Below are 57,671 nucleotides of genomic sequence, written 5' to 3'. Positions count from 1 at the left end.
ACGACGGCTGGGTCTCCATCGAGGTCCAGCACCTGCTCACGCTGATCGAGAAGAACCAGTACGACACGATCTACCACGAGCACTTCCAGTACTACACGGTCGAATCCGCGCGCCGGGCCCTCGCGACCGGCGGGCTGACCGTGGTCGACGTCGAACTGCTGCCGACGCACGGCGGGTCCATCCGGCTGTGGGCGCGGCCCGACGGGGTCGCGGGCGAGCCCAGCGAGCGGATGACCGACGTGCTGGAGCGCGAAAAGGCCGCCGGGCTGCACGAGCTGTCCGGGTACACCGAGTTCGCCGAGCGCGTCACCCGCGTGCGGCTGGACCTGCTGAAGTTCCTCATCGAGGCGCGCAACGACGGGAAGACCGTCGTCGGCTACGGCGCCCCGGGCAAGGGCAACACCCTGCTGAACCACTGCGGCATCCGGACGGACCTGCTGCAGTACACGGTCGATCGCAATCCGTACAAGCACGGCCGGTTCACCCCCGGCACGCGCATCCCGGTGCTGCCGCCGGAACGGATCGAAGCGGACCGGCCCGACTACGTGCTCGTCCTCCCGTGGAACCTCCGGGAGGAACTGACCGAACAGCTCTCCCACATCGGGGCCTGGGGCGGAAAGCTCGTGTTCCCGATTCCCCACTTGGAAATCGTCGAGGTGCAGTGAAGTGAAGGTCGTCCTCTTCTGCGGTGGTTACGGGATGCGGATGCGCAACGGCGCGGCCGACGACGTCCCGAAGCCGATGGCGATGGTCGGTCCGAGACCGCTCATCTGGCACGTGATGCGCTACTACGCGCATTTCGGCCACACCGAATTCATCCTGTGCCTCGGCTACGGCGCGGCGCACATCAAGAACTTCTTCCTGAACTACCAGGAAACCATTTCCAACGACTTCGTCCTCCGCAACGGGCAGGCGGAACTGCTGTCGACCGACATCGCGGACTGGACGATCACCTTCGTGCAGACCGGCATCGAGTCGCCGATCGGCGAGCGGCTGCGCCGGGTGCGCCCGTACCTCGACGGCGACGAAATGTTCCTCGCGAACTACGCCGACGTCCTGTCCGACGTCCCGCTGCCCGACATGATCGAGCGGTTCTCGAACTCCGACTCGGGCGCCTCGATGATGGTCGTGCCGCCGCAGTCGTCGTTCCACTGCGTGGAAATGGACGAGGGCGGCAAGGTCGGCTCGATCACCGCGGTGAGCGAAATGCCGCTGTGGGAGAACGGCGGCTACTTCGTGCTGCGGCAGGAAGTGTTCGACCACATCCCGGAGAACGGCGACCTGGTCGCCGACGGCTGCGGCGAGCTCGCCAAGCGCGGCCGCCTGCTGGCCTACCCGTACCGCGGCTTCTGGAAGCCGACGGACACGGTCAAGGAGCGCGCGGCCCTCGACAACGCCTACACCCACGGTGAGCGGCCCTGGGCGCTCTGGGAGCGCACGGCCGCGAGCATCGCGTGATCGGGCTCCGGCCGGACCGGCTCACCGGCGTCGTCGCCCTCGGCGCGCACTGCGACGACATCGCGATCGGCGCCGGCGGCACGCTGCTGACGCTGTGCGCGTCGCGGCCGGGCCTGAAGGTCGACGCGCTGGTCCTCTCCGGCGGCGGCACGCCCCGCGAGGACGAGGAGCGGGCGGCGCTGGCGGCGTTCTGCCCGGGCGCCGAGCTCGACGTCACGGTGCTGAAGCTGCCGGACGGGCGGTTCCCGGCGCACTGGGAAGAGGCCAAGAACGCCCTGGAGGAGCTGCGGCGGCGGACCGACCCGGACGTCATCCTGGCGCCCCGGACCGACGACGCCCACCAGGACCACCGGGGGCTGGCCAAGCTGGTTCCGACGGCGTTCCGCGACCACCTGGCGCTCGGCTACGAGATCGTCAAATGGGACGGCGACCTCGGCGCCCCATCGGTGTACCAGCCACTGTCCGACGAGCTCGCGGAGGAGAAGGTCCGGCTGCTGCAGGAGCACTACGCCTCGCAGCGGCAGCGGCCCTGGTACGACCGCGAGGCCTTCCTCGGGCTGGCCCGGATCCGCGGCATCGAAGCCGCCGCGAAGTACGCCGAAGCGTTTTTCGTCAAGAAACTCACTCTCGATCTGAAGGGCTGAATCCGATGCGGGTGTTGCTGACGGGGCACAAGGGCTACCTGGGGACGGTGATGGCCCCGGTGCTCGCCGCCGCCGGCCACGAAGTCACCGGCCTGGACTCCGGGCTGTTCGAGGACTGCCTGCTCGGGCCCGCCCCCGCCGACCCGGCCGGGCACGCCGTCGACCTGCGGGACGTGACCGCGGCCCACGTCTCCGGATTCGACGCGGTCATCCACCTGGCCGCGCTGTCGAACGACCCGCTGGGCTCGCTCGCGCCGGAGCTGACCTACGACATCAACCACCACGCGTCGGTGAAGCTCGCGAAGCTGGCCAAGGACGCCGGCGTCCAGCGGTACCTCTACGCGTCGACCTGCTCGGTGTACGGCGCCGGCGGCGACAACCTCGTCGACGAGGACGCGCCGCTGCGGCCGGTGACGCCGTACGCGGAGTCGAAGGTGCGTGTCGAAGCCGACGTCCACGAGCTCGCCGACGACGACTTCACGCCGGTCTACATGCGCAACGCGACCGCGTTCGGCTACTCGCCCCGGCTGCGCGGCGACATCGTGCTGAACAACCTGACCGCGCACGCCCACCTGTCCGGCGAGGTGCTGGTGCTCTCCGACGGCACGCCGTGGCGGCCCCTGGTGCACGCCCAGGACATCGCGCGCGCCTTCACGGCGGCCCTGACCGCGCCGAAGGAGGCCGTGCACAACAAGGCCTTCAACATCGGCACCGAGGAGAACAACGTCACCGTCGCCGAGATCGCGCAGGAGGTCGTCGAGGCCGTGCCGGGCTCGACGCTGAACATCACCGGCGAGGCGGGCGCCGACCCGCGCTCGTACCGGGTCGACTTCTCGCGCTTCCGCGCCGCGATCCCCGGCTTCGCCTGCGACTGGTCGGTCAAGGACGGCGCCGTCGAGCTCATCGAGGCCTACCGCAAGTTCGGGCTCACCCGGGAGTCGTTCCAGCAGCTGTTCACCCGGCTGGCCTGGCTCAAGAGCGAGGGCGAAGCCGGCCGCGTCGACTCCACCCTGCGGCGGAAGTAGTGGCGGGCCCGCAGCTGCGAACGGGGGCGGAGCTGCACGCCCTGGTCGAGCGGCTGTACCCGATCTGCCGCAGCATCACCGGCGACGGCGTGCGGCAGACCCTGGACATCATCGGCGAGCACATCGCGCTCGAGCGGCACGAGGTCCCGACCGGTACGCAGGTGCTGGACTGGACGATCCCGCAGGAGTGGAACATCCGGGACGCGTACGTCGCTTCGCCGTCGGGTGAGCGCGTCATCGACTTCCAGGAGCTGAACCTGCACGTCGTCGGGTACAGCGTCCCGGTGTCGCGGCGGATGCCGCTGAGCGAGCTGCGGGAACACCTCCACACGCTGCCCGAGCAGCCCTCGTGGGTGCCCTACCGGACCAGCTACTACGCCCCGGCCTGGGGATTCTGCCTCGCGCAGGAGAAGCTCGACGCGCTGCCCGACGGCGACTACGACGTCGTCATCGACTCGACCCTCGCCGACGGCTCGCTGACCTACGGCGAGCACGTCGTCCCGGGCCGCGTCACCGACGAGGTCATCGTGTCCTGCCACGTCTGCCACCCGTCGCTGGCGAACGACAACCTCGCCGGCATCGCGGTGGCCGTCTCGCTGGCCCAGCAGCTGGCCGCGGCCCAGCCGCACTACACGTACCGCTTCCTGTTCATGCCGGGCACGATCGGCTCGATCACCTGGCTGGCACGCAACGCCTCACGGATCGAGAAGGTCCGTCACGGGCTGGTGCTGGCGTGCGCCGGTGACCCGGGCTCGCTGACGTACAAGAAGTCCCGCCGCGACGACGCCGAGATCGACCGCGTGATGCAGCACGTGCTGCGCTCGCGGGAGCACCGCGTTGTCGACTTCTCGCCGTACGGCTACGACGAGCGCCAGTTCTGCTCGCCGGGCTTCAACCTCGGCGTCGGCTCGCTGACGCGCACGCCGTACGCGGGCTACCCCGAGTACCACACCTCCGCCGACAACCCGGGTTTCGTGTCACCCGCGGCCATGGAAGACACGCTCGGTGTTTTGAAGGACGCGTTCGGTGTCCTGGACCGCAACCGCCGGTACGTCAACCTCAGCCCGTACGGCGAGCCGCAGCTCGGCAAGCGCGGGCTGTACGACTCCCTCGGCGGCCGCAGCGACGCCAAGCAGGCCCAGATGGCGATGCTGTGGGTGCTCAACCTCTCCGACGGCGAGCACTCGCTCTTGGACATCGCCGAGCGCGCCGGGCTGCCCTTCGACATCGTCGACGTCGCGGCCCGTGCCCTGCACGACGCCGGTCTGGTCAAGGAGTGAACGACGTGGCCAACCATCGCCGTGTGCCACGCTCGATCTTCCGGTCGGGCGCGGCGCGCGCGATGGCCGGACGGTTGAGCTGGGGCCTCGGCGACCAGGCCGTGTCCAGCCTGACCAACTTCGCCGTCGGGCTGTACGTGGCCCGCTCGCTCGGCACGTTCGCGTTCGGCATTTTCAGCCTCGCCTGGGTCACCTACGGCGTGGTGCTCAACATCTCGCGCGGCCTCGCCACGGACCCGCTGATGGTGCGGTTCAGCGCCGTGCCGGAGGACCGGTGGCGGTCTGGCGTGGCGAGCGCGTCCGGCACCGCGATCGGCGTCGGCTGCGTGACCGGCGTGGTCAGTCTCCTGGCCGGGCTGGCCGCGGGCGGCCCGCTCGGCAACGCGTTCGTCGCGCTCGCCGTCGTCCTGCCGGGCTTGCTCCTCCAGGACGCCTGGCGCTTCGCGTTCTTCGCGCGCGGCGCGGGCAAGAAAGCGTTCGTCAACGACTGCGTGTGGGGCGTGGCGCTGCTCCCGGCGCTCTACGTCGCCGCGCAGATCCACACGGTGGTCGCGTTCGTGCTGGCCTGGGGCCTTTCCGGCGCGGTCGCGGCCCTGTACGGCGGGTTCCAGACCGGGATCCTCCCGCACCCGCGGGAGATGGCGGGCTGGCTCCGGACGCAGCGCGACCTCAGCGTCCGGTACCTCGTCGAGAACGTCAGCAACAGCGGCGCGTCGCAGCTGCGCGCGTACGGCCTCGGCGCCATCGCCGGGATCACCGCCGTCGGCGCGGTCCGCGGTGCCGAGCAGCTCCTCGGCCCGTTCCTGGCCCTGCTCATGGGGCTGTCCCTGGTCACCGTCGCCGAGGGCGCGCGGGTGCTTCAGCGGGCGCCGCACCGGCTGAAGCACTTCTGCGTGATCCTCGGTGGCGGGCAGGCCGCCGCCGCGCTGTGCTGGGGCGTCGGCCTGCTGCTCCTCGTACCCGACAGCGCCGGCCGCTGGGTGATGGGCTCGGTGTGGGACTCCTCGTCCCCGCTGATCCTCCCGGTCACCCTCGCCGTGGTCGGCGCGAGCTTCGCCACCGGCGCCGCGGCCGGGCTCCGGGCGTTGGGCGCCGCCAAGCGGAGCCTGCGATCGCAGCTGATCGCCTCCCTGTTCTACGTCACGTTCGGCATCACCGGCGCCTTCCTCGGTGGTGCGGCCGGGTCCGCGTGGGGCGTCGCGACCGCGACGCTCAGCGGATCCGTCGTCTGGTGGCTGCAACTGCGGATGGGGCTGCGCGACTACGTGCCGCCCGGGGCCGACGAGCCCACCGTGGTGTTCGAGCCGATCAAAGAGCCGATCAAGGAATGAGGACTCCATGACCACCGTCCCGCGGCTGAGCCTCGGCCTCCCGGTGTACAACGGCGAGGAGTACCTCGCCGAGTCACTGGACGCCCTGCTCGGCCAGACCTTCGAAGACTTCGAGCTGATCATCTCGGACAACGCCTCCACCGACGGCACCGACGAGATCTGCCGCCGCTACGCCGAGAAGGACTCGCGGATCCGCTACGTCCGCCAGCCGAAGAACATCGGCGCGACGCCGAACCACAACTTCGTGTTCGACGTCTCCCGCACCGAGCTGTTCAAGTGGGTCTCCCACGACGACCTCTACGCCCGCGACCTGCTCAAGCGGTGCGTCGAGGCCCTCGACGAGCGCCCGGACGTCATCCTCGCCCACTGCGACCAGGCGATCATCGACGGCGACGGCCGCATCGTCCAGCCGCTCCAGTACACGCTGGACACCGGCTCCCGGCACGCGCCGGACCGCTTCCGCAGCATCCTGTTCGAGCCGGGCGGCGACGACTTCTACGGCGTCATCCGCGCCGACGTCCTCCGCCGCGTCAAGCCGCTCGACAGCTACCACCACGCCGACCGCACGTACTCGGCGGAGATGGCCCTGCACGGCCCGTTCTACCAGGTGCCCGAGCTGCTCTACTTCCGCCGCGACCACCCCGGCCGCGCGGAACGGGCCAACCCGACCATCCGGAGCCGGTGCGCGAATCTGGACCCGCGGCGCGCGAACCGGCTCCGAAATCCCACCGTCCGCCTGCTCGGCGAGTACGTCTTCGGGTTCGCCGACCTGATCCGCCGTGCGCCGATCTCGGCCGCCGACAAGCGCGAGTGCTTCGGCCACCTCGGCGCCTGGCTGACCAACCGGGCCCGCTCCGGCCACGGCGAGCGCGTCGAGGACCGCGCGCCGACCGCCTCCGACGTCGCCACGGTCAACGAGATCGTGGCCGGCCGGGAAGGCAGGCTCGCGTGAAGCGTGCCCCGCGCGTCGGCGTGTTCGGCCTGCTCGGCTCGGGGAACCTCGGCAACGACGGTTCCCTCGAAGCCGTGCTCGGCTACCTGCGCACCGAGTACCCGGACGCCGTGCTCAGCGCCCTGGTCGGCGGCCCGGAGCTCGTCCGCGAGCGGTACGGCCTCGACGCGACGCCCCTGCACTGGAACCAGTCCGAGTACGAGACGGCGTCCGGCCTGCGCTCGGTCGTCCTCAAGGGCTTCGGCAAGCTGGTCGACATCGCGCGGACCGCGGCCTGGGTCCGGAAGCAGGACGTCGTCATCGTGCCCGGCATGGGCGTGCTCGAAGCGACGCTTCCGCTGCGTCCCTGGGGTTTTCCGTATTCCCTCTTCCTCCTCTCCGCCACCGGCCGCCTCTTCGGCACCAAGGTGGCGCTCGTCTGCGTGGGTGCGAACCACATCAGCGCCCGGGCGACGCGGACGCTGGTCCGCTGGGCCGGCCGGCTCGCCGCCTACCGCTCCTACCGCGACGACATCTCGCGCGACGCCATGCGCGCCATGGGCGTCGACACGAGTGCCGACCAGGTCTATCCCGACCTCGCGTTCTCCCTCCCCACCCCGGCCGCCGGCGGCGAGCCGGGCACCGTCGGTGTCGGCGTGATGGCCTACTACGGCGGCAACGACGACCGCGCCGAGGCCGACCGCATCTACCGCCACTACGTGGACACGATGAACCGTTTCGTCGCGTGGCTCGTTGACCAGGACAGACCCGTCCGGCTGTTCATCGGCGACCGGATCGACCGGCAGGTCGTCGACGAGATCATCGAGAAGACCGCTTCCCCGCTGGTGACGGCGGCTTCGGCGGAGACCCTGGACGAGCTGATGCACGAGATGGCCGCGGTGGACAGCGTGGTGGCCACGCGCTACCACAACGTGCTCTGCGCCCTGAAGGTCGCGAAGCCGACCGTGGCGATCGGCTACGCGCCGAAGAACGACGTCCTCATGGCGGAGATGGGCCTCGATGGCTTCACCCAGCGGGCGAAGACCGTCGGCTTCGACCGGCTCGTCGAACAATTCACCGAACTGGAGAACCGTTCGGCAGAACTTCGCCAGACGCTCCTGGAACGGAACGAGATGAACGCGCAACGGCTCAAGGACCAGTTCGCCGCTCTTTCGGCGGCCCTCTTCGGGGGTGGGCGATGAAGGCCATTCCGGTGCCCGAGATCGACGGCGCGTATCTGTTCGAACCCACCCCGCACACGGACCAGCGCGGCTTCTTCAGCCGGACGTTCGACCGCGACGTCGTCGCGTCGGTGGGCATCGACCCGGACGGCTTCGTCCAGGACAGCCTTTCCCGCTCCCGCAAGGGGGTCGTCCGCGGGATGCACCTGCGCGGCGGCGCCGGCGAGGCGAAGCTGGTGCGGTGTTCGCACGGCGCGATCTTCGACGTCGTGGTGGATCTCCGACCGGATTCGCCGACATTCCGGAATGTGAAAACCTTCGAACTTTCCGGTGAGACCCAGGTATCCGTGTACATCCCCGCGGGGTGCGCGCACGGATTCCAGTCACTCACGGATCCCTCCGATGTTTCGTACCGTATCGATCGGGCACACGATCCTGAAGAAGACATTACGATTTCGTACAAAGACCCTGAATTGGACATTTCGTGGCCACTGTCGGTCACAATGGTCAGTGACCGGGACGAACGGGCGCCGTCTCTCGGAGAGGCGTTGAAACCAACGAGGTGAACCACGACATGGGAACGAACCTGCCCCTCTCCACGAAGGCGGACGAGCGGCTGCACCGGGTCATCCCGGGTGGTGCGCACACCTACGCCAAGGGCTCGGACCAGTATCCCGAAGGGATGGCCCCGGTCATCTCGCACGGCCGCGGCGGCCACGTCTGGGACGTCGACGGCAACGAGTACGTCGAGTACGGCGCGGGGCTGAGAGCGGTCAGCCTCGGCCACGCCTACCCGCGGGTCGTCGAAGCGGTGCGCGGCGAGCTGGAGAAGGGCAGCAACTTCATCCGGCCGTCGATCATCGAGGCCGAGGCCGCCGAGCGGTTCCTCGAGAACGTGCCGACGGCCGACATGGTGAAGTTCACCAAGAACGGCTCGGACGCGACGACCGCCGCGGTCCGGCTGGCCCGCGCCGCCACCGGCCGCAGGCTCGTCGCCAAGTGCGCCGACCACGCCTTCTTCTCGACCGACGACTGGTTCATCGGCACCACGCCGATGAACGCGGGCATCCCGGACGAGACGACCGAAGCGGTCGTGTCCTTCCCGTACGGCGACCTGCAGGCCGCGGAGCAGCTGCTGCAGCGCCACGAGGGCGAGATCGCGTGCATGATCCTGGAGGCGGCCGCGGCGGTGGAACCGCCGCCGGGGTACCTGCAGGGCCTGCGCGAGCTCACCACCCGCCACGGCGTCGTCCTGATCTTCGACGAGATGATCACCGGCTTCCGGTGGTCCGCTCACGGCGCGCAGGGCCTCTACGGCGTCACGCCCGACCTCTCGACGTTCGGCAAGGCGCTCGGCAACGGCTTCGCCGTGTCGGCGCTGGCGGGCAAGCGGGAGCTGATGGAGATCGGCGGCCTGCGCACCGGCCGCGAGCGGGTGTTCCTGCTCTCGACCACGCACGGCGCGGAGACCCACTCGCTGGCCGCCGCGATGGCGGTCATGGACGTCTACCGGGACGAAGACGTCATCGGCCGCATGCACGCCCTCGGCGACCGGCTCGCCGCCGGCGTCCGCGAGGTGGCGGCCGGGATCGGCGTCGAGGACCACGTCGTCGTCCGCGGCCGGGCCAGCAACCTCGTCTTCGGCACGCTCGACGAGCAGGGCATCCCCTCGCAGCCGTACCGGACGCTGTTCCTGCGCGAGCTGATCAGCGGCGGGGTGCTCGGACCGTCCTTCGTGGTCAGTGCCGCGCTCACCGAGGCGGACATCGACAGGACCATCGACGTCGTCGCCCAGGCCTGCACGGTGTACCGCAAGGCCCTCGACGCGAACGACCCGGCGCCGTGGATGGGCGGGCGCCCGGTGCAGCCCGTGTTCCGCAAATACGCCTGATCCCCGCACGGGCGGGCCGGATTCACCCATTGGGTCCGATGAGGACACTTGAGGGTGACTGTTTTCCGGCCCGTTCGTGCGTAACTTCCTGCCATGGGCAGATCTCGTGCGGTACTCGTCGCTGCTTGCTCCCTCCTGATCGCCGTGGCTTGCCCGGCGGTCGCGGGCGCCGCCGACGGGCCCGGTCCGGTGTGCGGGCACCAACCCGCCGGATACGGGCAACCACCGTCCGGAGCCGTCACCGTCGAGCCGGCCGTCGACGGCGACCTCGCGGCCAAGACGGCGGCGAACCCGGCGGGCACGACCTTCTGGCTGCGGCCCGGCACCCACACACTCGGCAAGGACGAGTTCGGCCAGGTCGTCCCCAAGGACGGCGACGTCTACCTCGGCGCGCCCGGCTCGGTCGTCGACGGCCGCGGCGTCAACCGGGCGGCCTTCACCCAGCGGGCCCGCAACGTGGAGATCCGCGGCCTGACCATCCGCGGGTTCGCCGCCCTGCAGGACCAGGGCGTGGTCAACCACGACTCCGGCGACGGCTGGCTCATCGAGAACACCACCATCGAGGACAACGCGGGCGCGGCGCTGATGGCCGGCGCCGGCCAGGTCGTGCGGCACAGCTGCCTGCGCGACAACGGCCAGTACGGGCTCAACGCCTACCAGGAGGGCGACGGCATCACCGGGCTCGTGCTGGAGGGCAACGAGATCACCGGCAACAACACCGGCGACTGGGAGGCCAAGGTGCCGGGCTGCGGATGCAGCGGCGGCGCCAAGTTCTGGGCCGTGAACGGGGCCGACATCCGCGGCAACTGGGTCCACGGCAACCACGGCGCCGGGCTGTGGGCCGACACGAACAACAACGACTTCCTGGTCGAGGACAACCTGTTCGAGGCCAACGACGCCGAGGCGCTGTTCTACGAAACCAGCTACAACCTGGTGCTGCGCGGCAACACCTTCCGCGGCAACACCCTGGTCCAGGGCCGCGCGTTCGCGTCGCGCGGCGACAACTTCCCGGTGGCGACGGTGTACCTGTCGGAATCGGGCGGCGATCCGCGCGTGCGGGCCCGGACGTCGGCCGTCGACATCAGCGGGAACACGTTCGAGGACAACTGGGCCGGGATCACGTTGTGGGAGAACGCCGACCGCTTCTGCAACAGCCCGGCGAACACCTCGACGGGCTACTGCACCAAGGCGGCGGCGAAGTCTTCGTGCGCCGCGGGCGCGATCGAGCAGGCCCCGGCGTACGACGACTGCCGCTGGAAGACGCAGCGGGTGGAGGTCCACGGGAACACCTTCCGCTTCGACGCCGGCCGCCTCGGCTGCACGAGCCTGTGCGGGCGGATGGCCCTGCTGTCGAACTTCGGGACGTTCCCGGATTGGTCGCCCTACAAGGGAACGGTGGTCGAAGAGGCCATCACCTTCCGCCAAGCCAACCGGTGGCACGACAACTCCTACTCCGGGCCGTGGACTTTCGTGGCGCATGACACCTCCAAGACGGTCGACGCTGCGGGCTGGCAGGCAAAGCCCTACTCGCAGGACGAGTGCTCTTCGTTCGGCGGTGGGCCCGCCGGCTGCTGATCAAAGCTTGCCGGCGAGGTCCGACAGTTTTTGCTCGAACTCCCGTTGAACCTCTCGATTTCCCTTGGCACCAAAGGGAAAAGTCGCGAACTGAGAGTTTCGGACAGCGCCGGGTTCACCCTTTTCAGCGATGGCGTTCGCACGTTTGTTCGGTACCGTCGGAGACATGTCCCTCGCTCCCACCGCCCTCGAACGCGATGCGATCGACGTCGTCGTGTTCGACGCCATGGGCGTCCTCTACTCGAGCGCCGACGACGTCGGCGAGCTCCTCATCCCCTACCTCCGCGATCACGGCTCCGTGCTGGATCGTGGCGAAATCGCCCGGCGGTACAAGGAATGCCGCCTCGGTACCGGAGTGCGGCTCGCCTGCCTGAGCAACGACGTCAGCGAGTGGTCCAAGCTGCTTCGCGAGCGCTTCGGGCTCAGCGAGTACATCACCGACTGGTTCATCAGCGCAGACATCGGAGTGCGCAAGGCCCGCTCCCGAAGCGGTCTCCAAGCTCTGCGGTTCGGCACGCCTCGACTGTCCACAACGGACCAGCTGAGACAGGAGCTCAGACCATGGTGAAGCGCGCGCTCGGCTCCCCGCGAAGACGGCCGGCGGGCAACCGCCGGTTACAGAGGACGAGCAGCAGATCCTGGGCCGCACCCGTGAGTGGTGTGCCGGTGCCGTACGACCAGTCGAGGTCGTCGGCACGCAGGGAGACGCCGGTCAGCTCGGTTCCGAAGTACTTGACCTGCTTGGCTTTCATCGCGGCGAAGATGATTTCCAGGCGTTCCAGGGGTACCCGCCGCTCCAGCTGCAGGGCGGTCGTGATGTCCAGGCCGTGGATCACATCGTGGCTCAGAGCGCCTTCCGCACCCCCGCCCGGCGGCCGCCACGGGTGGTCGGCGTTGTCCCGCAGCGAGGCGATCAGCGCCTCGCGGGAAAGCTCGGCCGCCTCCCGGCGGCCGACGCGGTCGGCCATGGCGTTGAAGCGTCCGCCGGACTTCGCCAGTTCCCGCACGAACCGGCCGGTCGAGAACCGGAACGGCATGGTCATGTGGGCCACCACCTCGGCAACGCGCCAGCCGGCGCACAAGCTCGGCTTCACCCACGCGGACGGCGGCAGTTCTCCGAGGAGTGCGGCCAGTTCCCGCCGTTCGGCGGCGATCAGCTCCTGGATCATGGGGGTCTCCTTCACAGGCAGGTCACCCAACCGACGAACGAACCCACCGAGGACCGACACCACCCGGCAACCGGCCGGAGACGCCGTCTTCTCGCCCGGCGACCCGGTCACGACACCGGCAGACCGGCCCGGCCGATGCTCAGAGCCGGTCGGCGACGCGGTCCAGCACCCACGCGGTCCCCGGGACCGCCGCGAGCGCGGCGCAGAACCCGCCGGCAGCATCCGTCGGATAGTGCGCGCCCAAGGCCACCTCGGCCCACCCCATCGCGACGCCGGCGACCAAGGCCAGTCCCAGGGCGAGCGCCACCGCGGCCGCACGCCCGAGTGCCAGCCGGTCGGTGAGCAACAGGCCGATGACCAGCGCGAGCGCCGTCGCCATGGCCGTGTGCCCGCTCGGGTACGAGAGGAACTCGCCGTGGATGGTCCGGCCGACCAGCGGCTTCAGCACCGTGGTCACCGCCACCGTGACGACGACGCCGAGCACCGCCAGCACGGCGGTCCGGACCCGGTGGACCAGCCAGCACACCACCGAAAGGAGCGCGACCAGGATCACCGACCCCACCGGCTCGCCACCGAAGTCGAAGATCAGGGCGACGTACCGCCACGGCGCCTGGACGCCGTCGATCGACGGCAGGAGCGCGGCGTCGATTCCGGTCAGGCCCGAGTCGTGGAAGTGGAGGATGCCGAGCGCGACCAGCACCGCTGTCGCCAGGGCGGCCGACATCGCCAGCGGAGCGCGCAGCACGACCGGCAGGGCCGCGGGCGCCGTCCGGACCAGCTGCCTCACGCCTCGATCGCCGCCTCGTACCCGGCGATCAAGCGGTCCAGGCCGACAGCGGGCGTGAAGTCCTTCTCGTACCGGACGCGGGCCGCGTCGCCCATGTCGCCATTGCGGTCGCCGCCGACCGCGCGGAGGCGGTCCGCGAGCGAGGCCTCGTCGTTGGGCACGTGCAGGAGTCCCGTGACACCGTCGTCGACCAGCTCGGGGAACGCGCCGTGTGCGGCCGCGACCGTCGGTACGCCGGCGGCCATCGCCTCCACCACCACCAGGCCGAAGGCCTCCAGCCACGTCGACGGCGCGACCACCGCGATCGCGTCGGCGGTCAACGCACGGCACTCCGCCTTGTTCTGGAGGCCGACGTACGAGACGTCGGGGCGGCCGGCCGCCCAGGTCGCGACCTCGTCCTGCATCGGGCCGGTGCCCGCGATGACCAGCGGCACGCCCAGGGCACCGCCGAGACGCTCCCACGCCCGCATCAGCAGGCCGACCCCCTTCTCCTCGGTGACGCGGCCGAGGAACAGGACGTGCTTGCCGGCGCCGGTGCGGCGGACGCCGGGGTCGGTGACGAAGTTGTGCTTCACCGCCATCCGCTCGCCGGGCATCCCGGCCGACACCAGGAGGTCACGTTGAGCCGCCGAAATGCAGAAGAACCGGGAAACGCCCGTCCACCACCGGCGCCGGTTCGCGACCATGCTCGCCGCCATCGGGAGCGTGGCCGCGCTCGAACCGCGGTAGCAGCCGTGTTTCACCGCCGGCAGCGGTGAGCCGCCGACGCACTCGGTGCAGATGCGGCCGTCGCGGTGGAGCGTGCCGGGCGGGCAGACCATCGTGTAGTTGTGCAGCGTCGCGACCGCGGGGACCCCGGCGTCCGCGCACGCGGCGACCACCGACGGCGACAGCAGCGGGAACGTGTTGTGGATGTGCACGACGTCCGGGCGCCAGGCCCGCAGCCGGGCGGCGAGCTCCTTCCGCACCGCCGGGTTCCACGGCACCATCAGCGGCACCGCGGCCTTGCGGGGCAGCGGCATCGCCGCGATGTCGTCGCTGCGGCGTTCGAACAACGACACCTGGTGGCCGCCCTCGGCGAGCAGCGTCACCTCGGCGTCGACCACGTTGTTCTCGCCGCTCGGCTGCTCGGACCGGTACCGGTTGTGCACCACGAGCACCTTCACGCGCCTGCACCTCGCACGTCTGCCCCCTTCGCCGGGATGAATGCTTGTTCGTCGGACTGCGGCACCCCGCGGACCAGCAGCGACGCGGCGACCGCCAGGTGCAGCAGGTACGGCGACGCGTCGCCGAGCCCCGCTTCGGTGTAGGAGGCCGAAATGCAATAGGTGATCAGGAAGATCGCGCACGCGCGGGCCAGAGACGGTGGCCGCAGCACGGCCACCACGACCAACGTGAGGAGGAACCCCGCCACCAGTGCGATCCCGACGAACCCCTGCTCGTGGTAGATCGCGAGCCAGCTGTTGTCGATCGGGAGGCCGTCGTAGGACTTGTCGGTCAGCCCGACCCCGAAGATGTACTCCGCCATCGACCGCGGGGCCTCCAGCAGGGAGTCCCACACCTTGGCGCGGCCGGTCAGGCTGGAGAAGTTGTCCGCGCTCTGGCCGCGGAGGAACCACGTCTGCAACGCACCGGCGAGCACCACGCCCGCGACCCCGCCGATACCGACCGTCCACGCGAACACCTTCCGGGCGCGGGCACTGGTCAGCACCATCGACAGGAAGGCCACCGCGAGACCGGCGACGAGGCCGAGCGTCGCCGTGCGGGTGTGCGTGAGCAGCAGCAGCCCCAGCGCCGGCACCACGATCACCAGTGCGCTGCGCCAGGTCGTGCGGCGCCCGAACCAGAGGAGGAGCGTGAGCCCGGCGATGACGGCCGCGTACTGGCCGATCTGCGGCGGGGTCAGCGGCCAGATCGCGCCCGAAAGCCGGCCGCCGTACTCCTCCGGCATCGCGTTGCCGGGCGAGATCACCAGGCCGACCGCCACCGACGCAAGCACGACCGCGTACGTGCGAATGTGGTATCGGACGAAGTTGAACCCGCCGTCCCACCAGCGGGTCAGCAGCCAGAGGGTGGAGATGAACACCGTGAGCCGGAAGCAGCGGAACAACGCGCCGAGGCCCTCCTGCAGGTCGGCGCTGGAGAGGATGCTCGTCGCCAGCAGCGCCGTCAGCAGCAGCAGGTACGCGCTCGGGCGGATCCGCAGGTGCTTGTTCAGCGCCAGCGCGATCACGAACGCCGTCATCAGCGAACCCATGGTGACCAGCTGGCTGACCGACCGCGGGAGCGGGAGGACCGTCTTCGCGCCGGTCGAGCCGAGTGTGTTGAGGATCAGCAGCGCCCACGCCACGCCCGCCCACTTCGGCGTCGAGGACGCGGTTTCGGGTGCGGCGTCGCCGCGGAGGCCGGCCAATCCCGTCTGCCCTGTCTGCCCCGTCTGCGCCGTCATGTCAGCCCCCGCCCTGCGCGATGAAGGTGCTCCCGCTGTCCTGCGAGTACGGCGCGCCTTCCCATTCGCCGATCTCGAGGACGCGGTCGGCCGAGTAGGCGATGAAGGTCCACGGGCCGGCGTAGCTGTTGTCGTGCCAGCGGTTGTCCTGCTTGAACGTGATCGATTCCTGGACGTCGTCGCCGCGGTACGGCGACCAGTCCGGGTAGCTGCCGAAGTTGGACAGCAGGCCCATCCGGCCGCAGGAGGCCTGGCAGCCCACGACCGCCGGGTCGAGGACGAACTTGTTGTCGTGGATGTCGACGTGCTGGGTCTTCCAGCGGCAGTCGGCCAGGAGCGGGCCGCTGGTGATCGCCGGGTCCGCGCACTGCTTGACGGCCGGCACCAGCCGGGTGCAGTCGCCCGAGGACGTGTTGGCCGGGCTGTTGCAGAACCGGTCGGCGTTCTCCCACAGCGTGATCCCGGACCAGTTGTTCTCCAGGTAGTTGCGGGAGATCTCGATCTTCGCGGTGCGGGCCTTGATCCGCGGCTCACCGCCGGACTCGGAGATGTAGACCGCCGACGTCGGGAAGTTGTCGCTCTTGTCGGCGTACCGGCGGCCGTCGGCCCAGTTGTTCTTGCGGATCGTGTTGTCCCGGATGACGGCGTTGTAGCTGATCTCGTAGATCAGCGCGGCGCTGTCGTTGTTCTCGATGAGGTTGCCCTCGATGAGGAAGTCGTTGTTGTTCGTGTCGGCCCACAGCCCGGTGCCGTGGTTGTCGTGCACCCAGTTGCCGCGCACGTCGGCCCCGTCGACGTCCCAGAACTTGACCCCGCCGCTGCAGCCGCAGCCGTCGATCTTCGCTTCCCAGTCGCCGGTGTTGTTGCCGGCGATCTCGTTGCCCTCGACGACGAGAGCGGTGATCGGCGTGCCGCCGGAGTAGGCGTTCATCCCGTACTGGCCGTTGCGGCGCAGGCAGTTGCCGCGCACCTGCTGGCGCGCGCCCGCCATGAGGCCGGCACCGTCGTTGTCCTGGATGGTCGAGTGCTCGATCAGCCAGCCGTCGCCGGAGTCGTGGTTGACCACACCTTCGTCGCGCGGCGCGGCGAAGCCCTGCACGGTCACGTAGGTGATCTTGACATCGACCGCGTGGCCGGTGAAGGCGTACTGGTTGATCTTCCGGCCGTCGACGACCGCACCGGCGGCACCGATGTAGACGTCGCCGTCCTTGGGGGACACCTGGTCGTACTTGTCGTCGCCGAGGATGTGCTTGCCGGGCTTGAGCCAGAAGGTGGTGCCCGGCCCGGCCGAGCGCGTCTTCGCCGCCAGGTCCCCCGGCACGGCGGGATCGACGACGACGGCCCCCGCCGGCGCGGCGGCCGGTCCCGCGGGCTGCTTGTCACACACGGCGGCGACCGACCCGCTGGGGGCCGCGGTGGCCTGGGCCGGACCACCGTCGGTGTCGGGACCACCCGAGCACGCCGCGACCGTGAGCAGGACGCCGAGCAGCGGAGCTGCACGGCCGAGTCGGAAGCGGCGGGCTGTCACGGGCGGGTCCTAACTGAAGCGGAGCAGGGTGGTGAGGTGACCGGGCGACCCGGAGCCGACAAGGGTGGTGGCGGGTTCCTTCCGCCCGAACCCCGCGGAGTACCAGCCCAACGGGGGCTCGGCAGCACCACGGTGCACAGTCCAAGAGAGCCCGGCGGGCAGCTCCATGACGGCGGTGCGCACAACGCCGGCGAGCGAACCGGAAACCCGCCCGACAAGCGGATCGGCGGTCTGCGAACCGGCCCAGCCCTCGGCAGCCACGGAACCGCGCTCATTCCCGCCGGTCAGCGAACCGGTCCGGCCCTCCCGCTCGGCGGCGGTACCGCGTTCACTCCCGCCGCCGGCGATCCGGGAACCGGCCGCACGCCCACCATCGGCCGAAGAACCGGCCTGATCCCCGGCAGCGGCGGTACCGCGCTCGTCCCCGCCACCGGCTAGCGAACCGGTCCGGCCCTCGGCGGCAGCCGAATCAGCCGCACGACCGCCGCGGGCGACCGGGGAACCCGCACTCCTCCCCTCCCCCGCGAACGAATCGGCCCCATCCGGGGCGGCCGTCCAGCGGAGGCGGGCCGTGGTGCCGTCGAGCATGACCGTCACCGACGGGCCGAAGTGGAACGCCAAGCGCGCGGCGCCCGGCGAGCCCTCGCCCAGCACCTCGTCGACGATCTTCAGCACGTCGCCGTCCAGCTCGACCGTGCGGCGGTGGACCGCCGGGGCGTAGCCGTCGTGAGCGGCCGACCAGCGGGCCGGCCCGCTTTCCGGGGTGTGGACCTCCAAGACCTTCGTCACCGCGTGGCGGGTCCACAGGAACGGGCCACCCGAAATCGACTGGTCGCGGCCCGCGAGCTCGAGCGTGTTGTGGCCCAGCGTCGACCGGAAGTACGACCGCCACTGGGGCTCACCGTGGTAGCAGAACGTGCCCGGGTCGGCGAGGACATCCACTCCGTCGTGGCGGACCTCCAGCGACAGCGCGTCCGCGTGGGCGTGCGCCGCGATCGACAGGAATCCGTGGGGACCTCCGTCGCAGCGGACCCACAGCGGGCCCGACCGCAGGATCGTCATCCCCGCGTCGCGCAGGTGCGCCGGACGGCGGCCAGGGCGGACGCCAGAAGCCCGCGGCGTCCGCGAGACCAACGACGCCAGCAGGGGTGTCCGGACGTCGTCGCCCGGGATCGGCGGCCACCAGTCCAGGCGGCCGAACAGCGCCTCACCCGAACCCAGCAGGGAGGCCCAGCGGTCGGTCGACGCGCCGTCGACGATCAGGCCGAAGCCGTCGTCGGCGTCGCCCTGGCTGGGCGGCCGCAACCGGTTGTCCACAATGGACGCCAGGGTGTCGGTCATCCGGAGCAGGACGTCCCACGTCGAAGCCGGCACCGGGGTGCCCGCGGCGTCGGCTTCGATCGCCGCCGCCAAGCCGAGCTCCAGCACCAGGCCGTGGTACTCGGACGCCAGCTCCGCGTTGAGACCGGACGGGAACGTGTTGCGCCCCAGCTGGACGTCCAGCGAGCGCATCGCCGCGGTGCGCCAGCCCGCCGACTCCGGGAACCAGCCGAACGCGCACGCCGCGGCCAGCAGCCCGGCGTCCTCGGCGATCACGTGGTTGTTCGCCGACGAGCCGTGGCTGCGCAGCGTCGCGAGCCAGTTCTGGTGGTGCCACAGCTGGAGCTGGAAGTCCGGGTTCTCCTCGAACAGTTCCGCGGCGCCCGGCCAGCCGTCGAGCAGGCGGCGCGTCCAGACCCACGACAGGAGCCGGATGCCCAGCTCGATGCCGCTCACCCAGTGCGGCCCCCGCAACGGCGGATTCGCCGCCCACCACGACCGCAGGTGTTCCGCCGCGCGCGCGGCGTAGGCCGAAGAACCGGTCAGGGCATACGCCGCGGCCAGCACGGTGAGGTGCTGGTGGCGCGACGGCTCCCAGATCTGCTTGATGTCGCCGACCGTGTCTTCCGACCGGTACGGCACGTCGAACGCGTACACGTCCGAGGGCGCGCGGCGCCCGGTCTTCGGGTCGAGGAACCAGTCGGGCGCCTCGAAATCCGTACGCTCCACGCCGAAGTACTCCGCGCGGCCCGCCATCAGCTCGTCGGCCGTGGCGAGCAGCCGCTTGACCGCCTCGCCGGGCACCTTGCCCAGCGCCCCGGCGGGCAGCGCCGCGGTGAAGCGCGGGTGCGGAGGCCAGTCCGGCGGCGTCGGCAGCGCGGACCGCCACTGCCGCTGGACGACGGCGTGCCGCGCGCGCCCGGCGACCTCCGCCGGGCCCATCCGGGACAGCCGGCGCAGGTACCAGCCGGGACCCATCATGGGCGGGCACCTGCCTTCGGCAGCCATGCGGGCCGGATCGGCGCGGCGCTGGGCATGCCCGGACGCGGCGCGCTCAACCGGATCGGCGCCACGCTCCGCGTGCCCGAGCGCGGCGGCCGCAACCGGATCGGCGCGTCACTCGTCATGCGGGAGCACCCGCCTTTCGCGGCAGCTCGATCCGCACCGGCGCCGCGTTCGCGACGCTCGTCTGCGCGGCCAGGGTCGCCAGTGTCGTCGCGGCCAGGGAAGCGATCGAGATCGGCATCGGCGAGCCCGTCCGCACCGCCGAGAGGAACGCGTCGACCTCGGCGGCCTGGCCCTTGTCGCGGCCCTTCGGGATGCGGGAGCTGGCCCACTTCTTCCGCGAGTACACCGACGCGCGGACGAAGTCGTCGAACTTGAGGACCTTGCCGTCGGCGACGACGTCCAAGGTCTCCTTGGGGAAGCCCGATGCGCCGGTCTCGGCGTAGGTGATGACCGCCGTCGAGCCGTCGGCGTAGCCGAGGGTCACCTGGAGGTCTCCGGTGGCGTACACCGAGACCGGGTCGGCGTCGAGGAGCCAGCTCACCGTGTCGATGAAGTGCCCGCCCTCGCCGGCGAAGCGGGAACCTTCCGAATCCGTCTGGTTGTACCAGCTGCCGTGGTCGAGGCGGCCGGCGTTGACCAGGTACCGCACGCTCGCCGGGCCGACGCGCGGGCCGAACTGCTCGCGGGCCTCGTGCAGCAGCGGCGCGAACCGGCGGTTGAAGCCGACCTGCAGGCGGTCGTTGCCGGACTCCTCGATCGCGTCCAGGACCTTCTGCAGCTCCGAAGCCGACAGCGCCAGGGGCTTCTCGACGAACACCGCCTTGCCCGCCAGCAACGCCTGGCGGGTCAGCTCGGCGTGCGAGCTGTGCCGCGTCACCACGAACACCGCGTCGATCGACGAGTCGCCGAGGACGTTGTCGATGTCCGTCGACGCCGCCGCGAAGCCGAACTTGCGCCGCGCGTTGGCGCCGGACAGCGCCGACGTCGTCGCGACGTGCTCGAGCTGCACGTCGTCGCGCTCGACCAGGTGCGGCAGCAGCATCGAGGACGCATAGTTGCCGGCGCCGATGAAGCCCAGCCGCACCGGTTGCCCCGCCGGCAGCGCGGAGGGCGAAGACGAAACCAGCCCGACCCGCGCGGACGTGACCACGGGCTCCGTCCGGGCGACCGCGTCCGGGTAGCGGAACAGCACCGCGACGGCCTTCAGCTCGCCCTCGTTCAACGACTTGTACGTCGAAACCGCCTCCGAGAAGTCCGAGACGTGCGTGATCAGCGGCTCGACATCCAGCCGGTCGCGCGCGATCAGGTCGAGGACGCACTCCAGGTTGCGGCGCTCGGTCCAGCGGACCTGGCCGATCGGGTAGTCACGGCCTTCGAGCTCGTACGACGGGTCGTAGCGGCCCGGCCCGTAGGACCGCGAGAACCGGACGTCCAGTTCCTTCTCGTAGTAGGCGTTCCACGGCAGGTCGAGCTTGCACTTGCCGATGTCGATCACGCGGCCGCGGTCGCGGGACAGCTTCGCGGCCAGCTCCACCGGGTCGTTCGTGTTGCCGCCGGCGGCGAGGTACGTCTGGTCGACGCCCGCGCCGTGCGTCAGCTCGGCCACGGCCGTGTCCACGATGCCGGACGCCGGGTGCGCGCAGGTCAGCGCGCCGAGGCTCTCGGCCAGCTTGCAGCGCTCCGGGTCGGGGTCGACGCCGACGACGCGCACGCCGGACGACGCCAGCAGCTGCACGACCAGCTGGCCGATCAGGCCGAGGCCGATGACCAGGGCGACCTCGCCGATCTGCGGCTCGCCGCGGCGCACACCCTGCATGGCGATCGAGCCGACAGTGCCGAACGCGGCGTGCCGCGGGTCGACGCCGTCGGGCACGCGCGAGTAGAGGTTCTTCGGCACCCAGTTCAGCTCGGAGTGCAGCGCGTGCTCGTTGCCCGCGCAGGCCACCAGGTCACCGACCGAGACGTCGGTGATGCCGTCGCCGACCTGCTCGACGATGCCGCACAGCGAGTAGCCGAGCGGGGTGTAGGAGTCCAGTTTGGACGTCACCTTGCGGTAGGTCGCCGAAAGGCCGTTGGTGGCCACGCTCTGCATGACCTTCGCGACCTGGTCCGGGCGGGCTTTCGCCTTGCCCACCAGGGACATGCTGGCCTCGGACACCTTCATCATCTCGGTGCCGGTCGAGATCAGCGAGTACACCGTCCGCACCAGCACGCCACCCGGCTTGCAGGCGGGCTCGGGGACCTCGAGGAGCGCCAGTTCCCCGCTCTTGTAGTTCTGGACTACCTGCTTCACTTCGCTCCCGCTCCAGACATCGCGTTCCGGTACCAATACTCGAGGGTCAAGACGTGCCAGAGGTGCTTGCCGCGGTCTTCCTGACCGGCCGCGTCCTCGGCGACCATGCGCTGCAACGCCTCCCGCTGCAGGAATCCCGAAGAAACGAGCACGCCTTCGTTGACGACTTCGCGCACCAGCGGCGCCAGGTCGCGGCTCATCCAGGCCCGCAGCGGCGCGCTGAACAGGCCTTTCGGCCGGTGCACGATCTCGCTCGGCAGGATGTTCAGCGCCGCGTTCTTCAGCGCGACCTTGCCGGCGCGGCCGACGATCTTCTTGTTCCCCGGGATCTTGAACGCGGCCCGCACGACCTCGACGTCGACGAACGGCGTCCGCACCTCGGTGGACGCGGCCATCGTCGACCGGTCGGTGTAGGTCAGGTTCAGCCCGGGCAGGAACATCCGCGAGTCGGCCAGGCACATGCGGTTGACGAAGTCGTCGAGCGCCTGGTCGTTGTACGTGTCCGCGTGCTCGGTCAGGACGTCCTCGACCGCGGGCGCGAAGTCCGGGTTCACCAGCGAAAGCAGCTCGGCCTGGTCGTACATCGTGTAGCTGCGCCGGAACGCCGTCTCCTCGGGCAGGCCCGCGAACGACAGGAACCGCTTGGCGAACCGCACCGACCGGTACCCGCGCTTGGCCGACGCCACCGGCAGGCGGTCCACAAGGGACTCGACCGGGCGCCGGACCGCGCCCGGCACCTTGTGGTAGCGCAGCGCGATCAGGTTCGCGAGGTGCTTGCGGTACCCCGCGAACAGCTCGTCGGCGCCCATCCCGGACAACATGACCTTGACGCCGGCCTCGCGCGCGGCCGAGCAGATCAGGAACGAGTTGATCGCCGCCGGGTCGCCGATCGGCTCGTCGAGGTGGTAGGTCATCTTCGGCAGCAGGTCGAGCACCTGCGGCGCGATCTCGATCTCGTGCAGGTCGACGCCGAACTGCTGCGCGACGATCCGGGCGTACTTGAGGTCGTCCGGCATGGCCTCGAACTTCGCGTCCTCGGCGCGGAACCCGATGGTGTAGGCGGAAATCCCGGGCTGCGACCGCGCGGCCAGCGCGGTCAGGTAACTGGAGTCCAGCCCGCCCGAGAGGAACGTCGCCACCGGGACGTCCGAGAGCAGGTGCTTGGCCGTCGACTCGGCGATCACGGCGTGCAGGTCGACCTCGCCGTCGAAGGCCGCGCCCTCTTCGGCGACCTCCCGCAGCGACCAGAACCGGCCGCGGTCGACCTGGCCGTCCGGGCGGCAGCGCAGCCACGTGCCCGGCTGCAGCTTCTCCGCGCCCTGGTAAGCGCACCGGCTGTCCGGCACCCAGTAGTAGAGCAGCGACGCGATCAGCGCCGCGTTGTCGATCTGCAGGGACCCGCCGAGCTCGCCGGCCAGCGCCTTCAGCTCGGAGGCGAAGGCGACCCCGCCGTTCCGCTGCACGAAGAACAGCGGCTTGATGCCCAGCTGGTCGCGGACCAGGAACAGCTCGCCGGTGCCCTCTTCGAACAGGGCGAAGGCGAACATCCCGCGCAGCTTGGGCAGGCAGTCCGTGCCCCAGCGCCGCCACGCCTGCAGCAGCACCTCGGTGTCGGACGTCCCGCGGAAGCGCACCCCGGCCGCGGAAAGCTCGGCCCGCAGCTCAGGCGCGTTGTAGAGCTCGCCGTTGTAGCTCAGCGCGAGCCCGTCCAGGACCATCGGCTGGGCGCCGGTCTCGGACAGGTCGATGATCGAGAGCCGCCGGTGTCCCAAGTGGACTTCACCGGGGCCGGCGCGGTGCTCGTAGCGGCCGGAGCCGTCCGGGCCGCGGTGGGCCAGCGTCTTGGTCAGCCGGTCGGTGAGCGGCCCGCCGTCCGGCCAGAGGTAGGTGCCTGCGATGCCGCACATGGAGTGCGTCCCCTTCGGTCGCGGCGCGGGTCAGGAGACCTCCGCGCTCTTTTCGGGCTCGAGGTCGGCGTCGAGTTCGCCCTGGTGAGTGGGTTCGCCGTGGTCGCGCTTGAACGGCGTCGGCCGCTTCGGGGGCTTGACCGGGGCGAACTTCTTCGTCGGCGCGTTCAGGTGGTCCGGCACGCTCACGCTGCCGGGTGGCGGCAGGGGCGACGCCGGTGGCCTCGGGGTGGCCAGCGCGGGCGGGAGCACCTGCCGGACCGGGGTGAACCGGCGCGTCGGCTGCTCGGTCGTGGCGACGCGCTCGGCGACGCGGGCGACCAGCTCGTCCAGGCGGTCTTCGCGCTCGGCCAGGGCCGGCTGCGCCGCGGCAGCGGGGCGACCACGGCCGCGCAGGGCCGTGTGCAGGCCGTCCCACAGCGTGCCGTCGGACTTGTCGCGCGGGTCCGGGTCGACCAGCACGATGCCGATGATCGGGATCTCCTGGTCGGCCAGCTGCCGCGCGACCGTGTGCAGCCACAGCGTGTTCGCGTGCCCGGCCTTCACGACCAGCACGGTCTCCTTGCCGAGGTGCTCCAGGTCGGTCCACGCCGTGCCCGGCGACACCGTGCCGACGCCGACGCGGCGCTCGTCCGGCGGGCCGGCCGGGTCGCCGGCGCCGACCACGGAGACGTCGCTCTTGGTCTCCTGCACGAGCTTGCGGACGTCCTCGCCCGGCAGGTCGTCGACGACGCTCGCGGCGCCCTCGGCGGCCAGCTCCGCGGCGATGTCCAGGCCGAGCGCGGCGGCGACCTTCGGGGCGCCGAGCTCCAGCAGCGACACCCCGCGCGGCTCCTGCTTGATCAAGCGGACCAGCGTCGTGGCGACGTGCTTGCGTTCGGAGACCGCGCGCGAGCGCCGCCACAGCCGGGCGGGCCCGCGCGGCTTCGACGGCAGCTGCGCGATCACGGACGCGCCGAGGTGCGTCGAGATTTCGCGGCGCAGCACCGGCCGGTCGCGCGAGACCGCGCCGACGGCGACGAGCGCGAGCCCGATGGCCAGGCCGAGGGCGAACCCGATGCCGGCGTTGGTCGCGGTGGTCTTGAGGAACGCCTTGGGCAGCGCGCGGGCCGCGTCGACGATCTGGGTGCCCGCGGTGACCTGCGGGCTGCCGATGCCGGCCTGCTGGGCGCGCGAGGTGAAGTCCGTGATCTGCGCGGTGAGCGCGGCCCGGCGGCTGTAGAGGTTTTCGAGGGTGGGCTGGCTGGCCTGGCGGCCCTTGCCCTCCTCGGCGACGATCTGCTGCTCGACCTTGCCCAGCTCGTCCTGGGCGTTCTTGCGCTGGTCGAGGATGGCCTGCGACTGGGCGGCCGCGGCCGCCTGGCTGCGCTTGACGTGGTCGGCGATGAACGTCTCGGCCAGCGCCTGGGCCCGCGCCACGGCCTCTTCGTTGCTCTTGGCCTTGACGGTGATCTGCAGGACGTTGTTGGTCAGCCCGAGGCCCGCGTAGTTCTTCATGAAGTCTTCGGGCGAATCGGTGCTGCCCAGCTTCTTCAGCGCGCCTTCGGCGATCGGGGCCGTCTGCAGCACGGCGACGTCGGTGCGCATCAGCGTGCCGCTGTCGGTCGGCGAGTCGTCCTGGTGGACCACGATGACCTTGGCGACCGCGGTCGGCGGCGCGGGCAGCACGAAGGCCAGCGCCGCGCCGGCGATGAGCCCGAGCAGCGCGGTGGCCAGCCAGACCCGCTTGCGGCGGCGGATCGCGACGAACAGCCGCTGCAGGTCGACGAGCGGGGCGGCCGGGGCCTGCGAGGGAGGAGTCGTCACGCCGAACCTGCCAGGGCTTTCTCGGGGGCTTCCGCCACGGGTCCGGGTTTCTCCGGCTCGAGCGGCCGGACGGCGTGGGTGAGGACGGCGCCGACGATCTCCTGGCCGCCGTCGGCGCAGGCCTCGGCGAGCTGGACGAGCTGCCACGCGGTGCGCGTCCCGGCGCCGAGCACGACCAAGACCCCGGAGCTCGCCGTGGCGTCCGGCACCGTCGGCCGGCCGGGCGAGAACTCGAAGACCCGCAGCGGCACCGACAGCCGGTCGGCCAGCTCGGCGAGCTGCGCGGCGGCCAGGCGGCCGGTCTCGTCGTCGTCGGCCACCAGCAGCAGGACGTCGGCGGGGCCGGTGGCCAGCCGGGCCAGCACCCGGCGGTAGCGGATGTCGCGGTTGACTTCGTCGGCCGAAGTGGCGACCGGCGGCAGCACCCACGGCCGGTCCCCGCCCAGCAGGTGGCGCACCTTGCCGAGGAAGCCGGTGGCCGGGGCGCGCTCGCCCGGCGGGGTGGTGACGTCGACGCCGGCGAGGATCGGCGCGCCGAGCGCGGACGCGATCTCCGGCTCGCCCCGCAGGCGCCGGTCGGTGCGGGCGGTGAACAGGTGGCCGAACACGCCGACGAGGAAGAACAGCACCGCGCCCCCGGCGACGAACTGCGTCATCGTCGGGGCCGCCGGCGACGTCGGCCGCTGGGACGGCCCGAGCACCACGGTGTTGCCGACGCCGGTCGCCAGGTCGGCCTGGTTCAGGTCGTTGATCGCCTGCTCCAGCGACGTCTTCAGGCCCTCGAGCTGGGTGCGGACCTGCACGCTCTCCACGGTCAGGCCGCCGCCGACGGTCTTGGCCAGGTCGCTGATCTTGTCCGTGGTCAGCTTGACCTGCTGGCGCAGCGACTCGCGCTGCTCCTGGGCGAGCTGCACCGAGGCGTCGGCGGAGTTGCTCGCCAGCTGCGTGGAGTACTTGACGTACTGCTGCGCGACCTGGTCGGCGAGCTGCTGGGCGTGCTCGGCGGTGTCGGCGGAGACGGTGATCGTCACGACGTTGCTCTGCGCCACCGACGCGCTGACCTGCTTCTTCAGGTCGATGCCGCTGGGCCGCCACGGCAGCACCGCGGCCGCCCGGTCGAGGACGACCGAAGCCGTTGCGATCTCGGCCTGGGTCAGCAGCTCGTCGGCCTGGCGCGGGCCCTGGAGCAACACGCCCGAGGTCGTCTTGTAGCCGGGTGAGAACAGGATCGACGCTCCGGCGCCGACCAGCGCGCCCAGGACGGCGAGGACGGCCAGCAGCCGCCACCGTCGTCTCAGGACCTGCCCGACCAGGGCCAGGCGCACCGTGTCGTCAGTCAACGGCGGGGTCTCCATTCCTGAGCCGGATACGCCGAACGGGTTCAGTTGATCGGCCGGTTACCCCAACCGTCGTCGGACCGGGAGCTTTGGTTACACGTTCGGTGAGTTCTTGACCGTACGGCGATCAGGACTTCACAGCGTGCTCATATGCGGCGAGCAAGTTCTTCGCCGAGTTGGCCCACGAGAGCGGACCGGCCACCCTGGCCTGGCCGAGCTTGCCCATCCGGATCCGCTCCTCCGGGTCGTCGAGCAGCCGGGACACCAGCGCCGCGAACTCCGTCTCGTCGTTCGCCGGGGCGTAGACGGCCGCGTCCCCCGCGGACACCCGCGCCTCCCGCAGCTCGAACGAGACGATCGGCTTGCTCATCGCCATGTACTCCATGACCTTGTTCATCGTGGAGACGTCGTTGAGCGGGTTCAGCGGGTCCGGCGACAGGCAGACGTCGGCGGTGGAGAGGTAGCGGACCAGGTCCTCGTCGGAGATCCGGCCGGTGAACTCGACCTGGTTGGCCAGCCCGAGCTTCGCCGACAAGGCGACCATGTCGTCGAACGCGTCGCCCGAGCCGACGAACACGGCGTGCCAGTCGGTGCGGCCGACCTCGTCACGCAGCTTCGCCAGCGCGCGCAGGGCGTAGTCGACGCCGTCCTGCGGGCCCATCACGCCGAGGTAGGCGAGCAGGTACGGCTTGCCCTTCTTCAGCTCGGGCTCGGCCGGCACCTCGTGGAACCGCTCGACGACCGGGGCGCTGCGCACCACGAAGACGTCCTCGGGCTTCTTGCCGCCGCGGATCCGGGCGACCTGCTTGTAGCTCTCGTTCGTCGAGATCACGACGTCGGCGGCGCGGTAGGTGGCGCGTTCGAGCGCGCAGACACCGCGGTAGAGGAGGTCCTGCCCGCGGTCGAACCGCGAGAGGTACAGCTCCGGGCACAGGTCGTGCTGGTCGAAGATGAACTTCGCGCCGTGGCGCTTGAGGTACTTCGCGACCAGGTAGAGCAGGTCCGGCGGGTTGCAGGCGTGCACGACGTCGACCGGCCCGATCTTGCGGGCCAGCCGCAGCGTGTGCCACAGCGCGCTGCCGTACTCCTGCAGGTAGCCGGCGGGCCCGCCGGTCGCCGCCTTCAGCGGGTAGCGGTAGATGTGGACGCCGTCGACGACGGCTTCGGCTTCGGTGTCGCGTTTCGTGCCCTGCGGGCAGATCACGTGGACTTCCCACCCGGCGTCGCGCAGGGTCGTGGACTCCTGCCAGACCCGCCGGTCGAAGGGGACGGAGAGGTTTTCGACGAGGATGAGCGCTTTACCAAGCAAGGCCGGCGTATCCCTCTTCAAGGCGACGCGTCGCGGCGTCGGGCAGGCGGACGAGGTCGATCAGCGCCCGGTCGCCACTGTGCGGCAGGGCCGCCAGCACGTCCGGGTCCTTGGTGCCGACGAGCAGGACTTCGGCGTGGTCCATGACTTCTTCGACGGTCCCGGCGAGCAGCTGGCCGAGGTGCGGCAGCCGGCCCTCGATGTACTCGCGGTTGGCGCCCATCAGCCGCGAGAGGCTGACGTTGACGTCGTAGATCTTCAGGTCGTACCCCTTGCCGAGCAGCTTCTCGGCCAGCTCGACCAGCGGCGACTCGCGCAGGTCGTCGGTGCCCGGCTTGAACGACAGCCCGAACAGCCCGACCTTGCGCTTGCCGGTGCGGGCGACCAGGTCGAACGCCCGCTGCAGGTGCTCGGCGTTCGACGCGAGCACGTGCGACAGGATCGGCACGCTGACGTCGGCGCGGTGCGCGGCGTAGACGAGCCCGCGCAGGTCCTTCGGCAGGCATGAGCCGCCGAAGGCGAACCCGGGCTTGAGGTAGGCCGGGCTGATGTTGAGCTTGGTGTCGGCGAGGAAGACGTCGATCACCTGGTGCGAGTCGAGGCCGAGCGCCCGGCAGATCGACCCGAGCTCGTTCGCGAAGCCGATCTTCAGGCCGTGGAAGGAGTTGTCGGCGTACTTCGTCATTTCCGCGACCGGGATCGGCACCCGGAAAACGGGGCCGGGCAGGCCTTCGTACAACGCCGCGACGGCGTCGCCGCTGGCCTCGTCGATCTCGCCGATCACCGTCTTCGGCGGGTCGAAGAAGTCGCGGACGCTGGTGCCCTCGCGCAGGAACTCCGGGTTCACCGCGACGCCGAAGTCGACGCCGGCCGTGCGGCCCGACGCCTTCTCCAGGATCGGGACCAGCAGGTCGAGGCAGGTGCCGGGCAGCATCGTGCTGCGGAAGACGACCGTGTGCCGCTCGGCCTTCTTGGCGATCGCCTCGCCGATCTCCTCGGCCACGCGCTCCAGGTAGACCGTGGAAAGGCTGCCGTTCGGCGCCGACGGCGTACCGACGCAGACCAGCGAGATCTCGCTGTCGGCGACGGCTTCGGCGACGTCGGTCGTGGCTCTCAGCGCGCCGCTCGCGACGACCTCGGCGGTCAGCTCGCCGATCCGCTCCTCGACCACCGGGGCATTGCCCTGCGTGATGAGGTCGATCTTCACCGGGTTGACGTCCACGCCGACCACCCGGTGTCCCTGCCCCGCCAGGCACGCGGCGGAGACACAGCCGACGTAACCGAGCCCGAAGACACTGATCTTCACGCCAAAACCTCCGCTATTCCGCGCGACCCTCAAGTTGGTCGGCGGGCGCCCCTGGATCGTTACCACGAGGGCGGCGAACGGGGGACGGCGTGAGACCACGGTGAGACGCAAGGGATTCAAGTGAGAATTGCGTCTCGATCCGGTACGCGGACCGGCGGCGGACCGTGGCCGGGAACCACGATTCGCCGCCGGGCGGAAAATAGGTGTCAGTTGTTGTTCACGAAGGTGGTCGCCAGGCTCTGGCCCTTGCTCACCGCGTTGGAGTGGTTCTCGATCGGCGAGACGGTCGAGTTCTTGAAGCAGATGTACGTGACGCCGGAGTCGGTGCCGCCGTTGGACGGGTCCGGGTTGATGCCGAGGTCCTTCGCCGTCGCGTAGGAGGCTTCGCCGATGATCTGCGTCGGCCCGGTGTCCCCGATGACGGCGTACTCGACCTTGCCGTTGTAGATCACCGCGCAGGAGCCGCCGCCCTTGAGGCCGGAGGAGGAGTACTTCCAGATGCTGCTGGAGCTCGGCACGACGATGTAGGGCAGCTTCGCGGCGTTGAGCGGCTTGCCGTCGGACTGGTGGAACGCCGTGTCGTCCTGGTAGCAGCAGTCGGTGTTCTCGTTGCACTGCGAGCTGCGCTGGCCGTCGCAGTCGATGTCCATGTCGGCTTTCCAGAAGACCGCGCCGTTGGCGTCGCAGATCGCGACCGTCTTGCTCGAAACGTCTTCGTCGGTCTTGTACTTGCCGTTCGAGACCTGCTTGCAGCCGGAGGTCTTGGCGAGCAACTGGGCCGCGGTGGGGGCGGCTTCGGCGGTGGCCGGTTGAGCGGCCGGGGCCGGCGACGCCGACGCGAGGGCCGACGGCATCACGGCCGACGCCAGCGCGAGGGTCGCGAGCAGGATCAGTTTCCGCATTCCTGGGGCTCCCTTTAGTTAGGAAACTTTCCTTACGGCGGCGGGGCATCAGGATGCACCCGGGCGCGGCGGCGTTCAAGACCTCCGGGTCCGGGAATTTCCCATCAGGTGGCCGGAGTTGACGAAAAGGCTGCTCACCGGGTTCAGAGCCCGCCGGAACCGGTTCTGGCGGTGTCCCGGTCGCCGGGACGCGCCGAGCGCCGAACGAGCCGGTTCGCGACGGCGAGGCGCCCTACCGGAGAGCGCGGTGGAACAAGCGGTTCGCCCAGTGCGCGGCCCGCCGCGAACCGGCGAGCACGCCGTCGAGCCAGTCGCCGTCGAGGTCGTGCGGGAGCTCGGTGCGGGCCTGCAGCCAGCCGTCGCGGCGGGCCGCGCCGCCGTCGCTCGAGTAGACGCGGGTGGCGCCCGCCTGCCGCAGCCGCGCGAGCACGCGCCGGTCGTAGGCGCCGAACGGCAGGGAGTACCGCCGCACCGGCCGGCCGCACAGGTCGCCGAGCAGCTTCGGGGCGTCCTTCAGCTCGCGGTCGGCGTGCCGGTCGTCGAGCCGCCGCCAGTCACGGGGTTCCCAGCCGTGCGAGCCGATCTCCATCCCGGCGCGCGTGAGCTCGCGCAGGCCGTCGCGGTCGAGGTAGCCACGCTGCCCGAGCCGGCCGGCGAGGGGGAAGAACTCCGCCGTCAGCCCACGGTCGGCCAGCCGCGGCAGCACGATCTCGACGTCGGATTCGTTGCCGTCGTCGAAGGTGAGGCGGACGTCTTCGCGCTCCGCGGCGACGTCGAGGACGCGTTCGAACTGCTCCACGGTCAGCCAGCGCTCGTCTTCCCCGGGGTCGAGCTGGCGGGCCGGCCGGCCCACCCCGTGCACGGCGAGGATCACCGTCACCACTCCCACCGCCTGCCACCGCGAGTAGTCGATTTGTTACTTCGATTAATCGCGATGGCAAACGGGGGAGTTACACTTTTTTGCCGTCAATTAGCCTTTGCGGATCTCCAGCGTGCAGCACTTCGGGCCGCCGCCGGCTTTCCGCAGCTCAGAGATGTCGACGTAGACCGGTTCGTACCCCCGAGCCGAGAGAAGTTCACCCAATCGGGTGGCCTCCACCGGGAGGACGACATTGCGGCCGTCGGAGACGCCGTTGAGGCCGAAACACTCCGCGTCTTCCTTCGTGGCGAGCACCGCGTCCGGGAACACCCGCTCCAGCACGCGGCGCGAGCCGGCGGAGAAGGCCTCGGGGTAGTAGACGATCTGAGCGCGGGTCGAGTCCGTCGCCTCGGCGAGCACGAACAGCGCGGTGTCGAGGTGGTAGTAGCGCGGGTCGACCAGCTGCAGCGAGACGACCGGGACGCCGAGGACCTCCTGCGCCTCGGCGTGCGCGGCCGGGTCGGTGCGGAAGCCGGTGCCGGCGAGCAGCAGGGCGCCGGTCCAGGCGAAGTCGCCTTCGGCCTCGTTGATCTTCTCCGGCATGGTGATGTCGCGGTAGCCGTGTTCGACGAACCAGCGGCGGAAGTGCTCGGCCTCGGCGGAGCGCTGCGGGGCGCGGAACCGCGAGCCGAGCACCCGGCCGTCGACGACGGTGCCGGAGTTGGCGGCGAAGACCATGTCGGGCAGGCCGGGCTGGGGCTCGATCTCCTCGACGGTGTGGCCGAGGCGGCGGTAGGTGTCGCGCAGCTCGGTCCACTGCGCGACGGCGACGTCGGCGCTGACCGGCTGGGTCGGGTCCATCCAGGGGTTGATCACGTAGTCCACCGCGAAGAAGCGCGGCGGGCACATCAGGTATCGGCGGGTGGTCGGTACGCGGGTGGCCAGTGATCCCTGCATGATTGCAGGGTAAGGGGCGCCTAATATCGCAATCAATCGCTGTTCGCTGCGCGTATCTGTGCTAGATGTTGCGTGTGAACACCATCGACCAGCGAATCGTTTCGTGTCTAGTGGCGAACGCGCGCTCGAGCTACGCGGAGATCGGCAAGGTGGTCGGCCTGTCGGCGCCGGCGGTGAAACGGCGGGTCGACCGGCTGCTCGAAACGGGCATCCTCCGGGGCTTCACGGCGGTCGTCGACCCGGAGGCGCTGGGCTGGGGAACCGAGGCGTTCGTCGAGGTCACGTGCCAGGGCAACATCACGCCGGCCCGGATCCGGGCACGGCTGGAGCCGCTGCCGGAGGTGGTGGCGGCGTACACGGTGTCGGGTGCGGCGGACGCGATCGTGCACCTGCGGGCGGCGGACATCCACCACCTGGAGACGGCGCTGGAGCGGCTGCGCGGGCTCGAGATCGTGGACCGGACGGTGTCGACCGTGGTGCTCTCGCGGCTGCTGGAACGGCCACCGACGCCGGAGCAGTGAGCGCGCGGGGCGGGTGGTCACGGCGGGTCGGGTAGTCACGGCGGGCCGGGTGGCCATGGCGGGCCGGGCGGCCGCGGCGGGCCGGGTGGCCGCGGCGGGGCAAGGCGGGACCCCGGAGCAGTGAGCCCGCGGTGGGTGGCCGCGGTGGGTGGCCGCAGCGGGATTGGGCGGGCCTCCGCCCCCCGGTCTCCAGCGTATCGGCGGGTACCGACAATCCGGCCGCTCAGGCCCGCAGCGCGCACGGATACTCCACAAACCTCTCCCCAAGCCGCGGCTTGGGGAGAAGCGCGAGCCGAGGCCGCAAAACTGTCGCCCCTCGCCGATACGCTGGTCGACGGGGGCGGAGGCCCGCCCTGCGTCCACCCACACCGCACCGTGCCACCCTGGGCCCATGACCGACAGCATCGTCAGCGAGCACTCCGGCGGCGTCGCCCTGCTGACCGTCGACGCTCCCGGCAGCCGGAACGCGCTGACGCTCGACCTCTCCGCGCAGCTCGCCGCCGCCGTCGAGGCCGCTGAACAGGACGAGTCCGTGCACGCCGTCGTCGTCACCGGGACGCCGCCCGCCTTCTGCGCCGGTGCCGACCTGTCCGCGCTCGCCGCGGCCGACGAGTCCGGCCTGCGGGCCATCTACGAAGGCTTCCTCGCCGTGGCGCGGTGCGCGCTGCCGACCATCGCCGCCGTCGGGGGTGCCGCCGTCGGGGCCGGGCTGAACCTCGCCCTCGCCGCCGACGTCCGGCTGGCCGGGCCGCGGGCGAAGTTCGTCGCCCGGTTCCTCGAACTCGGGCTGCACCCGGGCGGCGGGATGACCTGGATGACGCAGCGGCTCGCCGGCCCGCAGCAGGCCGCCGCCCTGACGTTGTTCGGACAACCCCTGGACGCCGAAGCCGCGGTGCGCGCCGGGCTGGCGCTGCGCGTGGTCGACGGCGGCCATGACGAACTGCTGACGGCCGCGCGTGAGCTGGCTCACCCCGCCGTCTCCGCACCGCGGGCCGCGCTGATCGCCACCAAGCGCAGTCTCCGCACCACCGCCGGCCTGGCCGAGCACAGTGCCGCCGTCGACGTCGAGATCCGGCCGCAACTGGCCTCGCTGGCGTCACCGGAGTTCGCCGAGCGGCTTTCCCTGGTGCGAGACCGGATCCGTTCTCGGTCGTGACCCGATCGGAGCGCTCTACCCTCCGGGAGACACGCATCACAACGCGGCGCAGCGGCTACCCGTTACCATCAGTTACAGGTATCTGACGGAGCTGCGAAGAGACATTGAAGAGCATCAATGAGGTCGTCCAACAGCCGGGACACCGCCAACATCGGTGTTGAGGGCGAGCTAACCTCGGGAGTAGACCTGGTGAACGCAGCCGCGGCACCGGCAGGCGAACGGGAAGCCGTACCGTCGGGAGAGAGGGAATCCCTGACCCATGAGCACGAGTGCGAACGGCAACGGCGCTGGTCACGGCTCGCTCGCCGCAACCAGGCCGACCGAGGTCAGCAAGCTGGACCGGGTGGTCATCCGGTTCGCCGGCGACTCCGGTGACGGCATGCAGCTGACCGGCGACCGCTTCACGTCCGAAGCCGCCGCGTTCGGCAACGACCTGTCGACGATGCCCAACTTCCCCGCCGAGATCCGCGCGCCACAGGGCACCATCCCCGGCGTCTCCAGCTTCCAGGTGCACTTCGCCGACTACGACATCCTCACCCCCGGCGACCGGCCGGACGTGCTGGTGGCGATGAACCCGGCCGCGCTGAAGGCGAACCTCGCCGACGTCCCGCACGGCGGCACGATCATCCTCAACACCGACGACTTCATCAAGCGCAACCTCACCAAGGTCGGCTACGCGAGCGACCCGCTGGAGGACGACACGCTCGAGGCGTACCAGGTGCACCGGGTCGCCATGTCGACCCTGACCCAGGGCGCGCTCGCGGAGACCGGCCTCGGCAAGAAGGACGCCGAGCGCTGCAAGAACATGTTCGCGCTCGGCCTGCTGTCGTGGATGTACCACCGGCCGACCGAGGGCACCGAGCGGTTCCTGCGCGAGAAGTTCGCGAAGAAGCCGGACATCGCCGAGGCGAACATCCTGGCCTTCCGCGCGGGCTGGAACTACGGCGAGACCACCGAGTCGTTCGCGACGACGTTCCAGGTCGCCCCGGCGAAGCTGAAGCAGGGCACCTACCGGCAGATCACCGGCAACACCGCGCTCGCCTACGGGCTGGTCGCCGCCGGGCAGCGGTCCGGGCTGCAGATCCTGCTCGGCACGTACCCGATCACCCCGGCGTCGGACATCCTCCACGAGCTGTCCAAGCACAAGAACTTCGGCATCATCACCTGCCAGGCCGAAGACGAGATCGCCGGCATCGGCGCCGCGCTCGGCGCGTCCTACGGCGGCGCGCTCGGCGTCACCTCGACGTCCGGGCCGGGTGTCGCGCTGAAGTCCGAAGCCGTCGGGCTCGGCGTGATGGTGGAGCTGCCGCTGGTCGTGATCGACGTCCAGCGCGGCGGCCCGTCCACCGGCCTGCCGACCAAGACCGAGCAGGCGGACCTGCTGCAGGCGATGTTCGGCCGCAACGGCGAATCGCCCGTCCCGATCGTCGCGCCGCTGTCGCCGGCGGACTGCTTCGACGCGGCCGTCGAGGCGACCCGGATCGCGCTGAAGTACCGCACCCCGGTGCTGCTGCTCTCGGACGGCGCGATCGCGAACGGCTCCGAGCCGTGGCTGATCCCGGACGTCGGCGACCTGCCCGACCTGCGGGTCGAGTTCGCGACCGAACCCAACGCGGACAACGACTCCGGCGAATTCTGGCCGTACGTCCGCGACCCCGAAACCCTCGCCCGCGCGTGGGCGGTTCCGGGCACCCCGGGGCTGCAGCACCGGATCGGCGGGCTGGAGAAGGCCGACAAGACCGGCCACATCTCCTACGACCCGGCCAACCACGACAAGATGGTCCGGCTGCGGCAGGCGAAGGTCGACGGCATCGACGTCCCCGACCTCGTCGTCGACGACCCGAGCGGCGGCAAGGCCCGCGTGCTCGCGCTCGGCTGGGGCAGCTCGTTCGGCCCGATCGGCGCGGCCTGCCGCCGCGTGCGCAAGCTCGGGCTGCCGATCGCGCAGGCGCACCTGCGGCACCTCAACCCGCTGCCGGCGAACCTCGGCGACATCTTGCGCAGCTACGACAAGGTCGTGGTGCCGGAGATGAACCTCGGCCAGCTGTCGATGCTGCTGCGGGCGAAGTTCCTGGTGGACATCCACTCGCACACCAAGGTCGCCGGAATGGCGTTCAAGGCCGAAGAGCTGCAGAACCTGTTCTCGGAGATCATCACCGGCGTTACTACGGAGGCGGCAGAATGACCGCAATCGACTTGGGGATACCCAACCTCGGCGGCCTGGACCTTGTGCCCACCACCGACGAGCCGCAGAAGGCCAAGGACTACAAGTCGGACCAGGAAGTCCGCTGGTGTCCCGGGTGCGGCGACTACGTCGTCCTGAACGCGGTCCAGTCCTTCCTGCCGACCCTCGGCCTCAAGCGCGAGAACATCGTGTTCATCTCGGGCATCGGCTGCTCGTCGCGGTTCCCGTACTACCTGAACACCTACGGCATGCACTCGATCCACGGCCGCGCGCCGTCGATCGCGACCGGGCTGGCCACCACGCGGCCGGACCTGTCGGTGTGGGTCGTCACCGGTGACGGCGACGCGCTGTCCATCGGCGGCAACCACCTGATCCACGCGTTGCGCCGCAACGTGAACATCAAGATCCTGCTGTTCAACAACCGGATCTACGGGCTGACCAAGGGCCAGTACTCCCCGACGTCCGGGCAGGGCATGGTCACCAAGTCGACCCCGATGGGTTCGGTGGACACGCCGTTCAACCCGCTGTCGCTGGCGATCGGCGCGGAGGCGTCGTTCGTGGGCCGGGCGATGGACTCCGACCGCAAGGGCCTGACCGAGGTCCTGCAGGCGGCGGCGCAGCACCGTGGCTCGGCGCTGGTCGAGATCTACCAGAACTGCCCGATCTTCAACGACGGTGCGTTCGACGTCCTTAAGGACGCCGACGAGGCCGCCGCCCGGCTGATCCCGTTGCGCGCCGGCGAGCCGATCCGCTTCGGCCCGAACCAGGAGTTCGGCGTCAAGCGCGGAGACTGGGGCGGCCTGGATGTCGCCAAGGTCGCGGACATCGGCGAAGACAACGTCGTGGTGCACGACCCGGCGATCACGGACACGTCGTACGCGTTCGCGCTGTCGCGCCTGGGCGACCAGAACCTCAACCACGTCCCGACGGGCATTCTCCGCCAGGTCGAGCGCCCGACGTACGACGACGGCGCCCGCGCCCAGGTCGAAGAGGCTCGTGCGGCCCGCAAGCCGGACCTGCAGGGCCTGCTGCGCGGCAAGGACACCTGGACGGTCGCGTAACCCCCGCTGCTCCCGAAGGCCGCCATGCCCGGTGCATGGCGGCCTTCGGCGTTTCGGGGTTGCCACGGTTGGGACACTTGTCCTAAGTTTTAGGCCATGCGACCTGAATCACCCTTCGTGTTCTTCGACGTCCGCACCGCCGACGCGGCGGGCAGCAAGCGGTTCTTCGCCGAGTTGCTGGGCTGGGAGGCGGACGGCCCGCTGCTGACGGCCGGCGGCGCGCCCTGGGGCGGCCTCACCGAGCTGGCCCCGGGCGACGACCGGGCCCCGCAGTGGCTGCCCTACGCGCCGGTGTCCGATGTGGACGCCGCCGCGGCGAAAGCGCTGGAGCTGGGCGGAACCCTCGTGCGCGAGCGCACCGACCTGCCGTTCGGCTCCCTGGTGGTGGTCACCGATCCCGGCGGCGCCGCGCTCGTGCTGTTCCAGGAACTCAGCTGAGCGGCCGGAACCCGACGCGTTCGGCGTCCTCCGCCGTCCGGAACCAGACCTCGGCGACCATCTTCGGGAACTGCGCCGATTCCTCGGTGCAGTACCGCAAAGCCGTGACGCTGGCCTTCACCGCGAAGCTGTCGCTGGGTGCCCCGCCGCCCGGGCGCGGCATCGCCGAACCGGGGCCGAACGGTCCCGGCGGGACCGAGTCGCCCGCCGCCTGACGGGCCGGGGGCGGCTCCGGCGCCACAACGCCGGTGGCCGCCGCCTGGTTCGGCTGCACCGACGGCTCGAACAGCGAGCCGCTGTGACCGCCGGACAGGTCGGGCTCGCGGCGCTCGACCGTGCGCATCGACGGCTGGATCGGCTGCGGCGCGTCGAACCCGCCGCGCACCGCTTCCCGCGGCTGACGCTTCGGCAGCACCTGCGTGGCTTCGGCGGGGGTCTCCGGCGGCACGTCCAGCTCACTTTCGGCGATGTCGCCGCCGAACGCGTACTGCGGCGGCTCGGCGTCGGGTTCCTCGTCGCGCACCGAACCGGGGTGCTCGCCGATGTAGCGCGTGCGCTCCACCGGCTCTTCGAACGCCGACCGCTCGGACGGCGGCTCGTGGTCGAACCAGTCCGGCGTCGCCTCACCGGACGGCGGCTGGAACAGCGAGCCCGGACCGGGGTCCAGCTGCTGCTCGAGCCGCGACAACGCCGGCGACTCGGGCTCCTCGTCGTCGTCGAACGAATTCCCGACCGGGGCCATGTACTGGGTAGCGGTGGCGCTGTCCGGCTCCGGCTCCGGTTCGTCTTCCGGGGTCAGGAACTGGGTGGCCGCGTTGCGGTACGGGTCGTCTTCCTCCGGCTCCGGCTCGGGCGCCCGGACGGGCTCCGGCTCCGGCGGCATCCGCGACGGCACCTGGGCGTCCAGCTCGGCGAAGTCCTCGTCGATGTCGTCGTGGACGTCGTCGCGGTGGATCGGCGGCGCGGCGACCAGCGTGCCGGGGTAGGACGTCTCCTGGCGGGACGGCTCCAGCTCCGGCCGCCGGAACACCTCGGCGCTGGCGCTCACCGCGGCCGCGTTCGCGGGGGTGCGCGCGGCGTCGGCGTGGGCCTGCGCCAGCGAGCTCTCCAGCCGGCGGACGCTCTTGCGGAGCGGCAGCACGAGCACCAGCCAGGTGAGGAGGACGCCGACGAAGAACGCGGCGAGGCTCCACAGCCAGACCTGTCCGAATATGGACATCTTTTCCTGCCCCTGTTAAGTGCTTAGCGCGTGCGCGCGACCAGGTAGTCGGCGACCGACTCGCACGCGTCCCGGGCGGGTGATGCGGGCAGCGCGGTGAGCTCGGCTCGCGCGCGCTGAGCGTAGTCGGAAAGGGTGACGCGTGCTCGATCGAGTCCGCTACTGACGCGGAGCAGCTCCAGCGCCTCCTGCACGAGCGCGTCGTCGGCGATCGGGCCGGACAGCAGCTCCACCAGGCGGGGGTCGGTGCCCGGGTCGGCCAGCGCGTACAGCATGGGCAGCGTCCGGACGCCTTCGCGCAGGTCCGTGCCCTGCGCCTTGCCGAGCTCGTCGGACGGCGACGCGATGTCGATGATGTCGTCGGAGATCTGGAAGGCGGTGCCGATGATGTCGCCGAACCGGCGCAGCGCCTGGATGTGTTCCTCGGCGGCGCCGGACATCATGCCGCCGAACCGGCCGGAGGTGGCGATCAGCGAGCCGGTCTTCTGCGCGATCACGGTGAGGTAGTGCGCGACGGCGTCGTCACCCGGTCCGGGGCCGACGGTCTCGCGCATCTGGCCGGTGACCAGCTCGCCGAAGGTCTCGGCGATGATCCGCGCGGCGTCCGTGCCGAGGTCGGCGACCAGGCGCGAAGCGTGCGCGAAGAGGAAGTCGCCGGTGAGGATGGCGATGGTGTTGTCCCAGCGGGCGTTGACGCTCTCGGCGCCCCGCCGCATGTCGGCCTCGTCCATGACGTCGTCGTGGTAGAGCGTGGCCAGGTGCACCAGCTCGACCGCGGCGGCGGCGATCACCACGTGGTCGTCCTGCTTCGGCCCGAACTGCGCCGACAGGAGGGTGAACAGCGGACGGAAGCGTTTGCCCCCGGCCTCGACCAGGTGCAACGCGGCGTCGTTGACGGCCTGGACGTCACTGCGGACGACCTCGCGCAGCAGCTTCTCGACCTCGGTCAGCCCGCCGGCGATCGAGCGCAGCAGGGTTTCGTCGGCGATCTGCAGCCCGACCGACGCCCGCAGGTCGTCGAGGGCGCCGCCCGGCGCAGCGGGGAGGGATCCCGCCCCGGGGGCTGGGGAAGGCACAGACACGTCGGCTCCGCTCTACTCGTGCACCGGTCGGTTGCCCCTTGAGCGTAGTGGCTACGCCGCGCGGTCGTTTACCCGCTGTCCTGCGGAAACGGTGACGAACATGACACCGCCCACGGTCACCCACCGGGTGGTTCGTGATCCTCGGAAGGGTGATCGGAGATTCCGGGCGCAACGGACGTCTCCACCGGGCGGATATTCAACCGAGGAGGAGCCGCCACCACGGCCGCTCCCCGGCGGCGAGGAGGACAGCGAGATGCGCAGCACGATCGTCACGGCTGTGGTGGTGACGGGCCTGGCCGCTTCTTCGCCTTCATCGGCTTCGCCACAACCGGGCGTGGCCGACATCGGCTCGGCTGCGTTCACAGCGGTCGAGGTACCACCTCAGGCTCCCTGCGCAATCGGCGGCCCGTCGAGCGCAACGGCCGAGCGGGTGTCGAAGCCGGGAATCACCTTCGGCGGCGGCACGTCGTCGTGCACGGACACGAAGGTGACGGCGACGGGCAAGGACTTCGAACTGACGGCGCTGCTGCGCGCGGGAGGGCCCCGGGTGAGGTTGTCGAGCTTCACGGTGACGTGCGAGAGGGCGCCGGGGCAGACGAGCGCAAACTGGAGCTACGGCGGGCTGTCGGGAATCGCGAACCCGCCGAGCCCGGTACCGGTGGGCTACGTGTCGCCGCTTCGGAAATCGGACGGAAAGGTCCTGGCGAACGCGGTGTTCAACATCCAGAACCTCCCGGGCGAAGGAAGTGTCGGCTTGACGATGCTGCGCATTGATTTCCTCCCCGAATCGGGTATCAGCGGAACGGTGGAATTGGGCCGGACCAGCTGTTCCCCGACCCCATAGACGTCACGAGGGCCGCGGCTTGGGAGAGCACCGAGAGGGCCGCCGCGGCCCTTGTGACCTTGCTTTTCCGTGGTGGGAACCCTGGTAGGGTGCGGAGCGTCGGATACGCAGGGTGCTCGGGGTGGAGCGCACTGCAAGCTAGGGGAGAGCTGATGACGACGGACGTGTGCCGTGGTTGAGGGACCGGTTTATGACCCGGGCGGGGATTGGCGGCTGCCTGGGCCGGACGGGGTTCCGGTTGCCGGGGCGTATGGGGGTGGGGGTGACGGGGGTGCGGGGTTCGAGTACGACGAGGAGACCCTGCGTGAGCTGATGCACGAGTGGAACGACCTGGCCCGTGAGTTTCAGGAGGACCGCGAGCAGGCTCGAGCCATCGCGACCACGCACGGTCCCGGCCTGGAGTACGCAAGTGCCGGCAACGCCGAAAAGATCCGCGCCTCGGGTGACGCGCTCGATACCGCCCTTCAACAACGGGTGGAGTATTGCCGAGCGATGGCGGAGAAGTTCGCAAAGGCGCTAGGCAAGTACGCTGCGACCGAGGAAACGCAGGTTTCCGAGATCAAGCAAACAGGAGGAACGCTGTGATCCGCCGCTCACTTGTACTGTTCGGCGCATCCCTCCTGTTCTTAACGGCGTGCTCAGACACAAAAGCCGGGACGGCTTCACCCGTGACCACTTCATCAACCCGGGCGAATGCCGTACCAGGTCCCGGCGTACCCAAGGTCGATACACCTCTGGACACCACCCGATTCAAGCGAACTCCGTGCGAATCCTTGGCCGTCGAAGAAGTCACGACACTTCTCGGCTCAGGCGCAACAGCTAAAGAGGAGCTGAGCGCACCGGGTGGCCCTACGTGCAACTGGCAACCGGCAGGAACCACCCAAGCGACTGTCGGCATCATCTTCAACAAGGTCAACCAGGCTGGCCTGACCGCGATTTACCAGCAGCAAGGGTCAACATTTCGTCTCTTTATGCCAGTGGCCCCGGTGGGGGGCCTGCCAGCCGTCGCGTACGGACTGAAGGATGAGCGTGCCACGAGCGGCCGATGTGCGATCGCTGTTGGAACCAGCGACCACGAGATGATCGATGTCTCCATCACTCAGTCCGAAGCGAATGTCGGCAACAGCGATCCCTGCGCAGCTGCACATGAAGTCGCCGAGAAGGTTGTTGAAAACATCAAGGGGGCGCAGTGATGGTCACCGAGTCACCGCTGACCGCAGCCGAAATCTACGCACAAATTACAGGGGGAGAAGGCTCTAGCTCTCTCTCCGACGCCCAACGTGACGCTGATCATCTGACCACTCGGATGGTGGAACGGGCTCAGCGGATCAGCGCTCTCCGGGCCAAGACCATGTCCGGCTGGCGTGGAGACGCCGGGGAGGCCGCCGCTGATGCCACTCGGCCTCTTGTGCAAGCCGCCGCTGATGATGCTGTTCATCTTCAGAATGCTCGGACTGCTGTTGGGGCTCAGATGGATGCCTTTGGTACTGCCAAGAACTCCGTCAAGCCTGTTGCCGCCCAGCCGCCGGTGTTGGGGGTTGATGATGTTTTGCACGCCATCAGTGACAAGGGTTGGGATTCCTACCACACCAAAGTTGCCGGGTGGCAAGCTGACAGCCAGGCCAATATCGACGCCTTCAGCGCCTACCACTCCGCCAGCTCCGCCAATGGCGGGCAAATGCCCGCCCAATACGCCCAGCTCGCCGACACCGGCGCTGCCGTCTCGATGAGCGGGAGCACCTCCACCGAACGGAAAGCCGAGCCCACCGATACCGGGGAATGGGCTCGGAATCCTCGGCAGACGCAGGTTCCCGCCCAGGATCGGCAGACCGTTCGGCCCGGGCAGACCCGAGGCACGGATGGGAACCGGACGCAGGCGGCAACCCAGCAAGACCAACAGCACCAGCAGCACCAACAGGACCCGCAAACCCAGCAGAACCAGCAGAACCAGGTCCGGCCCAGCACCACCAACCCCGAGAACACCCACGCCAACAACTACGTCCCCAAACCCTTCCTCCCCGCCGCTCAGGGCGGGTACGAGTTCGGGCCTACCGGGCAGCCCATCAGCAACCTGACCGGCACCGGCACCGGCACCGGCACGAACTTCCCCGGCGGGTTCGGGCCGGGGACCGGGCCGTACGCCGGCGTTGGCTACCAGCCCGGGACCGCAACTCCAGGAACCGGCACAGGAACCGGCACAGGGACCGGATCACGCCCCGGGACACCAGGACTCGGAAACCGGTTGAACCAGCCCGGCCCCGGAAGCAGCACCGGGGCACGACTCCCCGAAGAACGCCTCCCCGGCGCCAACCCCGCCCGCGGCTCGGCCGGCGCCCGGGGCGCCAACGGCCTGCCCATGGGCGGCCCCATGGCGGGCCGCGGCGGCAAAGAAGAAGACCGGGAAAAGAAAAAGGCTCCCTACCTGCAAAACCCCGACCCCGACGAAACCTTCGGCGGCTTCATCGAAAAGCCCATGCCGCCCGTCATCGGGGAAAACCGGAACAGAAAACCATAATGGCCGTCTTCTCGCTGACCACCCTGCTCACCGCCATGCGTTCCGTCGGGTGCGGTGATCCGCACCCCGTCCTGGCCAAAGGACTGCGCTACGTCCCGCCATCCGCCGCGAAACGGGTTGGCCGGGATGCCTTCGAAGAACTCAGCCCCTACGGGTTCGTCCAAGGTGACGGCTTCACGCCCGACTTCGAAGAGCGCCTGCGCCTCATCGGCCACCCCGCCCGGGAATACTTCGCCTACGCGCGGGACACCACCGAACAAATCGGTGTCCTCGTAGCCGTCAACCGCCGGGACAAGGTGTGCGTTGTCTGCCGGGACGACCAGGTCGAACTCACCGACGTCGGCACCCACCCCGCCGACGCGCTCGTCGCGGCCCTGCCCCGGTACCGGCCCGCGGACATCAAGCCCTTCTCGCTCCCCCAAGAAGACTTCCGGAACCAACCGGAGAGCGACGTCTTCGACGACGCCCCCGCCCGCAGCCGGGAAGCACAAGAACTCGACGCCCTCTTCCAGCAGCCGCACTACGGCGTTGGGCAGCTCCACACCGGAGACAAGACCGTCAGCTACCTCGATCTGGCCTCCGGGCGCGTCGGGATCGCCCTCGCCGACGGCTACATCAGCGTTCTGCCCGGTGAACCCAAAACACTGAGCCAGAAACTGAAATAGGGCCGCCACTCCCCCGGAAAACGGGAAAGTGGCGGCCCGAAAAAGAACCCTCAGAAAGCGAACCCGCCCGAACCGGCCCAGCCGAGCGCGAACGCCGGGACCAGGCCCAGCACCAGCGTCACCGCCGTGCCCAGGAAGATCGCCGTCCCGGTGCCGAAGCCCGGGACCGACACCGAGGGCCCGTCCGCCGCCGGCTCGGAGAAGTACATCAGGACGATCACGCGCAGGTAGAAGAACGCCGCCACCGCGCTGAACACCAGGGCGATCACCACCAGCGGGGCCATGCCGTCCGACAGCGCCGCCGAGAACACCACGAACTTCCCCACGAACCCGGACGTGAGCGGAATCCCGGCCAAGGCCAGCAGCAAGAACGTGAAGACCCCCGCCACCAGCGGCGACCGCTTGGCCAGCCCGGCCCACGCCGAGAGGTGCGTCGCCTCGCCCGAGGAATCCCGGACCAGGCTGATCACGCCGAACGCCGCCAGCGTCGTGAAGCCGTACGCCAGCAGGTAGAACAGCGTGCTCGACAACCCGTCCTTGGTCATCGCGATCGCACCGACCAGCAGGAAGCCCGCGTGGGCGATCGACGAGTACGCCACCATGCGCTTGACGTCGGTCTGCGTCAGGCCCAGCACCGCGCCGATCACCATCGAGATGATCGCCACGCCCCAGAGGACCCCGCGCCACTCCCACGAAGTCGACGAGAACGCCACCGACAGCACCCGCAGGATCCCGCCGAACGCCGCGACCTTCGTGCACGCCGCCATGAACGCCGTCACCGGCGTCGGCGCGCCCTGGTACACGTCCGGGGTCCACGTGTGGAACGGGCCGACCGAACCCTTGAACAGCAGGCCGACCACCAGCAGCCCCAGCCCGGCGAACAGCAGCGTGTCCGACCGGTCCGAACCCGCCGCCGCGGCCGCGATGTCGCCCAGCTTCACCGAGTTCGCGTAGCCGTACAGCAGCGCCAGGCCGTACAGGAAGAACGCCGAGGAGAACGCGCCCAGCAGGAAGTACTTGACCGCCGCTTCCTGGGACAGCAGGCGGCGGCGGCGCGCGAGGCCGCACATCAGGTACAGCGGCAGGGAAAGCACTTCCAGCGCGATGAACATCGTCAGCAGGTCGTTCGCCGCGCAGAACGCCATCATGCCGCCGAGCGCGAACAGCGTCAGCGGGAACACCTCGGTCTGCATGACCGTCGCCGTCTGGGCGCGGTCCTGGACCGTGCCGGGACGGATGCCGGCCTGGGCGACGAGCGCGCCGCCCGGCTCGACCACCCGATCCGAAATGAGCAGCACCGCGCCGACCGCCAGCGCCAGCAGCGTGCCCCAGAGGAACAGCGCCGGCCGGTCGATCGAGATCGCGCCGCTGAACGTCGTCACGCCGGCCGCCGGCGAGTCGGAGACCGCGTACTTGATCAGCCAGGCGCCCGCGGCGACGATCGCCAGCAAGCTCAGCCCGACCTGCACGCCGAACCGCGAGCGCTTCGAGGCGAACGCCTCGACCAGCACGCTGACGCAGGCCGCACCGAAGATGATCAGCACCGGCAGCACGGCGTTGTAGTCGACCGACGGCACCTGCACCGGCGGCTCCGGTGCCTGGGTCAGGAGGATGTCGAGCACTTTTACTTGCCTCCCTGGACCGCGGACAGCGTCTGCTGCACCGTCGGGGTGACTGTGTCGAGCACCGGCTTCGGGTAGAAGCCGAGAACGAGGATCAGCACGACCAGCGGCGCGAGGATCGCGATCTCCCGGCCGTTGAGGTCCGTGATGGCCTTCTTCGCGCCCAGTTCCGGCGCAATGGCCGTGCCCGGGCCCCCGCCGACACCCACCAGGGCGTCACCGCGGACCGGGCCCTGGAAGACCCGCTGGTAGAGCCACAGGACGTACGCCGCGGCCAGGACCATGCCCACCGTGGCGAGGATCGTGTACACCGGCTGGTCCACGAAGGACCCGATGAGCACCAGGAACTCCGAGACGAAGGAGTTGGTGCCCGGCAAGGACAACGTCGACAGACCCGCGAGGAGGAACAGGCCCGCGAGCAGCGGGGTCACCTTCGCCATGCCGCCGTAGTCCGAGATGCGGGACGACCCGCCGCGCGCGATCACCAGGCCGATCACCACGATCAGCATGCCGGTCGCGAGGCTGTGGTTCAGCATGTACGTCGCCGAGCCGACCATCGCCTGCTCGTTGAACGCGAAGATGCCCAGCGAGATGAAGCCGAAGTGGGCGATCGAGACGTAGGCGATGAACCGCTTCATGTCCCGCTGCCCCGCGGCGAGGATCGATCCGTAGAGGACGCCGATCACCGAGAGCACCAGCACCAGCGGCGCCAGGGTCCGACTCGCGTCCGGGAACATCGGCAGGCAGTAGCGCAGGAACCCGAACGTGCCGACCTTGTCCAGGACGCCGACCAGCAGGACGGCGACGCCGATCGGCGCCTCCCCCGCCGCGTCCGGCAGCCAGGTGTGGAACGGCACCAGCGGCGCCTTGATCGCGAAGGCCAGGAAGAACCCGAGGAACAGCCAGATCTGCGTGGACAGCGGCGCGTCGCGCACCACCGTCACCAGCGTGGCCCAGTCGAACGTGCCCTTGCCGAGCTTGTCCGCCGCCAGCGAGTACGCCCCGATCGCCGACGCCAGCATGATCAGGCCGCCGAGGAACGAGTAGAGGAAGAACTTCACCGCCGCGTACTGCCGGTTCGCGCCGCCGTAGCCGCCGATCAGGAAGTACATCGGGATCAGCATGATCTCGAACAGCACGTAGAACAGGAAGACGTCGGTCGCGGCGAACACGCCGATCGTGAGCGCCTCCTGCAGCAGGATCAGCGACAGGAACCCGCCCGCGCTGCGGCCCGGCGGCAGCTTGTCCAGCGTGCCGAGCCCGCCGACGACGATCGGCACCAGCAGCGCGATCACCGCGATCATGATCAGCGAGATGCCGTCGGTGCCGAACGCGATGTGCACGCCGAAGCTGGGGATCCAGTCGAAGCTCGACGTCATCTGCAGCCGCGCGCCCGAGGGCGAGTAGCTGAGCCAGAACGGGATCACCAGCAGGAACTCGAGGATCGAGAACCCGAGCGCGGCCAGCACCGCGGCGCGGTCGTTCCCCTTGAGGAACGCCAGCACCAGCGAGCCGGCGAGCGGCACCAGGATGAGGATGAGCAACCAGGTCATCAGGAGAACCTCACCAGCAGGAGAGCCGCCAGAAGCAGGAACGTGCCGCCCAGCATCGACAGCGCGTAGGACCGGACGAACCCGGTCTGGAGCCGCCGCAGCCGGCCGGACCCGCCGCCGAGACCGGCGGCCAGGCCGTTGACGGCGCCGTCGACGCCGCGGTTGTCGACGAACACCAGCGCCCGCGAGAGCCAGGTGCCCGGGCGGGCGACCAGCGTCTCGTTGAGCGTGTTGCCGTACAGGTCCTTGCGCGCCGCCCGGGTGACGAACGAGACCCGCTGGGGCTGCTCGACCGGGATGTCACGGCGGAAGATCAGGGCGGCGATCACCACACCCAGCACGGAGAACACGATCGCGGCGAGGGAGATGACCCAGGCGTCGAACGGCGCGTGGTGGGCTTCCTCCAGCTTGCCGACCGAGGGGGTCAGCCACTCGGAGAAGCGGTCACCCTGCCAGAAGAAGAAGCCGGCGCCGACCGAACCGACCGCCAGGACGGCCATCGGGATCCACATGACCGCCTTCGACTCGTGCGGGTGGAAGTCCCGGCCGTCGGAGGACTTGATGTCCTTCCAGCGCTCCTTGCCGAAGAACGTCATCATCATCAGGCGGGTCATGTAGAAGGCGGTGAGCCCGGCGCCGAGCAGCGCCGCGCCGCCCATCACCCAGCCGCGCCAGCCGCCCTGGCCGAACGCCGCTTCGATGATCGCGTCCTTGGTGAAGAAGCCCGACAGCGGCGGGATGCCGATCAGGGCCAGGTAGCCGAGGCCGAAGGTGATGAAGGTGATCGGCATGTGCTTGCGCAGCCCGCCGAACTTCCGCATGTCGACCTCGTCGTTCATGCCGTGCATGACCGAGCCGGCCCCGAGGAACAGCCCGGCCTTGAAGAAGCCGTGCGCGACCAGGTGCATGATGCCCAGCGCGTACGCGATGGGCCCGAGCCCGACGGCCAGCATCATGTAGCCGATCTGGCTGACCGTGGAGTACGCGAGGACCTTCTTGATGTCGTCGTACGCGCAGCCGATGATGCACCCGAGCAGCAGCGTCACCGTGCCGACCAGCGTGACGATCAGGCGGCCGTCCTCGGTGGCGTTGAAGATGTCCTTCGAGCGGGCCACCAGGTAGACACCCGCGGTCACCATCGTCGCCGCGTGGATGAGGGCCGACACCGGGGTCGGGCCCTCCATCGCGTCCGGGAGCCACGCCTGCAGCGGGAACTGGCCGGACTTACCGCAGGCACCCAGCAGGAGCAGGATCGCCATCGCGGTGATCGCGCCCGGCGAGAACTTGCCGTCGCCGACCGCCTGGAAGACCTGCGCGTAGCCGGTGGAGCCCGCGTACTTGAACATGATGAAGATCGCCAGCGCGAGCCCGACGTCCCCGACGCGGTTCATCAGGAACGCCTTCTTCGCCGCGGTCGCGGCGGACGGGCGGCCCTGGTACCAGCCGATGAGCAGGTAGGACGCGAGACCCACACCCTCCCAGCCGAGGTACAGCGTCACGAAGCTGTTGCCCAGCACCAGGATCAGCATCGAGGCGACGAAGAGGTTCAGGTACGCGAAGAAGCGGTACCGGCCCTCGTCGTCGGCCATGTAGCCGATCGAGTAGTAGTGGATCAGCATGCCGACGCCGGTGATGAGCAGCACGAACGTCAGCGACAGCGCGTCGATCCGCAGCCCGAAGTCCACCTGCAGCTGCCCGACCGGGATCCACGAGTACACCTTGACGTCGGTCGCCGTGCTCGTGTTCGCGCTGAAGAACAGGATCAGCCCGTAGATGAAAGCCAGGGTGACGGTGGCACAGCCGAGCAGATGCCCCCAAGCCTTCGCGCGCTTGCCCGCCAGCAGCAGGATCAGCGCGCCGAGGGCAGGGAGGGCCACCAGCAGCCACGATGATGCGGTCACTCGGTGTCTCCTAGTACTTCAGCAGGTTGGTGTCGTCGACCGAGGCCGAGCGCCGGGTGCGGAAGATGGCCATGATGATCGCCAGGCCGACCACGACCTCGGCGGCCGCGACGACCATGACGAAGAACGCCATGATCTGGCCGTCGAGCCCGCCGTTGATCCGGGCGAAGGTGACCAGCGACAGGTTCACGGCGTTGAGCATCAGCTCGATGCACATGAACACGACGATCGCGTTGCGCCGCACCAGCACGCCGACCGCGCCGAGCGCGAACAGCAGCGCCGACAGCAGCAGGTAGTACGTGGGGGTCATGCCTTCTCCCCTTCCGAGACTTCCGGGGCTTTCGAAGCACCCTCGGAGCCGACCAGCGCGTGCGCGTCCGCGTGCGGGCCCTCGTCCGCGACGAGCTTGCGTTCCTTCGCCAGCTCGATCGCCGAGGTCGACTCGATGATCGCCGACAGCGACTCCGGGGCGATCGAGCCGTCCGGCAGCAGCGCCGGGGTCGCCACGGAGTTGGCGGTGGCGAAGACACCCGGGCCGGGCAGCGGCGACGGCCGGTCGTGCTCACCGCGGAAGCGCAGCAGCACCAGTTCGCGCTGCGAAAGCTTGCCGCCCTTGCCGTGGCGGTCGGTGAAGGCCAGCACCATCGCGCCGATGGCGGCGGTGATGAGCAGCGCCGACGTCAGCTCGAACGGGAACAGGTAGTCGGTGAAGATCAGCCGACCCAGGCCCTTCGGGCCGCCGCCCGCCGGGGTGGCCGAGTCGAGCGGGATGGCCGGGGTGACGTTCTCCATGGCCCGGTAGATGCCGGTGGCCAGCAGCGCGGCGAGCCCGATGCCGAGCACCGTCGCGGCGAGCCGCTGTCCACGCAGGACTTCGACGACCGAGTCCGAACTCTCCCGGCCGACCAGCATCAGCACGAACAGGAACAGCATCATGATCGCGCCGGTGTAGACGATGATCTGCGTGAAGCCCAGGAACGGCGCCGACTGGATCATGTACAGCGCGCCCAGGCTCAGCATGGTCAGCACCAGCCACAGCGCCGAGTGGACGGCGTTGCGGGAGAAGATCATGCCAAGCGCGCCGAGCAGCGAGACCGGGCCGAGGACCCAGAACGCGATCGCTTCGCCGGTGGAGACACCCGCGGAAGCGTTCGGCGCCGCGGCCAAGAGGGCGGTGATCACTTGACGCCCTCCCCGCGTGCCAGTTCGGGGCCGTTCACGTAGTAGTCCTGCTCGTTCTCGCCGAGCCGCATCGGGTGCGGCGGCTGCTCCATGCCGGGCAGGAGCGGCGCGAGGAGGTCTTCCTTCGTGTAGATCAGCCGCTGACGGTCGTCGTCGGCCAGCTCGTAGAAGTTGATCATCGTCAGCGACCGGGTCGGGCACGCCTCGATGCAGAGGCCGCAGCCGATGCAGCGCAGGTAGTTGATCTGGTAGTCCGCGCCGTACCGCTCGCCCGGCGAGAACCGGGCTTCCTCGGTGTTGTCACCGCCCTCGACGAAGATCGCGTCCGCCGGGCACGCCCACGCGCACAGCTCGCAGCCGACACACTTCTCGAGGCCGTCCGGGTGGCGGTTCAGCTGGTGCCGGCCGTGGTAACGCGGGGCGGCGGGCGCGCCGGCCTCCGGGTACTCCTCGGTGGCGACCTTCTTGAACATCATCCCGAAGGTGACGCCGAAGCCCTTGACGGGATCAAGAAACCCCATCTTGTGCCCCTTCCTGTGCGGTACCGACGGCCGCCGGCTTGCGGCGGGCCGCCTTCGCCTCGGCCTTGGCCAAAGCCTTCTGACGCGGGGTGGTCTGCGGAACCTTGAGGTCCAGCGGCGGCACCGGGAACCCGCCGCCGGTCACCGGGACGCTCTCGCTCTCTTCTTCCCGGCCCGCGGCGCGGACGTAGAAGAACAGCGCGACGACGATGAAGATCGCGACCGCGGCGATGATGATGGACGCGGTGTTCCAGGTGATGACCTTCGCGAAGGTCACCATGATGATCCACACCAGGTTCAGCGGGACCAGGACCTTCCAGCCCAGGCGCATGAACTGGTCGTAGCGCAGGCGGGGCAGCGTGCCGCGCAGCCAGATGAACCCGAAGAGCAGGACGAACATCTTGGCGAAGAACCACAGCACCGGCCACCAGCCGGTGTTGAGCACGTTGTTCCCGATCAGCGACAGCGGCCACGGGGCCATCCAGCCGCCGAGGAACAGCGTCGTCGCGAACGCCGAGACGATCACCATGTTCACGTACTCGGCGAGGAAGAACATCGCGAACTTCATCGAGCTGTACTCGGTGTGGAAGCCGCCGACCAGCTCCGACTCGGCCTCGGGGAGGTCGAACGGGGCACGGTTGGTCTCGCCGACCATCGAGATCAGGTAGATCACGAAGCTGGGGACCAGGTAGAGGAACCACGCCGGCTGCTGCTTGGCGACGATGTCGGCCAGGTTCAGCGACCCGGCCTGCAGGATCACCGCGACGATCGACAGGCCCATCGCGATCTCGTAGGAGATCACCTGCGCCGCGCTGCGCATGCCGCCGAGCAGCGGGTACGGCGAGCCGGACGACCAGCCGGCGAGCACGATGCCGTAGACGCCGATCGAGGAGCAGGCCAGGATCACCAGCGCGCTGACCGGCAGGTCGAGCAGCTGGAGGACGGTCCGCTCGCCGAAGATCGACACGACCGGCCCGAACGGGATGGCCGACAGTGCGATCAGCGAGGGCACCACGCAGACGACCGGGGCGAGGAAGTACACCTTGCGGTCGGCGGTGTCCGGGATGATCTGTTCCTTGAACGGCAGCTTGATCGCGTCCGCCAGGGACTGCAGGTAACCGCCGGGGCCGACGCGGTTGGGGCCGGGCCGGTTCTGCATCCGGCCGACCGCCTTGCGCTCCCAGACGATCAGGAAGATCGTCAGGATCGGCCCGATCAGCAGGATGACCACGCACTTGAGCAGGATCAGCCACAACGGGTCGTCCGCGAGCAGTGCCGCCCGCGTCGCCGCGTCGGGGACGGTCCCGACGGCGGCTTCGGTCAGCAGCGGGGTCATTGCCCACCTCCAGCGAGGTTCACGACGGCGCCGTGTCCGGCACCGAGCGTCTTGGCCACGGCGGAGCCGTCGGAGTTGCCCGGCAGCCACACGACGCCGTCGGGCAGGTCCGCGATCTCCACCGGCAGCGTGATCGCACCGCGTTCGGTGCTCACCCGCACGGTGACGCCCAGGCCTTCCGCGGTCTTCGCGGACAACCGCGCGACCGGGGTGCGCTGGGTGCCCTTGAGGTGCGGCTCGCCGTCCTGCAGCGAACCGTTGTCGATCAGCTGGCGCCAGGTCGACAGGATCGCCTGGCCGGCGCCCGGCGTCGCGGGCGGCGCGACCTCGGCGGCGACGTGGCTCCAGCGCAGCGCCGAGGCCTGGCCCAGCTTCTCGAAGTCACCGCGCGCGGCGGCCGGGGTCTGCGTGAACAGGTCCGCGTCCATCTCGACGGCGAGGGTGTCGAGCACCCGGCAGTCCGGCAGGGCGCCGGTGCCTTCGAGGGTGACGTCGAACGGGCGGGTGCGGCCCTCCCAGTTGAGGTAGCTGCCCGCCTTCTCGTCCGACGCGGCCACCGGGAGCACGACGTCCGCGCGCTCGGTCACCGCGCTGTGCCGCAGTTCGAGGCTGACGACGAACCCGGCGGTGTCCAGCGCGCGCAGCGCGAGGTCCGGGTCCGGCAGGTCGTACGGGTCGACGCCACCGACGACCAGGCCACCGAGCTCACCGGCCGAAGCGGCCAGCAGGATGTCGGTGGTGTCGCGGCCCGGGGTGGCCGGGAGCGGGACGCCCCAGGCGTTTTCGACGGCGACGCGGGCGGCGTCGTCGCCGACCCGGCGGCCGCCGGGCAGGAGCGACGGCACGCAGCCGGTCTCCAGCGCACCCCGGTCGCCGGCGCGGCGCGGGATCCACGCGAGCCGGACGCCGGTGCGCTCGACCAGGTCGTGCAGGGCGGCGAACAGGCCGGGGATCGCGGCGGCGCGCTCGCCGACCAGGACGACCGCGCCTTCGCCGCGCAGGCCCTCGTCGAGGTCCGGCGCGTGCTTGGCGATGCCCTCGACGGCCGCGGCTTCCTGGCCGGGGACGCAGGCGAGCAGCTCGCCGAACGTCTTGCGCACCGACGACGTCGTCCACTGTCCCAAGTGGACGACCCGGGTCTTGTTCCGGCGGGCCGCTTTGCGCAGCCGCAGGAACACGATCGGGGCTTCGTCCTCGGGCTCGAAGGCGACGCACAGGACCGTGCGGGCCCGCTCGATCTCGCCGAAGGTGACGCCGGACTCCGGCGTCACGCCCACGACGTGCGAGGTGAGGAACGCGAGTTCCTCGGCCGAGTGCGGGCGGGCGCGGAAGTCGACGTCGTTCGTCTGCAGGGCGACGCGCGCGAACTTCGAGTACGCGTAGGCGTCCTCGACGGTCAGCCGGCCACCGGGCAGGACGCCGACGCCGCCGTTGGACCGGGCTTCGACGAGCCCGGCGGCCGCGGCGCGCAGCGCGTCGGTCCAGGACGCCTCCTCCAGCTCACCGGTCTCGCGGTTGCGGACCAGCGGACGCCGGATGCGGTCGTCGGCGCCGGTGTAGCGGAAGGCGAAGCGGCCCTTGTCGCAGATCCACTCTTCGTTGACTTCGGGGTCGTCACCGGCCAGCTTGCGCTGGACCTTGCCGCGCCGGAAGTCGGTGCGCTCGGCGCACCCGGACGAGCAGTGCTCGCACACGCTGGGCGCGGACACCAGGTCGAACGGGCGGGAGCGGAACCGGTAGGCGGCGCTGGTGAGGGCGCCGACCGGGCAGATCTGGATGACGTTGCCGGAGAAGTAGCTCTGGAACGGCTGGCCGGACGTCGTCCGCGACGCGAGGTCCAGGACGTCCGCCGTCTCCGCGGTGCCGATCTGCTGGTGGGCGCCGCGTTCGAGGAGCTCGATGAACGGGTCGCCGGCGATCTCGCTGGAGAACCGGGTGCAGCGCTGGCAGAGCACGCAGCGCTCGCGGTCCAGCAGCACCTGCGTCGAGATCGGCAGCGGCTTCGGGAACGTCCGCTTGGTGTCGACGAACCGGGAGTCCGTGCGGCCGTGGGCCAAGGCCTGGTTCTGCAGCGGGCACTCGCCGCCCTTGTCGCAGATCGGGCAGTCCAGCGGGTGGTTGATGAGCAGGAGCTCCATCACGCCCTGCTGGGCCTTGTCCGCGACCGGCGAGGTTAGCTGCGTCTTGACGACCATGCCGTCGGCGACGGTCATCGTGCAGGACGCCTGCGGCTTCGGCATCGGCCGGCCGCCCATTTCGACCTCGACCAGGCACTGGCGGCAGGCGCCGGCCGGGGAGAGGAGCGGGTGGTCGCAGAACCGCGGGATGACCGTGCCGAGGCGTTCGGCCGTGCGGATCAGGAGCTCACCCTTGGGGGCGATGACCTCTTCGCCGTCGATGACCAGCTTGACGTGGCCTTCGGGGACCGGCGTCTCCTGGGTCTCTGGCTTGTCGGGCGCGATCGTCATGCCTGCGCTCCCACGAGTTCGGGCTTGGTCTGTTCGTGCCGGTTCTTCTCGCACAGCGCGAGGAACTCGTCCCGGAAGTACTTGATGCCGCTGGTGATCGGCGACACCGCGCCGTCGCCGAGGGCGCAGAACGACCGGCCGAGGATGTTGTCGCAGACGTCGAGGAGGGTGTCGATGTCCTCCTCGGTGCCGTGGCCCTCGACCATCCGCTCGAGGATCTGCGCCAGCCAGTACGTGCCTTCACGGCACGGCGTGCACTTGCCGCAGGACTCGTGCTCGTAGAACTGCGTCCACTTCATCACGGCCCACGGCACCGACACGGTCTCGTTGAAGACCTGGACGGCGGTGGTGCCCAGCATCGACCCGGCTTCCGCCGCGCCTTCGAAGTCCAGGGGAACGTCGAGGTGCTCGGCGGTGAACATCGGGGTGGACGAGCCGCCCGGGGTCCAGAACTTGAGCGGGATGCCGTCCTTCATGCCGCCCGCCATGTCCAGCAGCTCGCGCAGCGTCGTGCCGAGCGGGCACTCGTACTGGCCGGGCTTCTCGACGTGACCGGAGATCGAGTAGATCTTCGGGCCGGGCGACTTCTCGCGGCCCATCTCGCGGAACCAGCTGGAGCCGCCGTTGACGATGAACGGCGCGCTCGCGATGGTCTCGACGTTGTTGACCGTGGTCGGCGCGGCGTAGAGCCCCGCGGCGGCCGGGAACGGCGGCTTGAGCCGCGGCTGGCCGCGACGGCCTTCCAGCGAGTCGAGCAGCGCCGTCTCTTCGCCGCAGATGTACGCGCCCGCGCCCGCGTGGACGGTGATCTTGAGGTCGAAGCCCGAGCCGAGGATGTTCTCGCCCAGGTAACCGGCCGCTTCGGCTTCGCGCACGGCCGCGTTGAGGCGGCGGATGCAGTGCAGCGCCTCGCCGCGGACGTAGATGAAGCAGTGGTTGGAGCGCATCGCGTACGAGGCGATGATGCAGCCCTCGATGAGCGAGTGCGGGTCCGCCATCATCAGCGGGATGTCCTTGCACGTGCCCGGCTCGCCCTCGTCGGCGTTGATCACCAGGTAGTGCGGCTTGTCGAAGTTCGGCGGCATGAACGACCACTTGATGCCGGCCGGGAAGCCCGCGCCGCCGCGGCCGCGCAGGCCCGAGTCCTTGACCAGCTGGACGAGCTGCTCCGGCGTCCCGGCCAGGGCCTTGCGGACGGCGGTGTAGCCCTCGAGTGCCTCGTACGTCCCGATCTGCCAGGAGTTCGGGGACAGCCAGCGCTTCGTGAGGACCGGAGTGATGGGGTCAGCCACTACTTCTTCTCCACTTCTGGCAACGGCACATCGGAAGCCACCGGGGCGACCCAGCCGCGGTCCTGCGCGAGCTTCGCGCCCCGCAGCGTCTCGACGGCCTGCGACGGGCCGTCGACGTCCTTGCGGTAGGTCCGCTCGTCCTCCGGGAAGAACCCGGCGAGCTGCAGCTCGGCGCCCTTGAAGTTCGTCAGCGGCGCACCGCGCGTCGGGGCCGGCTTCTTGCCCGCCTGCAGCGCGTCGACCAGCGCGACGGCCTTCTCCTCGGTCTGGTTGTCGAAGTACTCGTAGTTGACCTGGATGACCGGCGCGAGGTCGCAGGCCGCGAGGCACTCGGCGTGCTCGAGGGTGATCGAGCCCGGCTCGTTCGGCGTGCCCGCGGTCTCGTTGTGCCCCAGCGGCTGCTCCTCGGAACCGAGGTGCGTCTGGAGCTTCTTGTAGATCGCGTCGCCGCCCATGGCCGCGCACAGCGTGTTGGTGCAGACGCTCACGAGGTGCTCGCCGCACGGACGCCGCTTGTACATCGTGTAGAACGTCGCGACCGCGCTGACCTCGGCGTCGGACAGGTCGAGCTGCTTCGCGCAGAACGCGATGCCCTCCTGGCTGACGTACCCCTGCACCGACTGCACGAGGTGCAGCATCGGCAGCAGCGCCGAGCGGGACATCGGGTAGCGCGCGATCAGGTCCTGCGCCTTGGCGTGGATGTCCGCGTCGAAGATGTCTTCCGGCGGCGCCTCGGTGATGATCCCGGCGGCGATATCGGGGTCCGGCGCGATGGCGACGACGTCGGTGTCCGGGCCGGTTGCCGCGTGCGTTGCCGCGGCGTAGTTCGGGCCCGGCTCGGGAACAGCTGTGGTCATCGGTCCACTCCCCCCATGACGGGGTCGATCGAGGCGATGGCGGCGATCACGTCGGCGACCAGGCCGCCCTCGGCCATGGCGGGCATCGACTGCAGGTTCACGAAGCTCGGTTCGCGCACGTGGACCCGCAGCGGCCGGGTGCCGCCGTCGGACACCAGGTGCACGCCCAGCTCGCCGCGCGGCGACTCGACGGAGGTGTAGACCTGCCCGGCCGGCACCTTGAAGCCCTCGGTGACCAGCTTGAAGTGGTGGATCAGGGACTCCATCGACTGGCCCATGATCTTCTTGACGTGCTCGAGCGAGTTGCCCATGCCGTCGCTGCCGATGGACAGCTGCGCCGGCCAGGCGACCTTCTTGTCCTCGACCATGACCGGGCCCGGCTCGAGCTTCTCCAGGCACTGCTCGATGATCTTGAGGCTCTCGTGCATCTCGTGCACCCGGATCAGGTAGCGCGACCAGCAGTCGGCGCCGTTGTCGACCGGGACGTCGAAGTCGAACTCGTCGTAGCAGGAGTACGGCTCGGTCTTGCGCAGGTCCCACGGCAGGCCCGCGGACCGCAGCACCGGGCCGGTGACGCCGAGCGCGAGGCACGCGTCGACCGGCAGGTACCCGACGCCCTTGAGCCGGTTGCGCCAGATCGGCTGCCCGGTGAAGAGCTTGTCGTACAGCGGAAGGCGTTCCTTCATCGTCTTGACGAACGCCTTGACGACCTCGACGTAGTCGGCCGGCATGTCCTGCGCGAGGCCACCGGGGCGGATGAACGCGTGGTTCATCCGCAGGCCGGTCAGGTGCTCCAGCAGGTGCAGCACCTCTTCGCGCTCGCGGAAGCCGAGCGTCATCGCGGTGGTGGCGCCGAGCTCCATGCCGCCGGTGGCGATGTAGACCAGGTGCGAGCCGATCCGGTTGATCTCCAGCAGCATCACGCGCAGCAGCTGCGCGCGGCGCGGGGCCTCGATCTGCAGCAGCTTCTCGACGCCGAGGCAGTACGCCATCTCCGTCG

At 70.0% G+C, this 57,671-nt stretch carries 50 protein-coding genes (2 of these 50 only partly in view); 22 read left to right on the top strand and 28 right to left on the bottom strand.

Annotated features, from left to right (window positions below; genetic code table 11):
* The 12 genes from AB0M30_RS08445 to AB0M30_RS08390 form a co-directional block, all read left to right on the top strand.
* A protein-coding gene (locus AB0M30_RS08445; RefSeq protein ID WP_364581545.1) for a class I SAM-dependent methyltransferase crosses the window boundary here: on the top strand, positions 1-665 show its 3' portion. It extends 568 nt beyond the left edge of the window; 665 of the gene's 1,233 nt are visible here — the last part of the coding sequence; the start codon falls outside the window, past its left edge; it ends in the stop codon at positions 663-665.
* Between the two features lies 1 nt (position 666).
* Positions 667-1,458 (top strand): glucose-1-phosphate cytidylyltransferase, encoded by a 792-nt coding sequence (locus tag AB0M30_RS08440; RefSeq protein ID WP_103337365.1) that lies wholly within the window; start codon positions 667-669, stop codon positions 1,456-1,458.
* Entirely contained in the window at positions 1,455-2,102 is a 648-nt protein-coding gene (locus tag AB0M30_RS08435) for a PIG-L deacetylase family protein (protein WP_364581542.1), read from the top strand. The genes AB0M30_RS08440 and AB0M30_RS08435 overlap by 4 nt, the downstream gene beginning before the upstream one ends.
* A 5-nt stretch (positions 2,103-2,107) precedes the next feature.
* Positions 2,108-3,127: an SDR family oxidoreductase gene (locus tag AB0M30_RS08430; RefSeq protein WP_364581540.1), complete on the top strand. Its 1,020-nt coding sequence runs from the start codon at positions 2,108-2,110 to the stop codon at positions 3,125-3,127.
* A complete protein-coding gene (locus AB0M30_RS08425; RefSeq protein WP_364581538.1) occupies positions 3,127-4,407 on the top strand; it encodes a DUF4910 domain-containing protein in 1,281 nt (426 codons plus the stop codon). The genes AB0M30_RS08430 and AB0M30_RS08425 overlap by 1 nt, the downstream gene beginning before the upstream one ends.
* A gap of 5 nt (positions 4,408-4,412) precedes the next feature.
* Complete coding sequence (locus AB0M30_RS08420; RefSeq protein ID WP_364581535.1) at positions 4,413-5,738, top strand: hypothetical protein; 1,326 nt, start codon at positions 4,413-4,415, stop codon at positions 5,736-5,738.
* Positions 5,739-5,745: 7 nt separating this feature from the next.
* Complete coding sequence (locus AB0M30_RS08415; protein WP_364581532.1) at positions 5,746-6,690, top strand: glycosyltransferase family 2 protein; 945 nt, start codon at positions 5,746-5,748, stop codon at positions 6,688-6,690.
* Complete coding sequence (locus AB0M30_RS08410; protein WP_364581530.1) at positions 6,687-7,871, top strand: polysaccharide pyruvyl transferase family protein; 1,185 nt, start codon at positions 6,687-6,689, stop codon at positions 7,869-7,871. The genes AB0M30_RS08415 and AB0M30_RS08410 overlap by 4 nt, the downstream gene beginning before the upstream one ends.
* Complete coding sequence (gene rfbC / locus AB0M30_RS08405) at positions 7,868-8,416, top strand: dTDP-4-dehydrorhamnose 3,5-epimerase (protein WP_364581527.1); 549 nt, start codon at positions 7,868-7,870, stop codon at positions 8,414-8,416. The genes AB0M30_RS08410 and rfbC overlap by 4 nt, the downstream gene beginning before the upstream one ends.
* 8 nt (positions 8,417-8,424) lie before the next feature.
* A complete protein-coding gene (locus tag AB0M30_RS08400) occupies positions 8,425-9,741 on the top strand; it encodes a glutamate-1-semialdehyde 2,1-aminomutase (protein WP_364581525.1) in 1,317 nt (438 codons plus the stop codon).
* Between the two features lie 93 nt (positions 9,742-9,834).
* Entirely contained in the window at positions 9,835-11,316 is a 1,482-nt protein-coding gene (locus AB0M30_RS08395) for a right-handed parallel beta-helix repeat-containing protein (protein WP_364581522.1), read from the top strand.
* Between the two features lie 166 nt (positions 11,317-11,482).
* Complete coding sequence (locus tag AB0M30_RS08390) at positions 11,483-11,884, top strand: hypothetical protein (RefSeq protein WP_364581520.1); 402 nt, start codon at positions 11,483-11,485, stop codon at positions 11,882-11,884.
* Here the strand turns inward: AB0M30_RS08390 and AB0M30_RS08385 are convergent.
* From AB0M30_RS08385 to ddaH, 15 genes are all read right to left on the bottom strand, one after another.
* Positions 11,871-12,485 carry a maleylpyruvate isomerase family mycothiol-dependent enzyme gene (locus tag AB0M30_RS08385; RefSeq protein ID WP_364581518.1) on the bottom strand — a complete coding sequence of 205 codons (615 nt, stop codon included), beginning with the start codon at positions 12,483-12,485 and terminating at the stop codon, positions 11,871-11,873. The genes AB0M30_RS08390 and AB0M30_RS08385 overlap by 14 nt on opposite strands.
* A 139-nt stretch (positions 12,486-12,624) precedes the next feature.
* Positions 12,625-13,272: a phosphatase PAP2 family protein gene (locus tag AB0M30_RS08380; RefSeq protein WP_364581516.1), complete on the bottom strand. Its 648-nt coding sequence runs from the start codon at positions 13,270-13,272 to the stop codon at positions 12,625-12,627.
* Positions 13,269-14,438, bottom strand: a complete 1,170-nt coding sequence (locus tag AB0M30_RS08375; RefSeq protein WP_364581514.1) for a glycosyltransferase family 4 protein — start codon at positions 14,436-14,438, stop codon at positions 13,269-13,271. Before AB0M30_RS08375 ends, AB0M30_RS08380 begins: the two co-directional genes overlap by 4 nt.
* Positions 14,435-15,622 carry an O-antigen ligase domain-containing protein gene (locus AB0M30_RS08370; protein WP_364581879.1) on the bottom strand — a complete coding sequence of 396 codons (1,188 nt, stop codon included), beginning with the start codon at positions 15,620-15,622 and terminating at the stop codon, positions 14,435-14,437. The genes AB0M30_RS08375 and AB0M30_RS08370 overlap by 4 nt, the downstream gene beginning before the upstream one ends.
* Positions 15,623-15,722: 100 nt before the next feature.
* Positions 15,723-17,249 carry a right-handed parallel beta-helix repeat-containing protein gene (locus tag AB0M30_RS08365; RefSeq protein WP_364581511.1) on the bottom strand — a complete coding sequence of 509 codons (1,527 nt, stop codon included), beginning with the start codon at positions 17,247-17,249 and terminating at the stop codon, positions 15,723-15,725.
* Positions 17,250-17,258: 9 nt separating this feature from the next.
* A complete protein-coding gene (locus AB0M30_RS08360; protein WP_364581509.1) occupies positions 17,259-19,550 on the bottom strand; it encodes an alginate lyase family protein in 2,292 nt (763 codons plus the stop codon).
* A gap of 142 nt (positions 19,551-19,692) precedes the next feature.
* Positions 19,693-21,870 (bottom strand): bi-domain-containing oxidoreductase, encoded by a 2,178-nt coding sequence (locus AB0M30_RS08355; RefSeq protein WP_364581507.1) that lies wholly within the window; start codon positions 21,868-21,870, stop codon positions 19,693-19,695.
* Complete coding sequence (gene asnB, locus AB0M30_RS08350) at positions 21,867-23,777, bottom strand: asparagine synthase (glutamine-hydrolyzing) (RefSeq protein ID WP_364581504.1); 1,911 nt, start codon at positions 23,775-23,777, stop codon at positions 21,867-21,869. The genes AB0M30_RS08355 and asnB overlap by 4 nt, the downstream gene beginning before the upstream one ends.
* A gap of 30 nt (positions 23,778-23,807) precedes the next feature.
* Positions 23,808-25,583, bottom strand: coding sequence for a Wzz/FepE/Etk N-terminal domain-containing protein (locus AB0M30_RS08345; protein WP_364581501.1), 1,776 nt, complete (start codon positions 25,581-25,583; stop codon positions 23,808-23,810).
* Entirely contained in the window at positions 25,580-26,938 is a 1,359-nt protein-coding gene (locus tag AB0M30_RS08340) for an exopolysaccharide biosynthesis protein (RefSeq protein ID WP_364581498.1), read from the bottom strand. The genes AB0M30_RS08345 and AB0M30_RS08340 overlap by 4 nt, the downstream gene beginning before the upstream one ends.
* A gap of 109 nt (positions 26,939-27,047) precedes the next feature.
* Positions 27,048-28,229 carry a glycosyltransferase family 4 protein gene (locus AB0M30_RS08335; protein ID WP_364581495.1) on the bottom strand — a complete coding sequence of 394 codons (1,182 nt, stop codon included), beginning with the start codon at positions 28,227-28,229 and terminating at the stop codon, positions 27,048-27,050.
* Positions 28,219-29,535: a nucleotide sugar dehydrogenase gene (locus AB0M30_RS08330; protein ID WP_364581492.1), complete on the bottom strand. Its 1,317-nt coding sequence runs from the start codon at positions 29,533-29,535 to the stop codon at positions 28,219-28,221. The genes AB0M30_RS08335 and AB0M30_RS08330 overlap by 11 nt, the downstream gene beginning before the upstream one ends.
* Before the next feature lie 206 nt (positions 29,536-29,741).
* Entirely contained in the window at positions 29,742-30,437 is a 696-nt protein-coding gene (locus tag AB0M30_RS08325; protein ID WP_103337347.1) for a glycoside hydrolase family 75 protein, read from the bottom strand.
* A 232-nt stretch (positions 30,438-30,669) separates the two neighbouring features.
* Positions 30,670-31,326 (bottom strand): polysaccharide deacetylase family protein, encoded by a 657-nt coding sequence (locus AB0M30_RS08320; RefSeq protein ID WP_364581489.1) that lies wholly within the window; start codon positions 31,324-31,326, stop codon positions 30,670-30,672.
* Between the two features lie 81 nt (positions 31,327-31,407).
* Positions 31,408-32,253 carry a dimethylargininase gene (gene ddaH, locus AB0M30_RS08315; RefSeq protein ID WP_364581486.1) on the bottom strand — a complete coding sequence of 282 codons (846 nt, stop codon included), beginning with the start codon at positions 32,251-32,253 and terminating at the stop codon, positions 31,408-31,410.
* Between the two features lie 74 nt (positions 32,254-32,327).
* Between ddaH and AB0M30_RS08310 the strand changes: the two genes are divergently transcribed.
* The 5 genes from AB0M30_RS08310 (at position 32,328) to AB0M30_RS08290 (ending at position 37,614) form a co-directional block, all read left to right on the top strand.
* Positions 32,328-32,774 (top strand): Lrp/AsnC family transcriptional regulator, encoded by a 447-nt coding sequence (locus AB0M30_RS08310; protein ID WP_033261465.1) that lies wholly within the window; start codon positions 32,328-32,330, stop codon positions 32,772-32,774.
* Positions 32,775-33,165: 391 nt separating this feature from the next.
* Positions 33,166-33,930, top strand: coding sequence for an enoyl-CoA hydratase (locus AB0M30_RS08305; protein WP_364581483.1), 765 nt, complete (start codon positions 33,166-33,168; stop codon positions 33,928-33,930).
* Between the two features lie 259 nt (positions 33,931-34,189).
* Positions 34,190-36,115 carry a 2-oxoacid:acceptor oxidoreductase subunit alpha gene (locus tag AB0M30_RS08300; protein ID WP_364581480.1) on the top strand — a complete coding sequence of 642 codons (1,926 nt, stop codon included), beginning with the start codon at positions 34,190-34,192 and terminating at the stop codon, positions 36,113-36,115.
* A complete protein-coding gene (locus tag AB0M30_RS08295) occupies positions 36,112-37,176 on the top strand; it encodes a 2-oxoacid:ferredoxin oxidoreductase subunit beta (protein ID WP_364581477.1) in 1,065 nt (354 codons plus the stop codon). The genes AB0M30_RS08300 and AB0M30_RS08295 overlap by 4 nt, the downstream gene beginning before the upstream one ends.
* Before the next feature lie 96 nt (positions 37,177-37,272).
* Positions 37,273-37,614: a VOC family protein gene (locus tag AB0M30_RS08290; RefSeq protein ID WP_233225660.1), complete on the top strand. Its 342-nt coding sequence runs from the start codon at positions 37,273-37,275 to the stop codon at positions 37,612-37,614.
* On the opposite strand, the gene AB0M30_RS08285 is transcribed toward AB0M30_RS08290, so the two are convergent.
* Both AB0M30_RS08285 and AB0M30_RS08280 read right to left on the bottom strand, forming a co-directional pair.
* Positions 37,607-38,833 (bottom strand): hypothetical protein, encoded by a 1,227-nt coding sequence (locus tag AB0M30_RS08285; RefSeq protein WP_364581475.1) that lies wholly within the window; start codon positions 38,831-38,833, stop codon positions 37,607-37,609. The two genes, AB0M30_RS08290 and AB0M30_RS08285, sit on opposite strands and share 8 nt — an antisense overlap.
* Before the next feature lie 23 nt (positions 38,834-38,856).
* Complete coding sequence (locus AB0M30_RS08280) at positions 38,857-39,909, bottom strand: polyprenyl synthetase family protein (RefSeq protein WP_364581876.1); 1,053 nt, start codon at positions 39,907-39,909, stop codon at positions 38,857-38,859.
* Between the two features lie 259 nt (positions 39,910-40,168).
* Here AB0M30_RS08280 and AB0M30_RS08275 point away from each other — a divergent pair, with 259 nt between their 5' ends.
* The 5 genes from AB0M30_RS08275 (at position 40,169) to AB0M30_RS08255 (ending at position 43,939) form a co-directional block, all read left to right on the top strand.
* Positions 40,169-40,759 carry a hypothetical protein gene (locus AB0M30_RS08275; RefSeq protein WP_364581472.1) on the top strand — a complete coding sequence of 197 codons (591 nt, stop codon included), beginning with the start codon at positions 40,169-40,171 and terminating at the stop codon, positions 40,757-40,759.
* 312 nt (positions 40,760-41,071) lie between these two features.
* Positions 41,072-41,344, top strand: coding sequence for a hypothetical protein (locus AB0M30_RS08270; protein WP_364581469.1), 273 nt, complete (start codon positions 41,072-41,074; stop codon positions 41,342-41,344).
* Entirely contained in the window at positions 41,341-41,952 is a 612-nt protein-coding gene (locus AB0M30_RS08265) for a DUF3558 domain-containing protein (RefSeq protein WP_364581467.1), read from the top strand. The genes AB0M30_RS08270 and AB0M30_RS08265 overlap by 4 nt, the downstream gene beginning before the upstream one ends.
* On the top strand, positions 41,952-43,274 hold the full coding sequence (locus AB0M30_RS08260) for a hypothetical protein (protein WP_364581874.1): 1,323 nt from the start codon (positions 41,952-41,954) through the stop codon (positions 43,272-43,274). Before AB0M30_RS08265 ends, AB0M30_RS08260 begins: the two co-directional genes overlap by 1 nt.
* Positions 43,274-43,939 (top strand): ESX secretion-associated protein EspG, encoded by a 666-nt coding sequence (locus tag AB0M30_RS08255; protein WP_364581465.1) that lies wholly within the window; start codon positions 43,274-43,276, stop codon positions 43,937-43,939. Before AB0M30_RS08260 ends, AB0M30_RS08255 begins: the two co-directional genes overlap by 1 nt.
* Before the next feature lie 50 nt (positions 43,940-43,989).
* Here AB0M30_RS08255 and nuoN read toward each other — a convergent pair whose 3' ends face one another.
* The 11 genes in view from nuoN to AB0M30_RS08200 are tightly spaced (at most 10 nt apart) and all read right to left on the bottom strand, a layout consistent with a single transcriptional unit that may run on beyond the window.
* Positions 43,990-45,561, bottom strand: coding sequence for an NADH-quinone oxidoreductase subunit NuoN (nuoN, locus tag AB0M30_RS08250; protein WP_364581462.1), 1,572 nt, complete (start codon positions 45,559-45,561; stop codon positions 43,990-43,992).
* 2 nt (positions 45,562-45,563) lie between these two features.
* Positions 45,564-47,114 (bottom strand): NADH-quinone oxidoreductase subunit M, encoded by a 1,551-nt coding sequence (locus AB0M30_RS08245; protein WP_364581460.1) that lies wholly within the window; start codon positions 47,112-47,114, stop codon positions 45,564-45,566.
* Positions 47,114-49,015, bottom strand: coding sequence for an NADH-quinone oxidoreductase subunit L (gene nuoL / locus AB0M30_RS08240; protein ID WP_364581457.1), 1,902 nt, complete (start codon positions 49,013-49,015; stop codon positions 47,114-47,116). The genes AB0M30_RS08245 and nuoL overlap by 1 nt, the downstream gene beginning before the upstream one ends.
* Before the next feature lie 10 nt (positions 49,016-49,025).
* Positions 49,026-49,325: an NADH-quinone oxidoreductase subunit NuoK gene (nuoK, locus tag AB0M30_RS08235; protein ID WP_003081840.1), complete on the bottom strand. Its 300-nt coding sequence runs from the start codon at positions 49,323-49,325 to the stop codon at positions 49,026-49,028.
* Entirely contained in the window at positions 49,322-50,197 is an 876-nt protein-coding gene (locus tag AB0M30_RS08230) for an NADH-quinone oxidoreductase subunit J (protein ID WP_364581454.1), read from the bottom strand. The genes nuoK and AB0M30_RS08230 overlap by 4 nt, the downstream gene beginning before the upstream one ends.
* Positions 50,194-50,718 (bottom strand): NADH-quinone oxidoreductase subunit NuoI, encoded by a 525-nt coding sequence (gene nuoI / locus AB0M30_RS08225; protein ID WP_086678351.1) that lies wholly within the window; start codon positions 50,716-50,718, stop codon positions 50,194-50,196. Before nuoI ends, AB0M30_RS08230 begins: the two co-directional genes overlap by 4 nt.
* Complete coding sequence (nuoH, locus tag AB0M30_RS08220) at positions 50,705-52,054, bottom strand: NADH-quinone oxidoreductase subunit NuoH (RefSeq protein ID WP_364581451.1); 1,350 nt, start codon at positions 52,052-52,054, stop codon at positions 50,705-50,707. The genes nuoI and nuoH overlap by 14 nt, the downstream gene beginning before the upstream one ends.
* Positions 52,051-54,522, bottom strand: coding sequence for an NADH-quinone oxidoreductase subunit G (locus tag AB0M30_RS08215; protein WP_364581449.1), 2,472 nt, complete (start codon positions 54,520-54,522; stop codon positions 52,051-52,053). The genes nuoH and AB0M30_RS08215 overlap by 4 nt, the downstream gene beginning before the upstream one ends.
* Positions 54,519-55,814, bottom strand: a complete 1,296-nt coding sequence (gene nuoF, locus AB0M30_RS08210) for an NADH-quinone oxidoreductase subunit NuoF (protein ID WP_360177817.1) — start codon at positions 55,812-55,814, stop codon at positions 54,519-54,521. The genes AB0M30_RS08215 and nuoF overlap by 4 nt, the downstream gene beginning before the upstream one ends.
* On the bottom strand, positions 55,814-56,671 hold the full coding sequence (nuoE, locus tag AB0M30_RS08205; protein ID WP_364581447.1) for an NADH-quinone oxidoreductase subunit NuoE: 858 nt from the start codon (positions 56,669-56,671) through the stop codon (positions 55,814-55,816). The genes nuoF and nuoE overlap by 1 nt, the downstream gene beginning before the upstream one ends.
* A protein-coding gene (locus AB0M30_RS08200) for an NADH-quinone oxidoreductase subunit D (protein ID WP_364581445.1) crosses the window boundary here: on the bottom strand, positions 56,668-57,671 show its 3' portion. It continues 376 nt past the right edge of the window; the window shows 1,004 of its 1,380 coding nt (coding positions 377-1,380); the start codon falls outside the window, past its right edge — the gene reads right to left on this strand; it ends in the stop codon at positions 56,668-56,670. The genes nuoE and AB0M30_RS08200 overlap by 4 nt, the downstream gene beginning before the upstream one ends.

The organism is Amycolatopsis sp. NPDC051716 (assembly GCF_040681595.1).
In the GTDB taxonomy this organism is placed as follows: Bacteria; Actinomycetota; Actinomycetes; order Mycobacteriales; family Pseudonocardiaceae; genus Amycolatopsis.
This window is presented reverse-complemented; position numbering and strand designations above follow the sequence as displayed.

Excerpts from the sequence above, each read along its gene's own strand:
- AB0M30_RS08430 (WP_364581540.1), top strand. The coding sequence starts at position 2,108 with ATGCGGGTGTTGCTGACGGGGCACAAGGGCTACCTGGGGACGGTGATG.
- AB0M30_RS08415 (WP_364581532.1), top strand. The coding sequence starts at position 5,746 with ATGACCACCGTCCCGCGGCTGAGCCTCGGCCTCCCGGTGTACAACGGC.
- rfbC (WP_364581527.1), top strand. The coding sequence starts at position 7,868 with ATGAAGGCCATTCCGGTGCCCGAGATCGACGGCGCGTATCTGTTCGAA.
- AB0M30_RS08400 (WP_364581525.1), top strand. The coding sequence starts at position 8,425 with ATGGGAACGAACCTGCCCCTCTCCACGAAGGCGGACGAGCGGCTGCAC.
- AB0M30_RS08395 (WP_364581522.1), top strand. The coding sequence starts at position 9,835 with ATGGGCAGATCTCGTGCGGTACTCGTCGCTGCTTGCTCCCTCCTGATC.
- AB0M30_RS08390 (WP_364581520.1), top strand. The coding sequence starts at position 11,483 with ATGTCCCTCGCTCCCACCGCCCTCGAACGCGATGCGATCGACGTCGTC.
- AB0M30_RS08385 (WP_364581518.1), bottom strand. The coding sequence starts at position 12,485 with ATGATCCAGGAGCTGATCGCCGCCGAACGGCGGGAACTGGCCGCACTC.
- AB0M30_RS08360 (WP_364581509.1), bottom strand. The coding sequence starts at position 19,550 with ATGATGGGTCCCGGCTGGTACCTGCGCCGGCTGTCCCGGATGGGCCCG.
- asnB (WP_364581504.1), bottom strand. The coding sequence starts at position 23,777 with ATGTGCGGCATCGCAGGCACCTACCTCTGGCCGGACGGCGGGCCGCTC.
- AB0M30_RS08340 (WP_364581498.1), bottom strand. The coding sequence starts at position 26,938 with ATGGAGACCCCGCCGTTGACTGACGACACGGTGCGCCTGGCCCTGGTC.
- AB0M30_RS08325 (WP_103337347.1), bottom strand. The coding sequence starts at position 30,437 with ATGCGGAAACTGATCCTGCTCGCGACCCTCGCGCTGGCGTCGGCCGTG.
- ddaH (WP_364581486.1), bottom strand. The coding sequence starts at position 32,253 with ATGCAGGGATCACTGGCCACCCGCGTACCGACCACCCGCCGATACCTG.
- AB0M30_RS08305 (WP_364581483.1), top strand. The coding sequence starts at position 33,166 with ATGACCGACAGCATCGTCAGCGAGCACTCCGGCGGCGTCGCCCTGCTG.
- AB0M30_RS08300 (WP_364581480.1), top strand. The coding sequence starts at position 34,190 with ATGAGCACGAGTGCGAACGGCAACGGCGCTGGTCACGGCTCGCTCGCC.
- AB0M30_RS08295 (WP_364581477.1), top strand. The coding sequence starts at position 36,112 with ATGACCGCAATCGACTTGGGGATACCCAACCTCGGCGGCCTGGACCTT.
- AB0M30_RS08290 (WP_233225660.1), top strand. The coding sequence starts at position 37,273 with ATGCGACCTGAATCACCCTTCGTGTTCTTCGACGTCCGCACCGCCGAC.
- AB0M30_RS08285 (WP_364581475.1), bottom strand. The coding sequence starts at position 38,833 with ATGTCCATATTCGGACAGGTCTGGCTGTGGAGCCTCGCCGCGTTCTTC.
- AB0M30_RS08275 (WP_364581472.1), top strand. The coding sequence starts at position 40,169 with ATGCGCAGCACGATCGTCACGGCTGTGGTGGTGACGGGCCTGGCCGCT.
- AB0M30_RS08270 (WP_364581469.1), top strand. The coding sequence starts at position 41,072 with ATGCACGAGTGGAACGACCTGGCCCGTGAGTTTCAGGAGGACCGCGAG.
- AB0M30_RS08260 (WP_364581874.1), top strand. The coding sequence starts at position 41,952 with ATGGTCACCGAGTCACCGCTGACCGCAGCCGAAATCTACGCACAAATT.
- AB0M30_RS08255 (WP_364581465.1), top strand. The coding sequence starts at position 43,274 with ATGGCCGTCTTCTCGCTGACCACCCTGCTCACCGCCATGCGTTCCGTC.
- AB0M30_RS08245 (WP_364581460.1), bottom strand. The coding sequence starts at position 47,114 with ATGACCTGGTTGCTCATCCTCATCCTGGTGCCGCTCGCCGGCTCGCTG.
- nuoK (WP_003081840.1), bottom strand. The coding sequence starts at position 49,325 with ATGACCCCCACGTACTACCTGCTGCTGTCGGCGCTGCTGTTCGCGCTC.
- nuoI (WP_086678351.1), bottom strand. The coding sequence starts at position 50,718 with ATGGGGTTTCTTGATCCCGTCAAGGGCTTCGGCGTCACCTTCGGGATG.
- nuoH (WP_364581451.1), bottom strand. The coding sequence starts at position 52,054 with ATGACCCCGCTGCTGACCGAAGCCGCCGTCGGGACCGTCCCCGACGCG.
- AB0M30_RS08215 (WP_364581449.1), bottom strand. The coding sequence starts at position 54,522 with ATGACGATCGCGCCCGACAAGCCAGAGACCCAGGAGACGCCGGTCCCC.
- nuoE (WP_364581447.1), bottom strand. The coding sequence starts at position 56,671 with ATGACCACAGCTGTTCCCGAGCCGGGCCCGAACTACGCCGCGGCAACG.